Consider the following 56,796-nt stretch of genomic DNA (forward strand, 5'->3'; position numbering starts at 1 on the left):
GGGCAACCCACGGAGTCGTCTCTCTAGTTCATCTCGGCCCCGCCGCGGGGGGGGGGGGGGCCCCGGCCTCGATTCCTGTCGGCATCTTGACGCCGGATCCAGGGTCAGCCGGCGTGGACGTGCGGTCGGCGGGTGCGATCGGGTTCGGCCTCGCGGATGACCTCGCGGGTGACGGGGGCGACCTCGCCCTGGCCGAAGAGGAAGAAGCGGAAGAAGTTGGCCATCGGGTTGCCCTCGGTCCACTCGAAGTAGATGTGGGGGCGTTGCCCGGTCTCGTCGCGTACGTGCAGCAGGAGGGCGGCCAGGGCGTTGGGGATGCTGGAGCTCTCCAGGGTCAGGACGCGGTAGCGGTCGTGCAGCACCTCGCCGCGTACCCGCATGCCGGATTCGAACTCGGACGCGTCCAGGACGGTGACCTCGACGAACATGACGTCGTCCTCGGCCGGGATGTCGTTGTCCGCGCGGATCTGCTGCTTCTTCTGCCGGTACTCGTCGAGGTCCCGACTGTCCGGCTCGTTGGCAATGAAGCGGATCGTCCGATGGGCGGTGTCGCGGATGAACCGCTGGGCCATGTCGTCGAATTCCATGTGGGTGACGCGCAGCTCGAAGACACGGGCGAGGCGGGAGAGAAGGGATAGCGCCATGATGCCGGCGATGAAGCAGGCGCCGATCTTCACGCCGTCGGGGCGCTCGGCGACGTTGACGGCGGTGGTGTAGACGAAGACCGCGGAGATCACACCGAAGCCGATCGTCCAGCCCCGCTGACCGGCCTTCCGGGCGGCGATGGTCACGGCGACCGCCGCCGAGGTGATCAGGACCAGGACACCAGTGGCATACGCGCCGCCCTGCGCGTCCACGTCCGCGTCGAAGATCCAGGTCACCAGGAAGGCGATCAGGGTGAAGACGATGACCATCGGGCGCAAGGCGCGGGCCCAGGACGGGGCCATGCCGTAGCGGGGCAGGTAGCGCGGCATCAGGTTGAGCAGGCCAGCCATCGCCGAGGCACCCGCGAACCACAGGATCAGGATCGTGGAGATGTCGTAGACGGTGCCGAAGGCGGAGCCGATGTACTCGTGCGCGAGGTAGGCCAGGGCGCGGCCGTTGGCCTCGCCTCCCGGCTGGAACTGGGCGGGCGGGATCAGCAGCGTGGTGATGAAACTGCTGGTGATGAGGAAGACGCTCATGATGAGGGCCGCGGTCGTCAGCAGCTTCTTGGCGCCGCGGATCCGGCCAGCGGGCTTCTCCTCGGTGTCGCCGGAGTCGCCCTCGACGTGCGGCATGACCGCCACACCCGTCTCGAAGCCGGACAGGCCGAGCGCGAGCTTCGGGAACACGACGAGGGCGATGGCGATCATCATGAAGGGGTTGCCGTGCTCGGCGGTCAGAGCCTCCGTCCAGTCGGTGACGACGTGCGGTTCGCTGAGCACCTCCCACAGGCCGACGGCCACGACGACGACGTTCAGCGCGAGGTAGGCAGCCACCAGGACCACGGCCACGCCGATGGCCTCGCTGAACCCCTTGAGGAACACCGCGCCGAGGAGCGCGATCATGATCAGGGTGATGAGCACCTGGTGGCCGTTGAGGGTGCTGGTGAGGTGCGGGTTCTCCACCAGGTGCGCGGTGGCGTCCGCGGCCGACAGCGTGATGGTGATGAGGAAGTCGGTCGCCGCGAACCCGAGCAGGGTCAGGACGAACAGCTTGCCCTTCCAGAACGTCAGCAACCGCTCCAGCATGGCGATCGAGCCCTCGCCGTGCGGGCTCTCCTCGGCCACCCGCCGGTACACCGGCAGCGCACCGAAGAGGGTCAGCAGCACGAGCACGATGGTCGCGAGCGGCGACAGCAGACCGGCCGCGAGCGCCGCAATACCTGGCTGGTAGCCGAGGGTGGAGAAGTAGTCGAGACCCGTCAGGCACATGACCCGCCACCACGGCCGACCGTGGGGCTGGGCCGCTGCCTCCTTGGCTGCGGGTGAACTGTTTTCGGCGGTCAGGCCTTCCAGCATCCACGCGCGCAGGCGCGAGGAGCGGGCAGGGGTGGCCATCGTCGGGTGCTCCTGTCGTACGGCAAAGAATCAGCCATCGACATCGACGGCGGAGCAAGCGTACGCAGACTGATCGCTTATGCCCGCGGCTGAGCCAATCCTGACGCGTCCTTAACGCATACAGAGCCACCTGTGGAGTAGTGAACGTCTTCGCGCGCCAGTGACAGCAACCTGCCTGCGGGCGAGCGGGCAGCGGAGTGGTCATGAACGAGGAGCGGGGGCGGCCCGGCGGAGGCCGCCCCCGCAGGGGAACCAGCGGAGTGTGGATCAACGCTGGCCGGCCATAGCGGCCGTGGTCTGAGGGGAGGAAGCCTGCGGTAAGCAGGTGGACGGCAGTGTCTGGGGGCTCAGGCGCCCCGACGTTCCTCTGATGAGCCGTTGCCGAACGTCAGCCGAGGCCGGGGATGGTGGACACCAGCAGGTCGATGAGCTTGATGCCGACGAAGGGCAGAATCAGGCCGCCGAGACCGTAGACACCGAGGTTGCGGCGCAGCAGATCGTGTGCGGAGGCCGGCTTGTAGCGGACGCCGCGCAGGGCGAGCGGGATGAGGGCGACGATGATCAGGGCGTTGAAGATGATCGCCGAGGTGATCGCGGAGGTGGGGCTGCTCAGGCCCATGATGTTGACCGCGCCGAGGCCCGGGTAGGCCGAGGCGAACATGGCCGGGATGATCGCGAAGTACTTGGCGACGTCGTTGGTGATGGAGAAGGTGGTGAGCGCCCCGCGGGTGATGAGGAGCTGCTTGCCGATCTCCACAATGTCGATGAGCTTGGTGGGGTTGGAGTCCAGGTCCACCATGTTCCCGGCCTCTTTGGCGGCCGAGGTACCGGTGTTCATCGCCACGCCGACGTCGGCCTGCGCGAGGGCGGGGGCGTCGTTCGTACCGTCGCCCGTCATCGCGACGAGCTTGCCACCCGCCTGCTCCCGCTTGATGAGGGCCAGCTTGTCTTCCGGCGTCGCCTCGGCGAGGTATTCGTCGACGCCGGCCTCGGCGGCGATGGCGCGGGCCGTCAGCTCGTTGTCGCCGGTCACCATGACCGTACGGATCCCCATGGCGCGCAGCTCCGCGAACCGCTCCCGGATGCCCTCCTTGACGACGTCCTTGAGGTGGATGATGCCGAGGACCCGGGGCCCGTCCCAGTCGTGGACCGCTACCAGCAGAGGGGTCCCGCCGGACTGCGAGACCTGAGCGGACCAGGCAGCGGCCTCCGCCCGTACGGTCCCGCCGCGCATCGCCACCCAGTCCATGACCTGTGCCGCCGCGCCCTTGCGAATGGCGCAGCCGGCGCCGTTGTCCCAGCTGAGGTTGATGCCGCTCATGCGGGTGCGGGCGCTGAACTCGGTGAAGCGGGGGTTGCTGAGGTCCTCGGCGGCGGCCGGCTGGAGCCCGTACTGCTGGGCCAGAGCGACGACGGACCGGCCCTCCGGGGTCTCGTCGGCGAGGGACGACAGCTGGGCGGCGTCCGCGAGCTCGATGTGGTCGATCCCGGGGAGCGGGATGAAGGCGGCTGCCTCGCGGTTGCCGTGGGTGATGGTGCCGGTCTTGTCGAGGAGCAGGGTGTTCACGTCGCCGGCCGCTTCAACGGCGCGGCCGCTCATCGCGATGACGTTGCGCTGGACGAGCCTGTCCATGCCGGCGATGCCGATCGCGGAGAGCAGGGCGCCGATCGTCGTCGGGATGAGGGTGACGAGCAGGGCGACCAGGACGGTCGTGGACTGGGCGGCGCCCGCATACGCGGCCATCGGCTGGATGCCGACCACGATCAGGATGAAGATGACGGTCAGGGCTGCCAGCAGGATGTTCAGCGCTATCTCGTTCGGGGTCTTCTGCCGGGTGGCGCCCTCGACCAGCGCGATCATCCGGTCGATGAAGCTGTTCCCGGAGCGCGACGTGACCCGCACGACGATCGAGTCCGACAGGACGGTCGTACCGCCGGTGACACCGGACCGGTCGCCGCCCGACTCCCGCAGTACGGGGGCCGATTCACCGGTGACGGCCGACTCGTCCACCATCGCCGCGCCGTCGACCACGTCCCCGTCGGCCGGAACCAGCTCCCCCGCTTCGACGAGCACGAAGTCGAAGGGCTGGAGTTCGGCCGGGGTCACGACCTCGGTCTCGGCGCTGCGCAGGTTCGTCCCGTACGTCCAGTGCTTGAGCCGGAGCGCGACCGTGTCCGTACGCGCCTTGCGCAGCGACTCGGCCTGGGCGCGGCCGCGACCTTCGGCGACGGCCTCGGCGAGGTTGGCGAACAGGACCGTCAGCCACAGCCAGACGCTGATCACCCAGGTGAAGACCGAAGGGTGGATGAGCGCGGACAGCGTGGTCAGGACCGATCCGACCGCGACGACGAAGAGCACCGGCTTCTTCACCAGCTCACGCGGATGGAGTTTGGCGACGGCCTCCCTGGCCGAGGTGGCAAGGAGCTCGGGCTCCAGCACGTTCACCTGGCCGGAGCGTTTCCGGGAAGGCCGGTTGACCGGGGTCCGCGGAGGGGTGCCGAGATCCGGGGGAACGTGCTGCGCGGCGGCGGGAGGCATGAAGCGACCTTCTGGTGAGTTCGGCTGGGGACCCCCCTGCCGGCAGGGTCGGGCAAGGACTGGGTGCGGGTGAGGGGTGTCGCCGCCGGGGACTGTCTCGCATGGACCCCCTCGGCCGTCATGTGAGTAGTCGAGATCCCCGGCGGCGCAACAGGCAGGAAACTACTGCCCGTTCCAGAGGAAAACCCCATGTGCGCGGGGGAATTGGCACCTTCTTGACGGCGGCGCACGAGACGCGTCAAGCCGCCGTCAACGGCACGTCAACGCGCGTCGGAGGTGATGCGGAAACGCAGCCGGCAGATGACCGCGTCGGTGTCGCGGCGGACCGCGTGGGCGACCACGGAGCCGCGCTGGTTCTGCAGCATCCGCTGCCACAGGCGGGCAGGTTCTGTTTCCGGGATGAGGACGGTCACCTGGGCGTCCGGGTGCGCCTGCGTCAGCTCGCGCACGTACGCCGACACCGGGCGGCCGAGCGAACGGGTATCGGAGGAGACCTCGATCAGCTCGACGCCGGGCTTCCACAGCTCCCAGTCCCGGCGCAGGGCTTCGGCTGCCTGCCGGTCCTCCGGACCGGAGTGGGTGACGGTCACGGCGAGGACCTCGTCGCCGAGCGAGCTGGCGGCGGTGAGGGCTTGGCAGGTCAGTCGGGACAACCCTGAGACGGGAACGACGACCAGAGAGCGGGAACGCTGGGGCGGCTGAGGGATGCGGCCGAGCTCCAGACGTTCGCCGATCTGCGCGTAGGCGCGGCGGATGCTCTCGAAGGCAAGGACGATCAGCGGCAGGGCGAGCACGATCAGCCAGGCGCCCTCAGCGAATTTGGTGGCGGTCACGACGAGCGCCGAGACTCCGGTAAGCAGGGCGCCGAAGCCGTTGAGGGCGGCCTTGGCCTGCCAGCCCTTGGGGCGTTCGCCGTTCCAGTGCCGGACCATGCCGACCTGGCAGATGGTGAAGCCGACGAAGACACCGATCGCGAAGAGCGGGACGAGGGTGTTGGTGTCGCCGCCGGAGAACACCAGCAGGGCACCCGACACGAGCGCGAGCCACACCACGCCGTGGCGGTGCACCTGGCGGTCCGCCTTGAGGGCGAACACGTGCGGCAGGTAGTTGTCGCGGGCCAGCAGGCTCATCAGGACGGGCAGCCCGCCGAAGGAGGTGTTCGCGGCGAGCGCCAGCAGCACCATGGTGGCGAACTGGACGACGTAGAAAGCAGCGTTGTGGCCGAACGAGGCATCCGCGAGCTGGGCAAGTACGGTGACACCCTCCACGGGCTGGAGATGGAACCGGCCGATCAGCACCGACAGCCCGATCAGCATCACACCCAGCAGGGCGCCGAGCGCCACTTCGGTGCGCTGGGCCCGGCGGGCCGCCGGGGCGCGGAAGGACGGGACGGCATTGGCCACGGCTTCAACGCCGGTCAGGGCGGAGCAGCCGGCCGCGAATGCCTTCAGCAGCAACAGGGCGCCGACGGTGGTGGCGCCTTCCCTGAGCGCGGAGGCGTGTCCGGCGGCCGAGGCGGTGCTCACCGGTCCATCACGGAACAGTCCGACCACGACCATGGCCAGGATCGACCCGACGAACACGGCGGTCGGTACGAGGAACGCCTTGGCGGATTCCACGATCCCGCGCAGGTTCACCGCCGTGACCAGGACCAGGACCCCGAGGCAGATCCACACCCGATCCCCGTACAGCTCCGGGAAGGCCGAGGTCAGGGCGGCCACGCCGGCGGTGACGGAGACGGCCACGTTCAGCACGTAGTCGAGGATCAGCGAGGCCGCGGCCACCAGGCTGGTGCGTCGGCCGAGGTGTTTCTTGGCGACGGCGTACGACCCGCCGCCCTCCGGGAACGCGGCGATCACCTGCCGGTACGAAGCCACCAGCACGGCGAGCAGTGCGGCGATCGCGAGGGTGACGGGGAGGGTGAACCCGAGGCCGTAGGCACCGGCTGCCGCCAGGACCAGCACGATCGACTCCGGCCCGTATGCGACGGAGGCCATCGCGTCGAGCGACAGCGCGGCCAGGCCTTGCAGGGCGGTCAGCCGGTGCCGGTCCGGTGCCTCGGGAGGCGTCCGTACGCCGGTATCAGGAGGTTCCTCCGTGCCCGGCGCCTGTCCTGCCGCGGTCGTCTTTCCCCTGTGTATGGCCATCTTCGCTGTTCCTCCGATTGGACAAAGTGAGGACAGCGTCAGGATGGCGTGGCCGAATGACCAGTGCTCTTGGCGAAATCCATACGACCGCCGCCCCACTCTTCACGCACTCCTGACGCCGGGGCCGCAATGTCGTATGGGGGGCGTCAAGACCTCGCCAGGGTGCGTGGCTCCTTCATCGACCGGGGGCACGCTTGATATGGGCGACACATGTCCGACGGAACCAAGGGAGTACACGCTGATGGACGCGGAAAACGTGGTCGGGCTCATCGTCGCCGTCGCTCTGCTTGCCTATCTCGTGGCCGCCCTCATCAGGCCCGAGAGGTTCTGAACCAAGACCGTCATGTCCGGACGGGAGGCATCACATGTCCGGGTACCGACTCCACGACCGTGCCGTCCTGCTCGCGGCCCTCGTGATGCCCTTTCTCGTGGCGCTCGCGCTCGTGCCGTTCCGAACCGACCTTTCGGCGACCAACGAGGCTCTGATCATGGTCGTGGCGGTGGTCGCGGTCGCCGCGCTCGGCACCCGGGCGGCCGGGGCGCTGGCCGCACTCTCAGCGGCCGCCTGGTTCGACTTCTTCCTCACCAGGCCCTACCAGCAATTCGCCATCGCCGACGGTGACGAGATCCAGACAGCTGTCCTCCTGCTCGTCGTCGGGCTGATCGTCTCGCAGCTGGCCGTACGCGTACGGCGGCTCCGGACGGTGGTGGTCACCGACGCCGCGCACCTGTCCAGCCTCCAGGGAACCGCCCGGCTGGTCGAGGACGGCGGCTCGCCTGAGGCGGTGGTCGAGTGCGTGCGCCGGGAGCTCGTCGGCCTGCTGGGGTTGCGCGGCTGCCGCTTCGAGTACGGCAGGCTGCTCGGGCACCGGCCGCGTCTGGAGCACGACGGCAGCCTGTGGCTGCGCAGCGGCAGCCGGATCACCGAGTACGCCGACTGGCCGGACGGGGAGACCGAGCTGAGGGTGGTCGGCGGCGGCCACTACTACGGCCGCTTCCTCCTCGATCCGCTGCCGGACCGCCCCCTGCCCCCCGAAGAGGCCCGCCTGGTGGCTGTCGCGCTGGCCGCGCAGGCCGGCGCCGCCCTGGACACGGCCGGCCTGTCCCACCAGGGCTGACCGGCGATTCACGGCTTCACGCGTAAGCGTGGCGTTAAGAGTTCCCCTGCGCCCGTATGGACCCCGTCAAGGTGTCTTAACGCCGGGCTGAAGACACGGTTATCTCGTCATCGGCCATCTGGCCGATTTATTTCCTCCCTCTTCATCCAGGAGCTCACGGTGGCCGATCTGGCCTTCGTCGTCACCACGGTCGCGGTGTTCGCGCTGGTGGCTCTCATCGCCCGGGGGGTGACCAAGCTGTGAACGCCGAAAACATCGTCGGCCTCGTGGTGGCCGTCTCCCTGCTCGGATACCTCGTCCTCGCCCTTGTGTACCCGGAGAGGTTCTAGCCACCGATGAGTCCCGTTCTCGCTGGTGTGCTCCAGCTCCTCGCACTGATCGCCGCGCTCGCGCTGGCCTACCGCCCGCTGGGCGACTACATGGCCCGCGTCTACTCCTCCGAGAAGCACTACAAGCCGGAGAAGTGGATCTACAAGGCGATCGGCGCCAACCCCGCCGCCGAGATGCGCTGGCCCGCCTACCTCCGCGCCGTCCTCGCCTTCTCCGCAGTCTCCGTCCTCTTCCTCTACGGCTTGCAGCGGGCCCAGGGCATCCTGCCCGGCTCGCTCGGCTTCTCCGCGATCGACCCGGACCAGGCCTTCAACACCGCCGCCTCCTTCGTGGCCAACACGAACTGGCAGTCGTACTACGGCGAGCAGGCCATGGGCCACGTCGTGCAGACAGGCGGCCTGGCGGTGCAGAACTTCGTTTCCGCCGCGGTCGGCATGGCCGTCGCCGTGGCCCTCGTACGGGGCTTCGCGCGGTCCCGCACCGGTGAGCTCGGCAACTTCTGGGCCGACATGGTCCGCGGAGTTGTCCGTATCCTGCTGCCGATCTCGGTGATCGGCGCGATCGTCCTGGTCGCCTGCGGCGCGATCCAGAACTTCTCCGGGATCCACGAGGTCGGCCAGTTCATGGGCGGATCGCAGCAGTGGAACGGCGGGGCGGTCGCCTCGCAGGAGGTCATCAAGGAGCTGGGCACGAACGGTGGCGGTTACTTCAACGCCAACTCGGCCCATCCGTTCGAGAACCCCACCCCGTTCTCGAACCTGTTCGAGATCTTCCTGATCCTCGTCATCCCGTTCGCGCTGACCCGCACCTTCGGCCGGATGGTGGGGAACCTGCGCCAGGGCTACGCGATCCTCGCGACAATGGCCACCATCTGGATCGGGTTCACCGCGCTGATGATGTGGACCGAGTTCGCCCACCACGGCCCGGCCTTCGACATCGCCGGCGGAGCGATGGAGGGCAAGGAGACCCGCTACGGCATCGGCGCCTCCGCCATCTTCTCGGTCGCGACCACGCTCACCTCGACCGGCGCGGTCAACTCCTTCCACTCCTCCTACACCGGACTGGGCAGCGGCATCCAGCTGCTGGGCATGCAGCTCGGCGAGATCGCGCCCGGCGGTGTCGGCTCCGGCCTCTACGGCATGCTGATCATGGCGATCATCGCGGTGTTCATCGCGGGCCTGATGGTCGGCCGGACCCCCGAGTACCTGGGCAAGAAGATCGGCACCCGCGAGATCAAGTTCGCGGCCTGCTACATCCTGATCACCCCGGCCCTGGTGCTGTGCTTCACTGCCGCGGCGATGGCGCTGCCCACGCCGCCGCACTCGATGCTGAACTCGGGCGCGCACGGCTTCTCCGAGGTCCTGTACGCCTACACCTCGGGCGCCAACAACAACGGCTCCGCCTTCGCCGGCCTGAACGCCGACACGCAGTGGTTCAACAGCACCATCGGCATCGCGATGCTGCTGGGCCGCTTCCTGCCCATGGTGTTCGTCCTCGCGCTGGCCGGCTCGCTCGCCGAGCAGAAGCCCGTCCCCGAGACGGCAGGCACGCTCCGTACCGACAAGCCGCTCTACACCGGCCTGCTCGTCGGCACGATCCTCATCGTCACCGGTCTGACCTACTTCCCGGCCCTCGCGCTGGGTCCGCTCGCCGAAGGGCTCGCATCATGAGCACCGCCACACCCACAAGGGCTCCGCACCAGGACGTGCCCACCGGACACAAGCCGGGCGCCGGACGCGTGGGCGGCGGCCTGTTCGATCCGAAGCAGCTGCTGAAGTCCTTCCCGGACGCGGTGCGCAAGCTCGACCCCCGCGTCATGATCAAGTCGCCGGTCATGTTCGTCGTCCTGATCGGCTCGGTCGTCACGACCGTGCTGGCCATCAAGGACCCGACGGACTGGTTCGGCTGGGCGATCACCGCCTGGCTGTGGCTGACGACGATCTTCGCGAACCTCGCGGAGGCGGTGGCGGAGGGCCGCGGCAAGGCCCAGGCCGACACCCTGCGCAAGGCCAAGACCGACTCCGTCGCCCGCCGCCTGACCAAGGACGGCAAGGGCGAGGAACAGGTGCCCGGCGCGGAGCTTCGTATCGGTGACCTGGTGGTCTGCGAGGCCGGCGACATCATCCCGGGCGACGGTGACGTCGTCGAGGGCGTCGCGTCGGTCGACGAGTCCGCGATCACGGGCGAATCGGCCCCGGTGATCCGAGAGTCGGGCGGCGACCGCAGCGCGGTCACTGGTGGTACGAAGGTGCTGTCCGACCGGATCGTCATCAAGATCACGACGAAGCCCGGCGAGACCTTCATCGACCGGATGATTGCGCTGGTCGAGGGCGCGGCCCGGCAGAAGACGCCCAACGAGATCGCCCTGAACATCCTGCTGGCGTCCCTCACGATCGTCTTCCTGCTCGCGGTCGTCACCCTGCAGCCCTTCGCGATCTACGCGGGCGCCGAGCAGTCGATGATCGTGCTCACGGCCCTGCTGGTCTGCCTGATCCCGACCACGATCGGTGCTCTGCTCTCGGCGATCGGCATCGCCGGTATGGACCGGCTGGTCCAGCGCAACGTGCTCGCCATGTCCGGCCGCGCCGTCGAGGCCGCGGGCGACGTCTCCACGCTGCTGCTCGACAAGACCGGCACCATCACCCTCGGCAACCGGCAGGCGTCGGAGTTCGTCCCGGTCAAGGGCACGACGGAGGCCGAGCTGGCGGACGCCGCCCAGCTCTCCTCCCTCGCGGACGAGACTCCCGAGGGCCGTTCCATCGTGGTCCTCGCGAAGGAGAAGTACAGGCTGCGCGAACGCCACCAGGGCGAGCTCTCGCAGGCCGAGTGGATCGCCTTCACCGCACAGACCCGTATGTCGGGCGTGGACGTCGACGGCAAGCAGACCCGCAAGGGCGCGGCCGGCTCGGTCATCACCTGGGTCAAGGAGCAGGGCGGCGAGGTCTCCGACGACGCCGACACGCTCGCCAACACGATCTCGGAAGCGGGCGGCACTCCGCTCCTCGTCGCCGTGAAGGACGACAAGGGGGCCCGTGTCCTGGGTGTCATCCATCTCAAGGATGTCGTCAAGGAGGGGATGCGCGAGCGGTTCGACGAGCTGCGCCGCATGGGCATCAAGACGATCATGATCACCGGTGACAACCCGCTGACGGCCAAGGCGATCGCGGAGGAGGCGGGCGTGGACGACTTCCTCGCCGAGGCCACCCCCGAGGACAAGATGGCCCTCATCAAGCGGGAGCAGGCCGGCGGCAAGCTCGTCGCGATGACCGGCGACGGTACGAACGACGCCCCGGCCCTCGCCCAGGCGGACGTCGGCGTGGCCATGAACACCGGCACCTCGGCCGCCAAGGAGGCCGGGAACATGGTGGACCTGGACTCCAACCCCACCAAACTCATCGAGATCGTCGAGATCGGCAAGCAGCTCCTCATCACCCGGGGCGCCCTGACCACCTTCTCCATCGCCAACGACGTCGCGAAGTACTTCGCGATCATCCCGGCCATGTTCGCCGTGGTCTACCCGGGCCTGGACAAGCTCAACATCATGGGCCTGGCCTCACCCGAGTCGGCGATCCTCTCCGCGGTCATCTTCAACGCACTGATCATCATCGCGCTGGTGCCGCTCGCCCTGAAGGGCGTCCAGTACAAGCCGACCAGCGCCGACAAGATGCTGCGCCGCAATATCGGGCTGTACGGCGTGGGCGGTCTGATCGCCCCGTTCATCGGCATCAAGATCATCGACCTGCTCATCTCCCTCATCCCCGGAATCGGCTGATCTGCCATGAACAATTCCGTATCCAGCACCGTCCGCCTGATCGGTGCGGGCCTGCGCGCCCTGCTCGTCCTGACCGTGATCTGCGGGGTCATCTACCCGCTCGCCGTCACCGGGATCGCCCAGGCCCTCTTCAACGACAAGGCCAACGGGTCCGAGATCAAGGACAAGAGCGGTCAGGTCGTCGGCTCCTCCCTCATCGGCCAGAGCTACAACCTGCCGAAGAAGGACCCTAACGACGCCGAAGAGGCGGCCAGGCCGGACCTGAAGTGGTTCCAGCCGCGTCCCTCCAACGGCCTGGGCAGCAACAGCGTCAACACGCAGTACTCGCTGATCCTGTCCGGCGCCACCAACCGCTCCGCCGACAACGGAGCCGTGGGCGGCCAGTGCACCAAGGACGCGGAGGAAGGCACGCTCTGCGCCCAGGTCGTGGATGCCAAGGACGCCGTGATCGCGGACAACTCCACCGCCGGCTACACGGTCAAGCCCGAGGACGTGCCGGCCGACGCCGTCACCTCCTCCGGCTCCGGGCTCGACCCGGACATCTCCCCCGAGTACGCCAAGCTCCAGATCCACCGCGTCGCCGAGCAGAACAAGCTCGACGTCAAGCAGGTCGAAAAGCTCGTCGCCGACCACACCACCGGCCGCACCCTCGGCTTCATGGGCGAACCCCGCGTCAACGTCCTGGAGCTCAACACCGCCCTCAAGGCACTGACCAAGAGCTGATGTTCCACATCGCACGGTCTGAGCGCCGGCGGGGCGCGGAGCTCCCCCAGCTACCGCTGGGGGCCCCAGCGCCCCGCCGGCCTCGTGCCATGCCCGTTACGAAGGAAGGCTGCACACCCATGACCCGGGTGCTGGTGGTGGAGGACGACCCTCAGCTCGTCCGCGCGCTCAAGATCAATCTCCAGGCGCGCAAATTCGAGGTCGAGGAGGCCTCCGACGGCGGCTCGGCCCTGCGGCTCGCGGCCTCCCACAAGCCGGACGTCATAGTGCTCGACCTCGGACTCCCCGACATGGACGGCATCGAAGTCATCAAGGGTGTCCGCGTCTGGAGCAAGGTCCCCATCCTGGTCCTCTCCGCCCGTCACACCTCGGAGGACAAGATCCGGGCACTGGACGCCGGCGCGGACGACTACGTGACGAAACCGTTCAGCATGGACGAGCTCCTGGCCCGGCTGCGGGCGGCAGCCCGGAGACATGAAGCCCCGGCGGCTTCGCCGGCCGACGAGGTCTCCGTGGTCACGACCGACGAGTTCACCGTCGACCTGGTCGCGAAGAAGGTACGGAGGGGCGAGCGCACCGTACGCCTCACCCCGACCGAATGGCACCTGCTTGAAATCCTCATCACCCACCCCGGCCGCCTGATCACTCAGAGTCAGCTCCTTCTGGAGGTCTGGGGACCGACCTACGGGGAGAACACCAACTACCTGCGCGTATACATGGCCCAGCTACGGCGCAAACTGGAAGCGGACCCCTCCCACCCCCGGTACCTGATCACCGAACCGGGCATGGGCTACCGCTTCGAACCCTAGTCACCCGTCCGATCCACAGCAGAGAAAAAGAGTCGGAACATGGGACGCGGCAAGCTCCGCATCTACCTCGGCGCGGCGCCGGGCGTCGGCAAGACGTACGCGATGCTCTCCGAGGCGCACCGCCGCATCGAGCGGGGCACCGACTGCGTCGTCGGCTTCGTCGAGCACCACAACCGTCCGCGCACCGAGGTCATGCTGCACGGCCTCGAACTCATCGAGCGGCGCGAGCTGGAGTACCGGGACGCCACCTTCACCGAGATGGACGTCGACGCGATCCTCGCCCGCCGCCCCGCGGTCGCGCTCGTGGACGAGCTCGCGCACACCAACGTGCCCGGCTCGCGCAACGCCAAGCGTTGGCAGGACGTCGAAGAGCTGCTCCAGGCGGGCATCGACGTCGTCTCCACCGTCAACATCCAGCACCTGGAGTCCCTCGGCGACGTCGTCGAGACCATCACAGGTGTGCGCCAGCGGGAGACCGTCCCCGACGAGGTCGCCCGCCGGGCCGACCAGATCGAACTCGTGGACATGTCCCCGCAGGCGCTGCGGCGCCGCATGGCGCACGGCAACGTCTACAAGCCCGACAAGGTCGACGCCGCCCTCTCGAACTACTTCCGGCCCGGGAACCTCACCGCGCTGCGCGAGCTGGCCCTGCTGTGGGTGGCGGACCGGGTCGACGAGTACCTTCAGGAATACCGCGGCGAGCACAACATCCGCTCCACCTGGCAGGCCCGCGAACGCATCGTCGTCGGCCTGACCGGCGGCCCCGAGGGTCGTACGCTCATCCGCCGCGCCGCCCGCCTCGCCGAGAAGGGCGCGGGCGGGGAGGTACTCGCCGTCTACATCGCCGCCAGCGACGGGCTGACATCCGCCTCGCCCAAGGAACTCGCCGTCCAGCGCACCCTGGTCGAGGACCTCGGCGGCACCTTCCACCACGTCATAGGCGACAGCATCCCCGACGCGCTGCTCGAGTTCGCCCGCGGGTGCAACGCCACCCAGATCGTCCTCGGCGTCAGCCGACGGCGATCCTGGCAGTACGCGTTCAGCCCCGGCGTCAGCGCCACCGTCGCCCGCGAATCCGGACCCGATCTCGACGTCCACATCGTCACCCACGACGAAGCCGCCAAGGGCCGCCGCCTGCCCGTCGCACGCGGCGCGCGGCTGGGCCGCTCCCGCATCATCTGGGGCTGGCTCGCCGGTATCGCCGGCCCCGCGCTGCTGACCGTCCTGCTGAGCCAGGTCGTCCCCGAGCTCGGCCTCGCCAACGACATGCTGCTCTTCCTCACCTTCACGGTGGCGGCGGCGCTCCTCGGGGGGCTCCTCCCCGCCCTGGCGTCGGCGGCCTTCGGGTCCCTGCTCCTGAACTACTACTTCACCCCGCCGCTGCACGAATTCACCATCTCCGACCCCTTGAACATCGTGGCCATCGCGATCTTCGTGGGAGTGGCCGTGTCCGTCGCCTCGGTGGTCGACCTCGCAGCCCGGCGCACCCACCAGGCGGCCCGCCTTCGCGCCGAGTCCGAGATCCTCTCGTTCCTCGCGGGCAGCGTCCTGCGCGGGGAGAACTCCCTCGACGCCCTCCTCGAACGGCTGCGCGAGACCTTCGCCATGCAATCGGTCACCCTGCTGGAGCGCATCAGCGACGTGGACCCCTGGACCACGGCCGCATCCGTCGGCACCAGCCCCGTCGGACGTCCCGAGGACGCCGACGTAGACCTGCCCATAGGCGACAACATGGCCCTCGCTCTGACGGGCCGGGTGCTCCCGGCCGAGGACCGGCGCGTACTCGGCGCCTTCGCCGCCCAGGCAGCCGTCGTACTCGACCGCCAGCGCCTCGTCGACGAGGCCGAGAAGTCCCGCAAACTCGCCGAAGCCAACCGCATCCGCACAGCACTGCTCGCCGCCGTCAGCCACGACCTCCGCACCCCGCTCGCCGGCATCAAGGCCTCCGTCAGCTCGCTGCGCTCCGACGACGTCGAATGGTCCGAGGACGACAAGGCCGAACTCCTCGAAGGCATCGAGGACGGCGCCGACCGCCTCGCCGCCCTGATCGGCAACCTCCTCGACATGTCCCGCCTCAACACCGGCACCGTCGTCCCCCTCATCCGGGAGACCGACCTCGACGAGGTCGTCCCGATGGCCCTGGGCGGCGTACCCGAGGACAGCGTCGAGCTCGACATCTCCGAAACGCTGCCGATGATCGCCGTCGATCGCGGCCTGCTGGAACGGGCCGTCGCCAACATCGTCGAGAACGCCGTCAAGTACAGCCCCGACGGCCAGCCCGTCAACGTCACCGCCAGCGCCCTGCACGAGCGCGTGGAACTGCGCGTCGTCGACCGCGGCCCCGGCGTCCCCGACGAGGCCAAGGACCGAATCTTCGAACCGTTCCAGCGCCACGGCGACGCCCCGCGCGGCGCCGGAGTCGGCCTCGGCCTCGCGGTCGCCCGCGGCTTCACCGAGGCCATCGGCGGCACCCTCACGGCCGAGGACACTCCTGGCGGCGGCCTCACCATGGTCATCACCCTCCCGATAGCAGTCGGCACATCGCCGGTGACCGAGGAACTCCCGACCTCGGCGGTCACCTGAACCGGCCCGCGGACCAGGCCCGATGATCGCCGGTCACATCCTGTGGCCGGCGATCGTCCCCCCGCATCAACTCAGAAGGCCCGCGATGGCCGTGAGGGCGGCGAGGTGACGCCGATAGGTAGTCATCCCCTCCTCGGTCAGAGACAGCCAGGTCCGGGGCCGACGCCCGACCTGCCCCTTCTCCACCGTCACCCAGCCCGCTTCTTCAAGGCGCGAGACCTGTTTCGACAGTGCAGAGTCCGTGATCTCCACGAGGTCCCGCACATAGGCGAACTCGGCCTTCTCCACAGGAGCGAGAGCCGCGATGATCGACAGACGCACGGCCGACGCGAGAAGGGGTGCGAGTCCATGTCGCGGATGAGGGCCCTGACTGCCACCCACCGAGACTTCCGGCGTCATACGGCGCGCGCCTCACGCCAGGCCGCCGCAGCGGCCGGCAGCGCGCAGGCGACAGCGGCCACGACCACGAAGGCGACACTGTCCAGGAAGACGGTGAAGCCGAGCACGAGCGTCAGGACGTAGGCAACCGCCCAGGCGCCGATCACCCTGAGATGCCTGCCCCCGTAGCCGCGCGGGACCACGGGCTGCCTCGTGGCGAACACGGACAACCCCATGACCACAACGGCGTTCGCCAACGTGCTGACGAGTGTCCCCGTCCGCCCGTGCCACATCAGCACCGCCGGAACGAGAGCGAGCTGCCACACGGCGAACAGCCAGAGATAGCCGACGTACCAGCCGCTTCGCCCCCGCGCGGTCGCCTCGATCCGCGCAATCCCCTTCAACGATGCGACCGCATTGGCCTGTTCAGACATGGCACACCCCTCCCGTCGTCGCCGAGCAGCCTTGAACCTGCCCACTCGGCATCTACTTTCCACGTTAGCAACTACTTGCCGGGAGGGATGCCTGCTGGTGTGCGCGTTGACGGCCGAAACACGCGAGCCGCCCAGCTCGGTATCCCCACACCGGAAGCTGGACGGCTCATGTGCTGTGCGACGGTTGACCAGCACGCGGTCGCATCGGCCCGTACCCCCACGGCCGGACCATGCGCATCCTCGGCGGTGTTCAGGTCACCGACCTCCAGCCGCGCGCCACCGGACCGTCACCGGCTCCGTCGCTCCGCCAGTCTGCTCCCGGCCGACGTCCGTGACAACGCTCCTTTACGCGTTCCTTCCGCACGGTCGTCGATCTTTGACGCGGCCCTGAAGACCTGTGCGAAGAGCGGATTCGCGCGGTCACCCGACGGCCATCAGAAGGCCGTCAAAGTCCCGTCCAGGATCTTGCCCCGGCATCCCTGATGCGCTGGGATTGGGTCATGAACAGCGGTCCGCGCTACGACGATCGGCCACCGTCATGGCGAAGCCATGCCGGGGTCACGTCGGTGCAGCCGACAGCGCCCGCTGTCCGCCCGGCCCTCTGACATCGGCCGCGCGTCCTCCGCGTACCTGCCACCAGTGTCCTGAAGGACTCCGGCCAGGGCTTCGTACGCGTCCTCCCCTTCACCGCATGACCTGAGCCCTCGCCCCCTTCCCAACGCCGGGGGCGCCGGGCGCGTCAGCCATGCCTGCTTCCAGGAATCCGACATGTCTTCATCCCTGTCCGGACGTACCGTCCTCGTCACCGGCGCAACCGCCGGCATCGGCTACGAGACCGCTCGCCAGCTCGCCCAGCGCGGCGCGGTCGTCCTTCTCCATGGCCGCACCGCCGAGGAGGCCCAGGCCGCGGCCGACCGCCTGGTGACCACCGAGGGCATCGACAGCGCCCTGCTGCGCCCGCTCGCCGCCGACTTCGTCCGTCTGGAGGAAGTCGAGAACCTGGCCCACGCGGTCGTACGGGAACACCCGCGCCTCGACGTTCTCGTCAACAACGCGGCCATCGCCGCCCCCGAGCGTCACACCCTCACCGTCGACGGCAACGAGATCGCCTTCCAGGTCAACTTCCTCGCGCACTACCTCCTCACCAACCTCCTGGAACCCTCCCTCACCAGCGACCCGGGCGGGCGCGTCGTCAACGTCTCCTCCTCGCTCCACCGCACGGCCGCCATCCAGTGGAGCGACCCGAACCGGGAGCGCCGCTACTCACGGCTCGCCGCGTACGCCCAGTCGCAGCTCGCGCTCACTGTCTTCGCCTCCGACCCCCGCGTCACCGCCGTCTCCGTCCACCCCGGCGTCTGCGACACCGGCCTGCTCCCCCTCTACGGAAACGAAGGCGAAACCGCCGCCGAGGGTGCCCAGCACGTCGTACGCCTCTGCGACCCCGCCACCGAGATCGTCAACGGCGCTTACTACGACCGTTCCGAGCGCGTCGCCCCGGCCGCCGCCGCCACCGAGGACCGCACGATCAAGCGCCTCAACAAGCTCGCCGACCTCCTCGTCGGCCACACCGCCTGAAGGGGTACCCGCACATGTCCAAGCGCGCACGCAAGAAGAGGGCCCGCCGCAAGAAGGGCTCCAACCACGGCAGTAAGGCCTCCTGCTAGCGATCAGCCCATCCCGCGGGGCGGCCCTCCGAACAGGGCCGCCCCGCCTCCATGTCCCGACAAGGAACCTCCTCGTGATCAACTTGCCGTCCCACCGACTCCCGGCCCTCGTCCGCTGGTTCCCCACCGGGGCCCCGGGCTCGGCTGCCCTGACCGAACACGTCCTGACCACCGAGGCCGGCCGCTGGTGGGTGGACCGCGTCATCCAGCCACGCGTGATCGCCGCCGATTGCGGGGACCACGTGCTGCTGCGCGGAGACCCGCAGGCTCTGACGCCGAAGAATCTCGCGGTCTTCGCGGACCACTCCATCGAGGCACCGGGCCGCTTCCTTCCTCTGATCGGGGCCGCCTTCGACCGGGTCGTGCCGTGGAAGCGCATGGTGTACGTCAAGCGCTGCCCCGTACCGGCCACCCGAGCGCCCAGGGGTGTGACCGTACGGAGGATGCATGCCAAGGACACGCGCGCGCTCACCACCCTTCCGCCCGCGATGAGCTGGATCCACCGCACCTGGGGCGGACCTGACGCGCTCGCGCGCTCCGGCTACGCCTGGGCCGCCTTCCAGGGCGACCGCATCGTGGCCGTGGCCTGCACCTACTTCCTCGGCACCACCTACGAGGACGTCGCCTGCGTCACCGTGCCCGACCCGCGCCTCCAGTACCTGGCACTCGACTGCATCAACGCCCTGTGCTCGGACATAGCGGCCAGAGGGCACACCCCCAGCTGGACCTGCTCGGCGAGCAACCGCCCCGGCCGCCTGCTCGCCTGGACCGCCGGCTTCCGTCCCGAGCGGGAGTACGCCCACTACGCCGTCGGCACACCGGCGGCAACCGGAGGAGTGGCCGCGGGTTGAGGGGCGATACTCGCCGCGTGGACTCCATCTACCGCAGCACGCCGGGCCGGGAGCACATCCGCCGCTGGTGCACCGACCAGCTCGACGCATGGCCGGTGCCGCACGAGCGGACCGTTGTGACCGCCAACGGAGCAGAGACCCACTTGGTGAACGCCGGCTCCGGCCCGACCACGGTGGTCTTCGTGCCGGGTACGAACTTCAACGCAGCCGCATCTCTGCCCCTGGCCACCACCCTAGTCGCGCCCGGCCATCGGCTCGTCCTGCCGGACGTCCCCGGACAGCCCGGTCTCAGCTCCGGCGAGCGCGGGATCTCCCGCCCCGCGCTGGGGGCGGCCGCCTGTCCTGGTACGGCACCTGGCTGAGCGAGGTCCTCGACACTGCTGCCCCAACCGGGCCCGTGATGGTGATCGGGCACTCCTTCGGCGCCGCCATCGCCCTGTCCAGCCCGTCACCGCGCATCGACCGGCTCGTCCTCGTCTCCCCCGGCGGAGTGGGCTGGCTGCGCCGCACACCCGGGCTGCTCGCCGTCTCCGCCGCCTGGTTCGTCCGACCGACTCCGGCACGCAGCACCCGGCTCCTGCGGGCCATGCTCGCACCCGGCCACCAGCCCCGCGAGGAACTGGTGGAGTGGGTGACGCTGGTCGCACGCCACTTCCGCTCGAGTGGAGCTTCTGGCGTGGCAGACCTCCCTGGGCGGCCGTTCCCCGGCTGGTCACCACGGGAGCGCACGACACCTTCCTGCCACCGCGACGGCTCGCCCCGGCGGTCCGCACGATGCTCGGCACCGACCTGCACGTCATCCCGGACGCCGGCCACCTCGTGATCGAAGAACACCCCGGCCGGCTGGCGGCCCTTGTATGAGCGGACATCGAGCACGCCGATCTTCCCGCCCCTGCCCGCGTCCGTACTGCTCACCGGTCCCTCTCACCGGAACTCGGCCAGCCGGCGCCGCAGCCCCAGCGCCGTCAACCCGGCCGTGAGCAGCAGCGACGCGCCGGCCATCGGGCCCTGCGCGTTCAGTGCCCCTCGGCCCTCCCGGACAGCGAGATCGAAGTGCCTCTGGTTGATGGCGGTGACCTGGTCCAGAGCCTTCATCCACTGCCCGAAGTGGGCGTTCGAGGTGTCCGATGCCCAGCCGATGCAGAAGACCGTGGCCTCCTGCTGCTTCCCTTCGGCCACCAGCCGCCGGAAGGTCCGGTCGTCGCGCTGGTAGACGGCGTACGCCTCGACGGTCTTCTGGGCGGCCTCCCGCTCGCCCGCGAAGGTGATGTTGTCCAGTTCGCGCCGGTACTCGCCGGTGAACCGTTTGTCCTCGTGGTTGTTCAGGTACGTGGCCCACGTGTCGGCGAGCTTCCGGTCGTACGTATCGAGTCCGACGCCCTGAATCCCGTACAGCTGATGCGACTTGTCGAGGAAGGAGAGCTCGTACGCGGGGCGGCGGTCGGGGTCCAGGAGGTAGCGGCTCTCGTCGGCGTTGGCGTCGTAGCCCATCGCTTTGGACCGTGACAGCGCGATGACGGAGTCGAAGGAGTCGCGGCGGGCGACCTTCATCCGGTCGTAGGTGATCGTGAGCAGCTGGGCGCCGCACACGACCGCGACCACGGCGCAGAGGGTGGCGCGATCAGTCCCGGGTTGAAGACCCGGTGGAACCGGCGCGCGAGGTGGATCTGGAGGAGTACCAGCGCGGCGATCAGCAGCACGCCGAGGACGGCTTCGGCGGTCCGCTGCACGTCGAGGTCGCCTCGCGCTGCGACGTACTGCCGCTCGTACACCGCATTGTTGGCGTCAACGAGCTTGCGTGCCTCCGGGAGCAGCCGCCCCGTGAGGAGGTCGGTCGCGGTCCGGTAGTCCTCGCGGGCGGCGTCCTTGCCGCCGGGCCGGCTGTCGTTCTCCAGCGCCCGTCCGATCAGCTCCTGGTAGTGCGCGAAGTCATCGGTGAGCCGCACGACGGTCGCCTCGGTGGCCGGGTCGCCTTCCGAGGCGGCGGCGAGCGTGCGCAGGGAGCGGCTGATGATCTCCTGGGCGTCTCCGTAGTAGCCGCTCGCCTTGGCGTACGAATCTTCCAGGCGCCCCTTGCCGGTACCGGAATCACCACTGGAGAGCAGGATGTTGGCCGTCTGCGCGTCCATGTCGTTGAGTGCGAGGTTGAGCCGGGTCGCGGAGACGGTACGGGGCGCGTCGTGCTGGGCCGTTTCGTCCCAAGCGGTGGTCGCGCCCGTCACCGCGACCGCGAGCAGGATCAGCAGCCCGGTGGCAAGCAGCACGCACGCCGCGCGAGCGAGGCGCAGCCGGCCGGGCAAGGTGGCCCAGTAGCGGTCGGCGAGCAGGCGGGCCGCCCGGGCGATCATGGTGGGAGGCCGTGGTCCCGGCGGCCCTCCTCCCAGCTCCCCTCCGGACGGCGAACGTGGGACGCTCACGCGACGGGCGTCCGGTGCGGGGCTCTGCGTGACATTCTCTGGAGCCCCCGCTCCCTGGGTCTGTTCGGTACCGGCGGTGATCGTCACTCGCGCTCCAGCTCACACCCGGGCCGTTCGTACGGCCCTGCGTGCACGCCAGCATCTGGCTCAACAGTTCGACCCAGCAGGCACGTTGATGGTCTTCATACGCGGGGAGACGCAGATTTGACGGGGCCTTGACGGCGTGCCCGATCCGTCGGCTCCGCTGCCTTCTTCGCGAGCAGGTCGACGGTGAACTCCTCGGTCTCGACGACCGCTTCGTTCGCTGCGGCCGACTCCTGAGTCGGTGTGCGGCGGATGACGGCTCCCAGCCGGGCCAGCAGTTCGTCCATGCTGAAGGGCTTGGTGATGTAGTCGTCGGCGCCCGCGTCCAGGGCCTGGATCTTCTCCTCGGAGCCGTGGCGGGCGGAGACCACCAGGACGGGCACCTTCGACCATCCGCGCAGTTGCTTGATCACCTCGATCCCGTCCATGTCGGGCAGTCCGAGGTCCAGAAGGACCACGTCCGGGCGGCAGGCCGCCACGGCCTCCAGGGCCGTACCCCCGTCCTGCGCGCAGTCCACGTCGTACTTCCGCGCCTTCAGATTGATCACCAGCAACCGCGCAAGCTGCGGTTCGTCATCGACCACGAGCACCCGGGGCATTGGCGGGCCGCCTTCCTGTTGTACGTCCTGTGAGTACGGATAACCGGAGGGAACAGCGGTTTTCGGCCGCCTCGGCAGGCGTTGACGACGTCCAAACGGCCGTGGGTGCGACTTCGACGGCTTGCTTACGGCGAGGCTCGCGCGGCAGTGCACGGGACGGCCCGTCCGTGATGCGTCCCAGCTCCAGCCCGACCCCCCGCGGTCCGGACTGGGCGTGGCCTCGGCGGTGATCGTCACGCGCCCTCCAACCTCGCATCACGGACGGTCGTCCGCTTCCCCCTGCCACTCAGTCTGCGATCACCGCCATGTGCCAACGCACCACGTTGACGCCCTTCTTACGGCAAACCCGCACTTCCTGACGCGCTGCTGATGGCGGGCATCGGGGTGTCGTAAATGAGTCGTAAACACCACCGGCATCGGACGTAGCATCGGTGCGTTTGCTGTGATCTACGTGGTTCACGAGGGGGAATGTCATGGGCGTCGGCGGCAGGCAACGGGGGAGGTTCTTCGCCCTTGTTGCAGGTGGGGCGGTTCTTGCCTCGGGTGCGGGGTTGTACGGATTGAGCGCGACGGGCAGCTGGCCGTTCCGCGCGAGCTATTGCTGGGGGGCGTGGCAGGAGGACAGTGGTCCGTCCTTCCTCGGTGATGAGGCGCTCGGCAAGTCCGGCTCCGCGCGCCGGGCCACCGAGTCGGCGCCGCCCTCGTCCACCAGGCCGACCGCCACGTGCACGGTCACCGTCGCCTCGTCGGTCGCCGATGACGACTCCACCGAGCCGCTCACCTTCGATGAGCGCGTCACCCTCACGTACGGCCCCGTCCCGGCCTCGGCCGAGGAGCGCCGTGCGTGGATAGCCCACTTCTTCGACGGTTCGGCCTCGCCGTTGCCCGACGGACTCAACGGGCTGGTCGGCGGCGATCGGGCCATCCTGGTGCTGCCCGAGGCCTGTGATGTGGACGGCAGACCGTCCGCGGTCACCATCCGGAGCGAGAGCTGGGGCGACGGCCACCTGGGGAAGAAGGCCATGCCCTTCACCATCGGAAACCGGATGGACGTCGCCCGGATGCTGCTGGACGCGGCCGGCACCTCTGCCTCGAAGGCGGGCTGCAAGCCCGCCAAGCCGCTGCGCCTGTCCTCGCCGATGGTGGTCACCGCGGAGAAGGACGAGAGGGCCTCCAGTCCCCTGTGCAGGATTCCGGGGGTGACTTTCGAGTTCGGAAAGGACTCCGCCTATCAGCAGCAGGTGGGCGTGGTCGGTGAGCGGCTCCAGACCTGTTCGGTGGTGTGGCGCTCCCGGGGGGTGCCCGATGAGCCGGCGGCGCAGTTCGTGATGGCGTCCGAGCCCCGCATGGTCGCACTGTTCGACGGGCTTCCCGAGGGCAACGGTCAGGGACTGGTGCGGGCCACCTGTGGCGGTCGGCGGACCGTGTTCTACGGGAACGTCGAGCCCGGCCTCAAGGGCCGGAGCCGCCCGGACGACCAACAGGTCTTCGCGAACTTCACCGCGTCCGTGGGCAAGCGCATCGGGTGCCAGGCCGGGGAGAACCGGTGACCGCAGACAACAACGGCAGCGTGGCGGACAACGGAGAGAGCGTGACACCGGCAGTGGACAGCGAAACGACCCCTGCCCGGCAGCCGGACAAGGAACTGGACCTGGTTCCCTCGGTCCCCTCTCCCGCGCGGCCCTCGTTGTTGCGCCGGCTGCTGCGGAACCACACGGTGCGGGCCACCGCCGCAGGCGTCCTGGTCGGCGGCCTGCTCGGGGCCGGCGCCGTCGCCTGGCGTACGGACACCCTGCCGCTGCTTGGCCCCGCCCCCTGCTGGGATTCCCTCAGCGACTCGACCGTGTCCTCCCTCTTCGGCGACCGCAGGACCGAGGTCGAGGAGCAGGTGCTGCAGACCGACCCCCACGGCCAAGGACTGTCCTACGGCCAGTGCCGCATCACCAGTTACAAGGACGACAGGGCCAGAAGGCAGCTGACCGTACGGGTGCACAAGCTGGACGGTCTCTACGGAAGCGACGGGCGGCAGTGGCCCGAGGAGTTCCTCGCGGCCGGCATGGTGGCACTCGGGGAAGGCCTGCCGGGCATGGCCTCCTCCTCCCGCGCCTGGGTGGCGCTTCCCCAGTCCTGTACCGGCAGGCCCGACCAGTTCGAGGGCCCGGTCGTGGTCGACGTCGGCATGGGGCCTGCGGGCCTTGACATCTCTTCGGAGTACGAGAGGGAGGACCGTGCCGCTCTGGCGCACGCCGTGGTGGACGCGGCCAACGGCGTCATACGTGAGCTGGGCTGCTCCGGGGTCTACCGGTCACCGGACCTGCCGAAGGACGTCGTCGCCTGGCGGGACACCCAGCCGGACGCCTTCTGCGGGATCAAGGGCCTCGCCCTCCCCGCTGCCTACCGCGAGAGCCTGTCACGTGCCCGGGTCAGCGGCGACGGCGGCGCTGCCCGGGTCTGCGAGGCCGCTGGCAGCTACCCCAGGGCTGCCGTTCGGATGACGACCGTCGTGGACCCGGCACTGGCCGAGGTCTTCTCCCAGGACCTCCTCAAGGGCGGCTCGTCCTTCAAGGGCGCCAACGGGTTCGGCTCGTTCAACGTGAGCCGGGCCGTGTACCGGGCGCGGTGCCAGAGCGGGGACGTGATCTTCATGCTGGAGCAGAAGGACGGGTTCGGGGAGCAGGACTTCACGTTCGTCCGCGACCTGCTGCCCGCCTATGTCGAGGCGGAGTCCAGCCGCATCGGCTGCGGCCAGGAGAAGGTGACACTGCCCCGCGGGTGAGCCGCGGGTGGCGGATCGGGTTGTGCGGCCCGTGATCGGTAACACCCGTCGTGGCCGGGGCCGGTCATGCCGGCATCAGAGCTGTGTCAAGGACTGGGCGACCTCCTTGATCCCTGTCTCACCAAGCAGTTGGATGAACGATGTGAACAGCGGTCTGCTCCATGACGACCGGCCACCGCATACGGTGCGCCCGGCCTCGCGCGCTGCTCACCTGCCGGTGCGCTGACGCACCGATCGCAATCCGCGGCCGCCAACAGTCACCCGTATGACGGGCGACCGCTTCCGCCCCGTGCCTGCCCCCGCCCCGGGCAGGCACGGGACCTCGCACGCACCTACTCGCCCAACCTGCAGGTGCCTGCGCCCGTCGGCCACCACGCCTTGAGGCGAGCCACGGCCCGGAGCTGAGCGGCCTCCTGCCCTGTACCGCCCGCTCCCCCTGCCCGAGAACCCGTTGCCGCTCCACCTGGAGACATTCGTGATCGAGCTCTCCCCGCAGCAGCTCCCCGCCCTGAGCCATTGGTTCACCACCGGCTCCCCCGGTCCCGTGGCTCTCGCCGAGCACGTACTGACGACGGGCGTCGGCCTCTGGTGGGCCGACCGCCCCGACCGGCCTCGCGTCCTCGCCGTCAGCTGCGCGGACCACGTGCTGCTGCGCGGCGATCCGGGCGTGCTCACCCAGGACGCCCTGGCCCGGTTCGCCGGCCGGTACGTAGAGACGCCCGCCCGGTTCTGGCCGTCGCTCGGCTCGGCATTCGAACGCGTCGTCCCCTGGGAACGGATGCTGTACGTCCACCAGCCTCAGGCACCGGTGTCCCTCCCCCGCACCCCGCGTGGCGTAACGGTGCGGCGGCTGACTCCCCAAGACGTTCCGGCATTGGCCGCGATGGACTCCGAGAACGCCTGGATTCATGCCAGTTGGGGCGGACCCGGCGGGCTCGCCGCCTCCGGCCACGGCTGGGCCGCGTTCGCCAAGGGTCGGGTCCTCTCCGTCGCCTGCACCTACTTCCTCGGCAGCGCCTACGAGGACATCGCGGTCGTCACCGTGCCCGATCGCCGCCGTGAGCTCCCCCAGCTACCGCTGGGAGGGGCCCCCACCGCACTGGCCTGCGTCGCCGGCCTGACGGCCGACATCCAGGCCCGTGGACACACCGCAAGCTGGTGCTGCTCGCGCGACAACCGGCCCAGCCGACTTCTGGCCTGGACGGCCGGCTTCCGGCTCACTCGTGAATACGTCCACCACGTCACCGGCCGGCCCTTCGCACAAGAGGCCGGGCACAGGGCAGCGGAGCCGCCCCGCCACCGCGCCCACCCTCGCGTCGCGATGACGGGGTGACGCAGCCCGCGCGCCGGCTCATTGGGTGCGCTGACCACCAAGGGCGTTCAGCAGGGCAGCGCCTCGTTCGGCATCGTCCACGCTCACCGCGAACTCGTTCCCCCGCCGGGGGCGGATCACCAGGCACTCGCCGGCGCGGAGCATCACCGTCGTGCCCATGCCGCTCAGCCGATACCCCCATCCCCCCACCTGGGCGGGGGTGCGGTTTTCGGCACGCGCCGATTCGATGTCCGCGGCCGGCCAGCGCCGCACCGGCCAGCCGAGCGGACCGAAGGCCACGGCCAGGCCCTTCTCGGTGACACGCGCCTGTACGGAGGCACACGAGAGAGCCGCGACGGAGACCGTGGCGAACGGTGCGACGACCGCCCACTCCACCTCGATCAGGCCGCTCACCGCGACGAGTACGGCAGCGAGCGCGAGCAGCCCGGACAGGGCGCCGATCCAGCGGAGCCACGGGTTCGTCGTACGGGAAAGCCACACGAACCTCTCGCCGGCCGGAACGTCCATGCTCGGACCGCCCGCAACCGCGTGCGGCGCCGCAGCCGGCCCGCGGCGGGCAACCGCCCACCCGGCCAGCCCCGCCACCGTCGCCACCCCGAACGTCAGCACCGTCCACAGACTCACGGAATCGGCATCCCGCCAGTCCGTGTGATCCAGGTTCGCCCGGACAATGGATGCCTGCGCACCGGCGAGGAGGACACCGCTGGACAGCAGTGCGGCTACGGGCCAGCCACGGATCGCCGGGCTTGAAGCCGCTCCCTCACTCCGCCGCGCAAGCACGACGGTCAGCAGCACCAGGAACAGCCAGATGAGCGCCGGAAACAGCGCGGCTGCCCACAGCGGCATCGAGCCGTCCGGTCCGCCGGAGCCGGCGCCCCAGTGAGTCGCCAACCGCTCTGGCAGCCGGTCACCGGCGGCCCAGGGAAGTGCGACGAGCGCGGCTAAGACCGCCACGGCCCAGATCGCAACACCCCACCATTCCCCACCCCTTCGCTCCGTACTGTCTTTCATTCCAGCCCCCTGATCATTTCCATGAGATCGGCCTTGCCGTAGCCCAGATGCGCCGCGTCACCGACCAGTTCGCGCACGCGGTCGAGCAACACCGAGCGCTGGTCCGCCCCCTCGGCCACGGTCACACCGCGACCGCGCCGGAACTCCAGCACTCCCTCGTCGCGGAGCCCACGAAGACCGCGGAGGACCGTGTTGACGTTCACGCCCAACACCTGGGAGAGATCTCGCGCCGATGGCAAGCGGTCGCCCGGGGCGCACTCACCCTCGGCGATGGCACGTCTGATCGCACCCGCGACCTGCTCGTACAGAGGGCGGTTGTCCGCGATGTTCAGCTTCAACAGCATGGTGCCAATGAAACTATCACCATCGTCACCAAGGAGGGATGCCCAGAGGATCCACCAGGCAGAACCCGTGTGGGCGGCCGCTCGCATCATCTCGCCAAGTCCAGCCGCGCCTCCTCCAGGTCCAGGGAGCGCTGAAGGCGTCGGCGGGTGGTGTCGCTGATGTGGTGTTCGTCGTAGAGACGCCGGAGTTCCACGGCCTCCACCCGGATCAGGTCACGGCGCAGCAGCCGATAGACCTGGTCTGCGGATTCAGCCAGGTCCGCTTCCTCCAGGCGGTCGCGGGCGTGTTCGAGCCGGGCCTGGAGGCTGCGCCGGAGCCGGTCGGCAACGACGTCCGGTACCGCTTCGAGGTCGGACACCTCGTCCAGCCGACGGATGCCGGCTGCGGCAAGGGCGCACCGGGCGGAGGCTTCCTCCCGTTCGGTGTGATCCGGTTCGAGGGCGATTCCGGAGCGACGGACCACGTCGGCCAGGGTGAAGCCCTGGGCGACGAGGGTGACCACCACCACCGACGTGGTCAAGACGAGCACGAGCGGGCGCTGGCCCAGGGGGCTGCCGTCGCCCTCCGCGACCGGGATGGAGAGGGCCGCGGCCAGTGGGACGACGCCACGCGTGCCCGCCCAGGTCAGCACGGCCGGGACGCGCCAGGAGGGCCGTACGCCCGCGTTCCGCTGGACGACGGCCGAGAGCGGCAGGACCCACAGCAGGCGAACGGTGATCAAGGTCGCGGCGACCGCCAGCGCGTACAGCGGCCAGAGCCCGTCGGCAGCGGTCAGCGCGGCGACCTGGCCGGGCAGGGTGAGGCCGATCAGGCTGAAGACGACGCTCTCCAGCAGGAAGACCACGGTGCCGTTGACGGCGTGCAGCTGGATCCGTATGCGGGCATTGGTGAACCGGTCCGCCCGGCCTCCGAGCACCACGCCCACCACGACAACGGAGGTCACGCCGGACGCGTGCACCGCTTCGGCCAGCACGTAGGCGGCGTACGGGGTCACCAGGGCGATGACGGTCTCCAGTACGGGGTCCTCGGTCCTGCGGCGGATCAGCGCCACGACCCCGGCGACCGCTCCTCCGACGAGGGTGCCGCCGCCGGCGAGCAGCGCGAACTCAGTGCCCGCCGCCTGCCAGGACACCCCGGCGGAGGCCGCGGCGACGACGACCGCGACCCGGAAGAGGACGAGCGAAGTCGCGTCGTTGAAGAGGCTCTCGGCCTGCACGAGGACCTGGACACGGGGAGGCAGGGCAAGGCGCCGACCGAGCGCAGTGACCGCTACCGGGTCCGTACTCGCGAGGACGGCCCCCAGGACCAGCGCCATCTGCCAAGTCAGCGGGGTGAGCAGCGACGCGACCAGACCCACCGCGGCCGCCGAGGCCAGGACCAGACCGACCGCGAGCACGCTGACCGGCTTCCACACCAGCCGCAGCTCGCGCCAGGACAGTTCCTCGGCGCTGGCGTACAGCAGCGGCGGCAGGACGATGAGGCCGATCACCTCCGGACTGACCCGGATCTCCGGAGTGCCCGGTATCAGCGCGACGACAAGGCCGGCGACAACGAGCAGTGAGGGCGCGGGAATTCGCCAGCGGCGGGCACCCGTGGCCACGACCGTGGCCAGCACCACGAGGAACAAGACCGTACCGACGCTGCGCATTCCGCCCCCACCCGAGTCGACGCGGACCATGCGGTCACGCGACGCCGACCAGGCTTCCCGGCACACCGCCTTCACCCTATCGACGCAACGGCCGTCAATACACCGTCAAAGTCCCAGTCGACTCGCGTCAGGAGTGCGTCAGGGCCGTTTCCTTCGCGTCATCGCTGCTGTTCGCTGGTGAAGTTGAGGACGTGCGGAGGAGTCGGGTACGGGTGAGCACGGAAACTGTCGTAGGCATCATCGTCGCGGTCAGCCTGGTCGGGTACCTGGTCCTGGCCTTGTTCTTCCCCGAGAAGTTCTGAGCATGACGAACACGCACGAGGCGGGCCCGGTGGCCGACGCGGGACAGCGGCTCGTACGGCCCGGGAGGCTCAAGGTCTTTCTGGGTGCGGCCCCCGGCGTAGGCAAGACGTACCGGATGCTCGACGAGGCACACCGCCGGGCGGCCCGCGGCGCGGATGTGGTGGCCGGCTTCGTCGAGTGCCACCGGCGTCGGCACACCGAGGAGAAGCTCGAAGGCCTGAAGATCCTCCCGCCTGCCGGACAGGAATACCGTGGTGGCCGGTACACAGAGTTGGACCGTGAAGCGCTGCTGGCAAGGCGGCCGCAGGTGGTGCTGATCGACGAACTCGCCCATACCAATGTCCCCGGGGGCGGCCGGCACCAGAAGCGATGGCAAGACGTCGAGGACATCCTCGCCGCCGGAATCGATGTCGTCACCACGCTCAACATCCAGCACCTGGAGTCGCTGAGCGACGTCGTCGAGAAGATAACCGGAGTCCCCCAGCGCGAGACGGTGCCTGATGAGTTCGTGCGCCGCGCCCATGAGGTCGAGCTGGTCGACATACCCCCCGAGGGACTTCGGCGCCGGATGGCCCACGGCAACATCTATCCCCCGGAGCGGATCGACGCCTCACTCGCCCACTACTTCCGCCCCGGCAATCTCATCGCGCTGCGGGAGCTCGCCCTCCTGTGGCTGGCCGGGCGCGTGGACGAAGCCCTCCACAAATACCGCACCGAGCACGGCATCGGGGATGTCTGGGAGACCCGGGAACGTGTCGTGGTCGCCCTCACGGGTGGCCCTGAGGGCGAGACCCTGATCCGGCGCGCGGCACGCATCGCCGGCCGGTCCGCCGGCGGTGAACTGCTCGCCGTGCACATCGCGCGCAGCGACGGGCTCGCCGCCGGGGTCTCGCACGCGGCTCTGGCCGGCCAGCGGGCCCTCGTCGAGCACCTGGGCGGCAGCTACCACTCCGTCGTCGGCGACGAAGTGCCCACCGCGCTGGTGGACTTCGCGATGGCGGAGAACGCCACCCAGCTCGTCCTCGGCACGAGTCGGCGCCGCAGGCTGGAACGTTTCCTCACTGGTCGCGGGATCGGCGAGACCGTCGTGGCGCTGTCCGAGGACATCGACGTCCACATGGTCACGCACGAGCGGGCGGGCCACGGCCGACTACTCCCGTCCCGGCGCCGCACTCTCCCCACCTCCCGGCTCATTGCCGGACCCGTGGCCGGCGTGGTGCTCCCGGTGCTGCTCACCCTCGGCCTCGACCGCATGCGCGGCACACTGAACCTCACCAGCGAGGCGCTGCTCTTCCTGGTGGCCGTCGTGTGCGTGGCCTGCATCGGCGGAGTGGCCTCCGCCCTGATCGCGGCACTGACCGCCGCACTGCTCCTCAACTACTGGTTCATGCCGCCCATAGGCGAGTTCACCATGAGCGACCCGGACAGCGTGCTGGCGCTGGTGGTCTTCGCCTCCGTCGCCGCCACCGTCGCCGCCGCGGCTGACAGGTCCCTGCGGCTCTCCCGCCGTGCGGCTCGAGCCACGGCCGAGGCGGAGACGATGTCGTCCCTCGCCGGCAGCATCGTCCGCGGCGACCAGACGATCCCGGCGCTGCTGGAACGTACGCGTGAAACATTCAGCATGGACACCGTCGAGCTGGCTCCCGAAGCCTGCGACACAGGGGGCGCGACCGAGGCCGCCCTCGTGGTGGCGGCGGGCCCCGAGGCCTTCCTCGTCCTGCGCGGCCGTACGCTGCCGTCCTCCGAACGCCGCGTGCTGGCCGCCTTCGCCGCGCACGTCGGCGCGGCCGTCGAGCGGGCCCGGCTGGCCGAGGCCGCCGCCGAGGTCGAACCCATCAAGGCGGCCGACCGCCTGCGCACCGCCCTGCTCCGGGCCGTCAGCCACGACCTGCGGACCCCCTTGGCAGGGGCGCTGGCCGCGGTCAGCTCACTGCGCAACCAGGAGATCGAGTTCTCCGCCGAGGACCGCGCGGAACTGCTGGCCTCCGCCGAGGTGTCCCTGAACCGGCTCAACCGCCTGGTGGAGAACCTGCTCGATCTCAGCCGCCTCCAAGCCGGCGCCCTCACGCTCGACCTGCGGGCCACCACACTGGAGGAAGTCCTGCCGGCCGCGCTGGACTCGCTGGACCTGACGCCCGACGGCGGGCCCGCCGTCGATGTGCAGAACCTCGAATCGGTACCGGCGCTTCAGGCCGACCCGCCGCTGCTCGAACGGGTGCTGGCCAACCTCGTCGGCAACGCGGTCCGCCACGCGCCCTCGGAACACCCGGTGCTGGTGACAGCCAGCGCCCTGGCCGGGCGGGTCGACATCAGGATCGCCGACCGGGGCCCCGGAATCGCTGCCGACGACCGCGAGCGCGCCTTCGAACCTTTCCAGCGCCTCGGCGACCGCGACAACACCGCCGGACTCGGCCTCGGCCTCGCCCTGGCCCGGGGCCTCACCGAGGCCATGGACGGCACACTCACCCCCGAGGACACCCCCGGCGGAGGCCTGACCATGGTCCTGTCCCTGCCGGCCGCCACCGATGTGACAGCAGGGCGGTTCTGACCGCATGTCCGCAACCCTCCAGCTCCGAGCGCGAGTCGGGCAGCGCTCCACACACATGATCATTTGTGGTGACGACGGCCTCGCACACCGCCTGGCACAGGAACTCGACGCCGTGTGCGGCGAGGCCGTCACGGTCGTCCTGCCGTCGCGCCGCGAGGGGCACGGCGCCGAGGTCGTCGCCCTGCACCGGGATCCCCACTCCCCCGTGGAGCTGCTCATCTCCGCGCGGCCCGACGAGCAGACCCTCCGGGAGGCCGGCGTCGAGCGTGCCGCGGCGCTTGCCCTCACCTACGGCGACGACCAGATCAACATGACCGCTGCCCTGCTCGCCCGCAGCATCAATCCGTCCGTACGCCTGGTCATCCGCATGTTCAACCGGGACCGCGGTCGCCATCTCGAACTGCTCCTCGACCGGGCAGCAGCCGCGCACGCCGGGCACGACGACGCGTTCATCGACGCGTCCACGACGGTGCTCTCCGACGCCGACACGGCCGTCCCCGAGTTGGTGGCCGCTGCGGCGGTCGGGCACGGGCCCACCCTCCAGGTCGAGGGCAAGGTGTTCCGCGGAGTGGTCCGCCCCGCCGGGACCCCGCCCCACACCACGGACCTGGCCACGCTCGCCGTTCTCTCCGGTACGCACATGGACGACCCACTGGGCGAGGACAGCGCGGAAACGCCGGGCGCCAACGGCACCCAGCTGCTGCCCGACACCGCGACCGCCTATCACCGGCAGTTCACGCACGGCCGGCTCATGCTCGAAGAGGTGACCCACCACCACGCGCCGGCGCCCCCCGCCAGGCGGCGGCGGGCCTACCGGGGCTGGCTGAGCGACCGGCTCGGGCACCTGCCCTGGAAGATCTTCGTATCCCGTGAAGTGACCGCTGTCTTCGGGGTGCTCGCCGCGGCCGTGGTGCTACTGGCCACCGCGACGGCCGTCGTGGAGGACGGACCGCTGTGGAAGTCGGTGTACCTGCCACTGCTGGACATCTTCACCATGGGCGACCCGGCAACCGAAGAGTCCACGGCCCGCCAGGTCCTCCAGCTCATCGCGGGTTTCGTCGGCCTGGCAGTACTCCCTCTCGTCGTGGCCGCCGCGATGAACGCCACGCTGGCCTTCCGCACCGCGTCGGCCAACCACGTACCGGATGCCGGCCTGCACGACCACATCATCGTGGTCGGACTCGGCAAGATCGGCACGCGTGCCCTGGCCCAGCTGTGCACCACCGACCACAAGGTCGTGGTGATCGAGCGGGACCCGCAAGCCCGAGGGATTGCGCTGGCACGCGAGCTCGGCGTGCACCTGCTACTCGAGGACGCTGCCGCTCCCGGAGTCCTCGATCTCGCCCGCATCGGCACCAGCAAGTCGTTGCTGGTCCTCACGCACGACGACGGCGAGAACCTCGACATCGTGATGGCCGCACGCGAGAGCAACCCCCGTGTGCGCGCCGTGATGCGCCTGTACGGCGACGACTTCGCCGCCACCGTCTCCCGCACCATGCGCGCCGGTTACCCGGACGCGCTCACCCGCAGCCGCAGTGTCTCGGCGCTGGCCGCGCCCTCCTTCGCCGCCGCGATGATGGGCCGCCACGTGCTGGGGGTCATGCCGGTGGAGCGCGGATCCCTGCTCTTCACCGTCGTGGACGTCGCCGGCCACCCGGAACTCGAAGGGCACTCCATACACGAGGCCTTCAAGGAACACGAGTGGCGCGTACTCGCCGTCGGCCCCGCGACCAGCCGCCGGTCGGCCTCCTCGACGGACACACTCGGCGGATTCCGCACGGACCGGCCTGCCTTCAACTGGCGACCACCACACGGACGGGTCCTGCGCCACGACGACCGCGTCGTGCTGGTGACCACACGCCGCGGCCTGGACATTCTGATGACCGGTGTCCAGCCACGCCCCGCAGGCCGCCGGCCTCATCCGGCCCAATGATCTCGCTTGGACCGACATCGCTCACCGAACAAGTCACTTTCACCACGGGGGTCCTATGTCATTCGATGCCGAATGGGCAGAGCTCAAGTCAGCCGCTGCTGCGAACCAGACGGCAATGCGGCTCAATCAGCTCGATCCCGGAGGGGGCGGCGGGCCCGGGCCACAGGGGGATCTGGTGGTCACCCAGAAGGACCTGGCGGCAGTAGGTAACGCCGCGTTCAAGCTGCGGCAGAGGCTCGGCACCGATGGGGACCATGCCAAGGCCAGTACGCACGAGGCGGCCGGCTCCTTGAAGAAGGACTTCGCTCTGGGGACCGCCCTCCCGACGCTCGCGGACAAGTGGCACGACCAGGTGGGAACGCTGCTGGACGCCTGCGCCCACATTTCCAACCACCTCGACTACACGCAGAACGCGCACGCCGAAGGCGAGTACTGGATCGCCACCCAGTTCAAGTTCGCGCAGCTCAATACAGGATTCGAGGAAAGGGCGCAGCACTGATGGACCTGGACGCACTGCGTTTCGCGGACTTCTCGAAGCTGTCAACCGCCGTCGCGGACTGGACGGCCATGGCCACGAAATTGTGGGAGCTGGAGTCGGATGCCCGTGGCGACCTCGGCGGTAAAGCCGCGAAGGCCGACTGGGCCGGGGTGAACGCGACCGTGACCCGGGAGTTCATCGGCAAGACCGCCAAGGAGTTCGCCGACACCGCCACCGAGGCCACGAGTATCGGGAACATCCTGCGTGACACCCACGGTGAGCTCGTCGACTACAAGGCCAGGCTGAACGAGGCCATCCGGCGCGGGCTGGAGAAGAACCTCACCGTGGTGCCGGCGGGCAATGGCGGCTTCACCGTCACGATGTACATCCACCCCGACCGCACCGCCAAGGGCACGACGGTGCCCGAGCACACCGAGGCCGATGCGACCGCCCTCCGCGACGAGGTACAGCGGATCCTCCAGGGCGCCACAGAGAGCGACACGACGGCCGCCCAGGCGCTGACCATGCTGGTCAGCCAGACCCCGTACGGCTTCTCCGACGCCGCCTACTACGACCGCGACCGCGCCGCGGACGCCATGAAGGACGCCGACCGGATCGCGAAGCTCCTGAAGACCAAGGGCGACGACATGTCCCCCGAGGAATTCGACAAGCTCAACGCCGACCTGGCCAAGTACGAGGACGACCGGCTCTTCCAGGAGCAGCTCGCCACCACGATCGGCCCACGCGGGCTGCTCGACTTCTGGGCCGACCTGGCAGACCCGTCCGACGGCGGCACCCTGCAGCGCTCCCGCCACGACCAGCTCGGCGACTTCCAGCGCAACCTCTCCCTCACCCTGGCCGGCGCCACCCAGTCCGACAGCCCGGCCATGCGCACCTGGGAGAACGACATGGTCAAGCTGGGCGAGGAGCGCATCCAGACCCGCGGCAGCCAGGTCTACGGCTACCAGGTGATGAGCAACCTCATGCGCAGCGGCGACTGGGACAACCGCTTCCTGAACGACTACGGCAACGCGCTCGTCGCCACCGAGAAGAAGATGAAGCTCCCGGCCAACTACTGGAACGGCGGCATCCCGCCAGTACCCAAGATGAACTTCATCGGCGAGGACTTCGGCCGCGACCCCATGACCGGCTTCATGACCGCCCTGGCCGCAAGCCCGAACGCCGCGACGGAGTTCTTCAACGCCACCCAGCCCACCGACAACGCCCAGTACGTCCTCGGCGACCGGCAAACCTTCGACGACACCCCCCTCAACACCAAGGACGGCAACGCCGCACGGGAGGCCACGGGCGCCGCCCTGGTCTCCGCGGCCACAGGAGTCGACCCCAACAACATGACAACGCATCCCGACGACCTCACACCCGAACACCGCCAGGTTCTGGACCGCTCCCTGAAGTACCTCTCCGAGCGCGGCGACGAGTTCCCGTCAGAGATGCGCGACGACATGGCCAAGGTCCTCTCCGCCCACAGCGATGTCGTACACCACTCGGCCAGCGCCATGTCGGACACACCGGACGACCCCCGCCAGCTCGACCGTCACCACCTCCTGGAGGTGAGCAAGCAGGTCTCCCGCGACCAGAACTCCTACGGCATGCTCAACGAGGCCATGAACCGAGAAATGATCAAAGACATCCACGCAGAACACCCGCGTGACCCCAACGAGACGCTGCAAGATGCGGGCCGTACGGTCGGCTTCCTCGAAGAGGCCCGCTACCAGGCCCTCAAGACCGACAAGGATGACCCCACCTGGGAAGCCAAGTGGGGTTACCACGGCTTCGGCGGAGCCGCCAACTTCATCCCGGTGGTCGGCGACATAGCGCAACGAGGTGTCGACGCCCTCGCCTACCAGTGGCAGCTCGACGAACAGGCGCGGATCGACGCGGGAGTCCAGGACCAGAACGCGAAGACGTTCACGCACCGGGACAACCAGCTGAGGGCGCTCTCCGAGGAATGGGCCAAGGCGAACCCCGGGCACCCCTACACGCCGCGCACGCTGGAGCAGGAGATCAACACGTCCGCAGTGACGGGGAACGTCGCCGCCAAGGGTCTGGCAGGCACCCAGTGAAGCGCCTGCGCACGGCCATGGTGGCCGCCGCGGGGGCCGCGGTACTGATCTCCGTGACCGGGTGCAGCGAGGGCAGGGAGTACGCGCTGCCGGACGACATATGCGGCGTGGCCGTCGATTCGGCCCTCATCGCACCGCTGCTTCCGCCTGGAGCCAAGCTGGAGCAGTCGACGTACGCAGCCAGGCCGCACGCTCCGCGGTGCGAACTGACCGTGGACAAGAACACCGTCCTGACTGTGAAAGGCGACGTGACCACGGCGGACGAAGACGTCATGGGTGGCATCGGACAGCGCTTGGCGAGCTCCGGCGATCCCGCACAGATCGACGTGGGCGACGCCGCCCGCGTTGCCGACTCCATGGCCGTCGCGGTCGCACGGTGCACTTACGAGGGCAAACCCAGCCAGTTCGTCGTCGAGATCTACCCGCCCATCAAGGCCTCCGACGTTCCCGAACGGCGTGAGGCCCTCACCCGTCTCATGACCGTGTACTTCCCCGCGGCCCAGAAGGCAGTGGGCTGCGCCTCCTGACCGCAATGGCCGCTGGGGAATGCGCGCCGCCCCATACCTTCGATCTAGGACGCAGCCTGTGCATCACGACGACGAACCGGTCTTCAAGCGGAGCAAGTGGGGAACGAACCGCTACTACTACAACCCTCGCAACCCCGTCGGGCTCGCCCTCACCGTCATCACCGTGCTCGCCGCCGGGACGATGCTGATCCTCATGGCCAACCGGGCCGGACCGTTCGAGCCACCGCCTGCCCCCGCGCCGGTCACCACGGCCCCGCCAGGCCACTGAACCGACTGAGGTTGGCCTCGAACCGGAGCCCCGTCAAAATGCCGTAGCCATCACATCAGCTGTGCGTCAGGGTCGGGTGTCGAGGCCCGTACCAGCCTTAACGTCACCCTCATGGGACGACGTTTGACGCAGTCCGCGACCGGCGCTCACGCCGGCGCGGAACCTCGAGGACCTATCGCACGCGACATCCACTGGGCCGGCGAGACGCGCTCGGCCATCGGTGTCGCGTCCCTCCTGTACTCGGCCCTGCTCGCCATGGACGCGGGTTTCGGCGAGCTCGACGCGACCCGCGGCGCCCTCTGGACCGGCCTGGCCACCCTCCTCTTCGTGATCCTGCTGCCGTCCAGGGTCTCCGTAGGTCCCGGTCTGCTGAGCGCCCGAGGACTGCTGGTGGAACACACTGTCCGCACCGACTCCCTCGTCTCGGTCAGGTGGTCCGACGGGGTGGCCCAGCGGATGATCCTCCGCGACACGGAGGGAAGCCAGGTCGAGATCGATCCGACCGTCCTGGCCCGCAATCCCGCGATGTGGCGCCGCCTCGACACGGACACCCGCACATCGATCCGGCGCGGCACTCTGCTGTGCGGCGAGACAGCCCTGCGCCAGCTGGCAGAGCGTATCGACCGCGAGACGGCCCTCACGGTCTTCAAAGTCTCAGGCCTGCAGTGATCGACGGTCGGTGACTTCGGTGCACCCGGGCAGTGGCTGACGCGAGTCACTGATCCTCCGTCGGGGAGGGCGCAGACGGGGTGATCGGCCGCCGGGAGGCCGCCGCCGGAAGCGTGAGCGTCACGGCAAAGCCGGGGCCGACGGCTGCGGTTTCAAGGGTGCCCTCCATGGTCTCCGTAAGGTCACGGCACATCCGCAGGGTCAGACTGTCCGGCGTGCGACTCGGATGTGTGCCGCGTTCCGCGCCCTGCACTGCGTCGTTGGTGCCGTCCGTCATATGGATTTCCACCTGGCCGGACCGGGTCTTGCCTGTCAGCCGCGCGGGCCGGTCCGGCGGGCTGTGGCGCTGGGCCTCGGCCGCCAAGGCGGTCAGTACGCGAGTGAGCACGGCCGCGTCGGCGATCACGTCGGGCAGCAGCTCCGGCAGGCTGCATTGGATCGTATGGCCACCGGGACCCAGGTCGTCCAGAACGGCGGTCAGCAGCTCGTCGAGATCGACCGGTCGCAGATACAGATCCAGTGCCCCGGCGTGCAGGCGGCTCAACTCGTCGAGATCCGAGAGAAGCTGGACCGCACGCCGCACCGACGACCGGGCTATGGCGAGGTTCCGGCTCTCCCTCGTATTCGTGCCGACGCCGACGCCGAGGCGATCCAGCGCTTCGTCGGCTGTGCGCAGTGGGCCGCGCAGATCGCGGCTCGCGGTGAGGAGGAGCGAGGCCCTGGTGTGCTCGGCTGCGGCGCGCAGGCCCGTTTCGGCATCGTGCGCAGCAAGCCGGCCGTGGGAGTAGGCCATGCCCAACTGGGCCGCGCACGCTCCCAGTACGCGCTGGTCGTCGCTGCTCAGCGGGCGCCCTCGGGCAGCCAGGGTGAGGTCGTCGCCGACGGGGCTGTCCACATCCGCGTCGTACGGGTGCTCGGGTGGATCCTCGCCGGTGCTGGCGACGACGTACCAGCGGGGCTCGGCGGCATGTCCCGTATCGCGTTCCAACAGACTCACCGCCTCCAGGCCGAAGTCCTCCCGTACCTGTTCGAGCAAGGCCGGCAGGTCCTGGCCGTGCATCATGGCGGTGGCCAGCCGACTCAGTGCCCGGGCCTCGGAACTCGCGCGGACGGCCTGGTACGTGCTGCGTGCGGCTGCACCCGCGGCCATGCCGACGATGACGGCCGTGACGACGTACACCACCAGCGCTATGACGTCGGCGAGGTGCTGGACGCGCAACGAGTGCATCGGCGGGGTGAAGTAATAGTCGGCCAGCAGTCCCGCGGCAAGAGCGGCCACCAGTGCGGGAGCTAGGCCACCGACCAGGGCGACCACGACAACAGCCAGCAGGTAGAGCACCAAGGCAAGGGAGACGTCCACGTGCTCGCCCAGGAGAACCAGGAGGGCGGTCAGGCCCGGGAGCGTAATCGCCGCGAGCAGCATCGCCGTCCAGAAGCGCCGTGGGCCGGTGGCGCGGCTCGGGTGCGGCAGTCGCAGGGCGGAAGTCGAGCCGGCGGCGTGCTCATGGGTGATCACGAGTACGTCGATGGGGCCGGATCGCCGGATCGTCCGGTGCCCCACACCGCCGCGGAGGAACGTGGAGAGCCTTCCGTGGCGGCTCGCGCCCAGCACGATCTGCGTGACGTTCTCGGCCTCCGCGAACTGAAGCAGCGCCTCGGGGATGTCGTCGCCGGTGGTCTGGTGGTAGCTGCCGCCCAGTGACTCCACCAGAGCCCGCTGGGCGGCGAGGGTGGCCGGAGCGCCGTGGGTGAGGCCGTCGCTCGGTACGACGTGCAATGCCAGCAGCTCACTGCCGGGGACTCGGGCGCTGATCCGGGCGCTGCGGCGGATCAGAGTTTCTCCCTCAGGGCCGCCGGTGAGGGCGACCATGATGCGCTCGCGGGTTTCCCAGCGGGCGGTGATGCCGTGTTCCGCGCGGTAGCGCTGCAGTCCTTCCTCGACGCGGTCGGCGAGCCACAGCAGGGCGAGTTCGCGCAGGGCCGTGAGGTTGCCGACGCAGAAGTAGTGGGTGAGGGCGGCATCGATGCGGTCCGAGGGATAGATCTCGCCGTGCAGCATGCGTCGGCGCAGCAGCTCGGGCGGCAGGTCCACCAGTTCGATCTGGTCCGCGCGGCGTGCCACCTCGTCGGGCAGGGTCTCGCGCTGCGGGACACCGGTGATCTGCCGGACCACGTCGCCCAGGGACTCCAGATGCTGGACGTTGAGCGTGGTGACTACGTCGATCCCCGCGTCGAGGAGTTCCTCGACGTCCTGCCATCGCTTGGCATGACGGGAGCCGGGCACATTGGTGTGGGCGAGTTCGTCGACCAGGGCGGCCTGCGGGCGGCGGGCGAGCACCCCGTCCAGGTCCATCTCAGTGAAACTCGCCTCCCGGTACTCCATGGCGCGCCGGGAAATGATCTCCAGCCCCTCGGCGAGGGCAGCCGTGGGCCGTCGCCCATGCGGCTCGACGAAACCGACGACCACATCGGCACCGGCCGAAGCCAGCCGCTGCCCTTCCTCGAGCATCGCGTACGTCTTTCCCACCCCCGGGGCGGCCCCGAGGTAGATCCGCAATCGCCCACGCACCATCGACGGGCTCCTGCCCGCTCGTCACACCGCTCGCCTTCGTCCTTCCATGGTGCGCCCACAGGACCGCCTGCGCGCTCCGCCACACAGCGACCCATGTGCCAGTCGCTTCCTGGTCCAGGCTTCCAGCACCGCGCCATGCGGCTGCCGTGCCTGGAGGCAGTTGATCAGATCGAACGGCACGGTGGCCGCTCAGCACCCGAGCGAAACCCCTTGCTTGCCCGGCGCGTGAGCCGCCCGAAGACGCGGACCAGGACGAGCAGCGCCCGGACGACCATGTAGCCGAAGAGCATGTGCCACAGCAGCTGCTCGTTGGTCCACGTGGTGCCGTGGGTGAGCCGGGCGAGAGGGTCCTTCGATGCCGCGTCGAGAAGGCAGTGGAAGGTCTGGCGGGCGTGCTCGTTCCTCGCACACGGCCTGCCGGTCCATAGGCTCCGTCTTCGTCATGGCCCTGACCGCTCTCGGTCGCCACTCGGGATTCCGCCCGGTCCTCAAGGATGCCCGCTCCAGGGCGTCCTCTCACCGGCCATGGCCGAGTTCAGCTGTCCCGGAGGAGCGGCCGAAGGTCTGCTGCCCGATCTGCACAGCTCGGTCCTGGCTGACGACCTGGCCCCTGACCTCGCGGTGCGCCTGCTGCCACTGCTCGGCCGATGCTCGGCTGGAGAAGAAGATCAGCGCGTCGCAGCACACTGCGGCGGCGGGCCCGTTGCCGTCGCTGCGGCCGATGAAGACGACCGCGTCCGCCGGCTGCCAGAGCGTGGTGCCACCGGTGAACGTGACGATGCCCAGGCGGCCGGGCTGAGTCTCGCCGAGATCCGCTCCGTGCTGGCCCTGCGGGACAGCGGGCAGGCCCCCTGCGCGCGGGTCGGGGCGCTCATCGACCAGCATCTGGCGGAGGTCGACCGGCGGATGGCCGAGCTGCGCGAGGCCCAAACGGAGCTGCGGAAGCTGGCCGGGCGGGCGGCGGTGACTGATCCCGATTCGTGTTCCGAGGGCGAGATCTGCACCATCCTCAGCCGGTCCTGACCGGCACCCGGTCCGGGACGAGCATCCGCTGAACGCGCTGCCAGGCATGGGGCCCTGCCGACGCGTCCGCGGCGGCTCCAGCACGGCGCCTTGTTGACTGCCTACAACCTCGCAGGCCGACCTGCGCCGCGGGCCAACTGCGGGCTTGGACCCTGAAGGGGGAGTCGAACCGGCCCTGTCCGGGGCAGCCGAACGGTTCGCGACCGGCACCTCTGCGTGACGCGCCTCTGCCACGAGGAACCGTCCGACTCTCCCCCCAGAAATCTAACTACTCGTCAGCAGAGTCAGCAAAGTGTCAGCATTCGTTCGACTAGACCTGACCACACCCTGATCCACATGAGACTCGACGTCAAGATCAAAATGCCACTACCGAGATCGTGTCGACTCCCGCCGGGCCCTCGGAAGCGGAACGATGCGAGACGCCACGTACAGCCCGCACCCTTGATGACATCAGCGCTGTTCAGCGCGTTCTACCCCTGGGCTTCAAGCGAGTTGGGGGAAGTTCCGGGGCAGGAATCGGAGCGCCGCCGTAGCCCTTCACCTCGCCGAAGCGACTGCCGTTCATCCAGTCCTCGCGGGCCTGTGCGATATCCTCTTGGGACCGTCCGATCCAGTTCCAGAACGATTGGATCGCTCGAAGTTTCCGCAGGTCAGAGCGCTACGGGTCCTGCAAAGTCAGCAAAAGTCAGCATCAGAGCGACCCGGCCAGGGGTGCGATCAGGGGGGATTTACCTCTTCCGGAACTGGATCGGACCCGGCTCCGCCGCCTCGCGCCGCCTGCCCAGAGTTCCATCGCTGACCAACCTTGCACGCGGAACCGCGCCCGTGACCACCGGGCGCTGACCGGAAAGAGCACCGGCGGCTACTGCGCGATCCGGTTCCGCGCGCCGTGCGGTGATCCGTTTCACCAGTTCGGGATCCAGTATCCACTGGATCGTAGAAGCCGTTCAGCTGACTGCTCGTGCAGGGCCGTCAGCTCGATGACGTGATGCCCAAGGACCGGATCAGCTGAGCGAGTTCTTCACGGAAGAGCTTTTCCGGGCTGAGGGTCTGACTCTGCAGATGGCCGTAAATCTCCAGTGACACCAGGCCGTGCAGGTGGCTCCAGATGCGCAGGGCAAGGGCCACGCCGGCCGGGGGTAGGTCGGGGAAGGCCGGGCGGACTTTGTCCAGCAGACCGGGGTCGAAGTCGGACCACTCAAAGTCACTGTGCGAGTAGTCGAACTCGGCGTGCGGCCAGGCCGCGGCGGCGAGTGCCGCGATGCCGGTGCAGACACGGTGGGCGGCTTCGGGCGCGGCGCCGCCCTCGGGGGGCAGGTAGCCGGGGACGGGGTCGCCGTAGATGAGGCGGAAACCCTCGGGGTTGGCCAGTGCCCAGTTCCTGAAGGCGCGGGCCCATGCCTGGATCCGGACGGCGGGGTCCTGGGCAGGGGCGGCGCCCCAGGCGGCGTCCACGGTGTCGGCCAGTGAGGTGTAGACGTTGCCGATCAGCGTGGTGACCAGGTCGTCGCGCGTAGCGAAGTAGCCGTAGATGGCGTTGGCCGTCATGCCCATCTCGCGAGCGATGGCCCGAAGCGTGATCGCGTCTGGCCCCCCCGAGGCCATCAGCCCCAGTGCGACCTTCTTGATCTCGGCGGTCGTCTCAGCCCTCAGCCGCTCACGGCGCCCCCTGGTGTTTCCCACGGTTCCCATGGCCGCCTACTCTACAGCGTCACAATATTGAGCCTCATATCTAAACTTCACGCCGTATAGTTTCTGCATGCCGTGAAAAACGGTGGCGGTGCACACGACTACCCAGGGAGAGCCATGCACATCGGAGTCATCGGGGCCACGGGCGGAATCGGCAGTCGCGTCGTCACCGAGGCCCTCGACCGGGGGCATCACGTCACGGCATTCAGCCGCGACGCCACGCGGATCGACGAGGACCGGAAGAACGTCGCCTGGAACAGCGTCGACGTCCTCGACGCCGACGGCATCGCCGCCGTCATACCCGGCCTCGACGTACTGATCAGCGGATTCCAGCCCGGAAACGCCGCCAGGGACACCGCCGACACCGTGGCCCGCTCGATCGCCGACCCCACGGTGTACGCCACGGCCGCGCGAGCACTCCTAAAGGCGCTGGAGAGTCATCCGCGGATCAGGCTCATCGTCATCGGCGGCGCCGGCAGCCTGGAGATCGCGCCCGGAGTCGTACGGGCCGACTCCGACGCACTCCTACACGAGACCCTCGACGCGATCGGCCTGCCGAGGGAGTACTCCGCCGCGGTGCGCGGCCACCGCGATGCCCTGAACGTCCTGCGCACCTCCAACCGGCTGTGGACCTACTTCAGCCCTGCCGAGGACATCGCACCCGGCGAACGTACGGGCCGGTTCCGGATCGGCGGCGACCAGCCAGTCCGCGACGCGGACGGGCGCAGCCGCATCTCCATGGAGGACGCCGCCGTCGCCCTCGTCGACGAGGCGGAGCTGCCGCGCTTCGTCCAACGCCGCTTCACCATCGGCTACTGACCCAGCTGCCGGATGGCCCTGACAGTGCGCCACCGCGCCGGCGGGACCGGATGCCTACGGAGGCGAAGGCCCGAACGTCTCCCGCCTGGTCGGCATTGGCCCACCTGCCGACTACGCCCCGGCCTTCGGCCGGTAGGTGCAGACGTGCACTCCGGTGCCGCTGACGACCGTGGAGACCAGTTCGAACGTGCGGAGGTGACCGTCGGCCGGGTAGATCGTCTTACCGCCGCCGACGAGCACCGGCAGGATCATGAGCCGAAGCTCGTCGACCAGTCCCTCGGCCAGCAGGGTTCGGGTGAGGGACGCGCTGCCCATGACCACCAGGTCACGGCCTTCGGCTTCGCGCAGCTTCTTGATCTGGTCCAGTGCTTGGTCGCCGGGGATGCGTGTGGTGTTGTTCCACGTCAGCTCGTCTTCGCCGAGGGTGCTGGACACGACGTACTTGGTGACGCTGTTCATGTGGTCGGCGAACGGGTCGCCGGCCCGGTCCGGCCACGCCGCCGCCATGGTCTGCCAGGTGCGGCGTCCGAACAGCAGGGCCTCGGTGCTGGTCTGCCACTCGGTCAGAGCGCCACCCATCACCTCCGGGTCGAAGAACGGGTGGCTCCAGCCACCGTGGGCGAAACCGCCGTCGGTGTCCTCGTCCGGGTGCCCCGGGGCCTGAACGACGCCGTCCAAGCTGATGAATTCACCAATCGCAATGCGCATGGGGGTGTCTCGCTTCCTGATTTGTTGGGTTCAGATGGGATGGACCGCGGCGGTACCGACGGCTTGGAGGCGCATGTCGGGCTCCATACCGCTGGAATCCTTGTCGTCGCGACAGAACAGAAGCTAGGTTGCGTTCAGCGATTCAGCAACCGGTGGAACCATCAACCCTTGCATCGATGCAGGTCACTTGACCAATGTCATTGCAATGGGCTTGTCGCTAAATGCAACATGACCGTCGGTCATTGCAATGACATGAGCGTGAACGCTCAGTGGCGGCTTGTGTGGACTACTTCGCGCTGTCCTCCGCGAGGGTGTGGGCGACCAGGGCGTTGGCGTGGCCGTGACCCAGGCCGTGCTCGGACTTGAGCCACGAGACGAGTTCCATGTGCTTCGTCAGGGGGGAGGTCCGGATCAGGTCCTTCCATTCCGCGATCGGACGGCCGTACTTCTTCTCGATCGAGGGGAAGTACGCGGCACCCTGCAGTGAGTCCGACATGTCGTCCGTGCCTTTCGTTCGTTCCGGTGTGCGTGAGTGTTCGAGTGCGTGAGTGCCGGTACGGCTAGAGGCGCGCCAGCCGGGCTGCCACCGCGGCGAGTCCGGCCAGGCCGAGTGCCGCCCCCGCCGTGAAGGACAGTACGGAGGCACCGGATCCGACGAACCCGGCGAGGACGCCCACCGGGAGCAGGCGGCAGGCGAACGCCCACCCCGGCTGCCCCTCGGCGGCGAAGCGGCGGGACAGGAGCAGGAAGGCGGCGCACAGCGCGAGGTAGCCGACCATGCCGCCCGCCATGTGGACCGCGCCGTGCACGCTCAGCGCGGCGGTCGCGGAGTCCGGCGTACCGGCCGGGAAACCGGCCCCGGGGTCGGCCGAGAACACGCCGCTGACCAGGAAGGACGCCCCGAACACCCCGACCAGCCACGGCGCCGCGCGGTGGCCGGGACCCTCGGACACCGACCGCCGCATCCCGACCGCACCGGCGATCAACAGGGCGCCGGCGACGAAGAAGTTGGTGATCTGGATCCAGCCCAGGTCGCCGAGGCTCAGCTGGCTGATGGCGTTGCGGGTGAAGTCGAAGCCCTCACGCGTCAGGCCCTGGGCGATCCCCGCGCCCAGGAACAGCGGCCCTGCCACCGCTGCGCCCTTCAGCAGCACCCGCGCCCAGGAGCCGGACCCCGCAGTGGTGGAAGCAGAGGCGGAAGCGGAGGCGGGGGCGGTGGCGGTGGCGGTGGCGCCGATCGTGTCGGTCATGGCATGCCTTCCTCATGTGCCGCACCCACCCGGGGGCCGGGCCTGCGGCGTTGGAATCTCGTTGCATGTAAGACCGTGACGGAGACCCGAACTCATCGGCCCCGATCGTGTGACCAGCGTCACACAAGGGCCGATGTCGCCGACGCGGGCTCAGGCTCAGGCGAACAGCTCGGCGAGCAGCTCGGGGCCGATGGCGATGGGAGCGGGGCGGTAGGCAGGAGGCTGGGTGCCCCGCAGCTCGCGGACCAGGAAGTCCCAGCAGCGTGTACGGACATAGGCCAAGTGGTCGATGAACGTGTGCTCGGCGCCGGGCACGATGAGCAGCTCGAAGTCCTTGCCGGCGGCGATGAGCCGGTCGGCCAGGCGGAGGGTCTGGTCCGGGTGGACCTGGTCGTCCATGTCGCCGTGGATCAGGAGCAGCTTGCCGGCCAGGCGGTCGGCGAGGTCGATGCTGGAAGTGCGGCCCCAGGCCTCGGGGTTGTCCGCGCCGTCGTAGGTCTCCACGAAGCCGGCGTTGAAGTGGCGGGCGTCGTGCGAGCCGGAGAGTGCGGCTCCCACCTTGTAGGTCTCGGGGAAGTCCAGCATCGCGCGGGCCGCGGCGAACCCGCCTCCGGAGTGGCCGAACACGCCCACCCGGTCCAGGTCCATCCACGGCCGGGTCTCGGCCAGTTGACGCAGCGCCGCGACGTGGTCGGCCAGGTTGCCCGCGTCGGCCAGGTGGCCGTACGAGGCGTCGTGGAAGGCCTTGTCCCGGCCCGGGGTGCCGCGTCCGTCCAGTGCTACCGCTACGAAGCCCAGTGCCGCGAGGGGTTCCGCGTCGAGGCCCAGTCCGCCGGGGTCGAAGGACGGGGAGACCCGGTTGAGCTGCGGGCCGGGGTAGACGTTGTCGACCACCGGGTAGGAGCGGGCGGGGTCGAACTCCCGCGGCCGGTACAGCACTCCGTAGATGTCCGTCATCCCGTCGGCCGCCTTGACGCAGAAGCGTTCCGGCGGCGTCCAGCCGGTGGCGGTGAGCTTGCCGATGTCCGCGCGCTCCAGCTCGACCAGCACGCGGCCAGTCCAGTCGCGGACCGTCGTCACCGGCGGGGTATCAACCGTGGACGCGGAGTCGACGAAGTAGTCCTGGTCGTCGGGGAGGGCGGCGATGTGGTCCTGGTCGTCGTGGGTGACCTTGGCGAAGCCGGAGCCGTCCAGGCCGGCCCGGCAGACCGTGCGCCGGTACGGGTCCTCGTCGACCAGCCCGGAGGCGGTGAAGTACACCACCCGCTCGGCCTCGTCGACACGCAGGATCTGCCGTACCGCCCACGGTCCGGAGGTGACCTGCCCAAGCAGCGCGCCGGTGCGCAGGTCGTACCGGTACAGGTGTCCCCAGCCGTCGCGCTGCGAGTACCAGAGCACCTCGTCGGCGAGCACCCGCACGATCGGCGGCTCGTACGCCCACTGGTTGGGCTCGACACGGGTCGCCCCGGTCTCGCTGAGCACCGTGGTGACCTCGCCGGTGGCCGCGTCCAGCCGGTACAGGGTGAGCGTGCGCAGGTCGCGCGGCCGGCCGAGGTAGTACACCGCCGAGCTGTCTGGGGCCCACCAGGCCCACTTGATCGTGATCGGCGACAGTGTCGGCATGAGCAGCGGCTCGGCCTGGGCGCGGACCACCGTGCCCGCGGCGACGTCCAGTACGACCAGTTCGGCCAGCGGTACGTGCTCGTCCCCGGGGTAGGCGAACCGCTGGGTGTGCAGCACCGGGGCTCCACCGTCGACGGGCCTGGCCTCCAGCAGGTGGGTCTCCCGGACCTCGCGCTCGTCGGTTCGGTGCGCCAGCACCTTCGTCGAGTCCGGCGACCAGGCCACCGCAGGCGGCAGGTACGGCAGGCCGATCTTGCGCAGCAGGGTGCTGTTCGCCGTGCACTCCGGGACGGTGCCGTACTGGTGGCCGGGCGCGCCATCGGCGGTCAGTGCCCACGCGCGGCCGTCGGACAGCGAGCGCGCCCACAGGTCGTGGCCCCGCCGGGACACCGCGAACTTCCCGTCGGGTGAGGGTACGTCGAGGGGGCTGCCCGGCGGCGTGAACTCGGCCCGCTCACAAGCGTAGTCGTCCAGGCGGCACCGCCAGTATTCGCCGAACGCATCGAACGCGACGGTGTTCCCGCCCAGTTCTATCGCCGAGGCCGGCAGGAACTCGGGGTCGACCTGCTGTCCGGAGGCGGCGGCCAGCGCGGCGGCGAGCCGTGAGTGGTCGAAGGCCGGCTCACGGGTTCCGGCCGCAGGGTCGACCAGCACGAACCGCTTACCGACACCGTTGCTCACGGCGTACCAGAAGCGGGCCCCTCCGTCGATCCACTGCGGCCGGACCTTGTCGCCGACGACGAGCTCTCCGGGGCGGGCGGGCCGGCGCAGAAGCTGTTCCGCAGCCTGGTAGTCCTGAGTGGTGCTCATTCTTCTTATCCTTCTTCGGCGTCGGTTCGGGCATGGTGATGCCACGGTGGCGCCATCACGGCAGGGGTGATGTGGTCAAGGAGGGCTGAAGCAAGGGCGTCGGCCGTCTCGCGACCCAGGCTGAGGTGAGGTGGGCTCAGTGAGCGCCGTGTCGGCGTCTGGAATCGCTTGCCGAGCGCGTCCTGCAAGGGGGCGCGACGGATTCATCCTGCAGCTACGAGCCTCTGCGTCGCTCTCTGGAAGCACCTCGGCCAGGGATGTTTCTGCATCGCCCACGTAGTTCGGTGCGCAGTGGCCGCAGGCGGCGGCGCGAGTTTCGCGGAGCTTGCTCGTCATGTTCACCCAAGGGGGTGCCGGTTCGGAGCTACGGGGGTCAGAGGCTGCGGGCGGTGATGTCGCCGTAGGAGGTGGTCGCGTGGATGTTCAGGCCGGAGGCGGCACCGTCGGCGTTGTTGAGCGAGTTGTGGATCCGGCCGTAGCTGGTGCCGGCGTCCAGAGAGGCGGAGACCCCGCGGGCGGCGCCGACCGAGATCTCGCCGTGCTCGGTGCTGAGGGTGACCGTGCCGGTCATGGCCTCCGCGATGTGGATGGCACCCTTCTGGATGCTGATCTGGGCCGGACCGCCCAGGCGGCCGACCGAGACGTCGCCGGCCTGGAGGGTGAGGCGGGCGCTCGCGGTCTCGTCGAGCTTGACCGCGCCCTGCGCGCCCTCGAAGGCGACATCGCCGAGCCGTCCGACGCCCTGGAACTCGGCGCTGGCCGTCTTCGCCTCAATGCGGGAGTCGGCGGGCAGGTGGACGGTCACCTCGACGGATCCGGAGTTGCCGAGGATCTGGTTCTTCGCCTCCGGGGCCGCGATCCGCAGGACGCCGTCGCCGTACTCGACCGTGGTCTCCTTCGCCGCCTGCGCGTCGCGGCCCTTCGAGGCGTCCGCGGGCAGGACCTCGACGGTGGTGTCGGCGCGGTCGGCGGCGATGAACCGAATGCGTCCCGCGGGGATGTCGAGGACGGCGGCGATCGGAGCAGGGGTGTCGAACTTCTGCATTGTTCTGCCCTTCGAGTCATTGTTTCCCGTGAGGGAAAAGCTACGTTGCGTTCAGGGATTCATCAATATATCTACTGCGAGAAATCACCATCACTGCAGGTGAAAGTCGGGAGATCGTTGCAACGACCTTCAAGGTTAACGCAACGACGGACGCCCAATCGTTGCAATGAATTGAACGTGAACGCTCATGGCCTCAGCCAGTGGTGGCCGGGACGCGCGGCGGCCGTACCTCAGGGTCCGGCGACCGCGGCGAACTGGTCCTGGGTCCGGGCGGCCTCCTTCGCGGCCGCTTCGGTCGCGCGGTTATGCATGAGGAAGAGCGCCAGCACCGCGGCACCCAGTACCCCGCAGACACCGACCAGGAAGGTGGCGGACATCGCGGCGGTGAAGGCCTCCCGGGCGGTGGCTGCCAACCCCTCGTCCCCGGTGCGTGAGGCCAGGACGAGCGCCCCGGAAACGGCGTGACGGGCGGGTCCGGGCGCACCGACGGGCATCTCGGAGGTGTACGTGCTCGAGAGGACTGCGCCCAGCACGGCCACACCGAGGGCGGCGCCGGCCTGCTGGATGGTGTCGTTGAGCGCGGACCCGACACCGGCGCTCTCGGCCGGGACCGCCCCCATCAGGGCGCTGGTGGCCGCGGGCATCACCAGTCCGGCACCCGCTCCGATCAGGATCATCGCGGTGGTCAGCGGTCCCCAACCGTCACCCGAGGAGAGGCCGGTGAGGACACCGGACCCGGCCGCGATCAGCAGCAGGCCGAGGACCACCATGGTCCGGGTGCCGGTATTCGCCAGCAGCGCGGCGCCGATGCCGTTGAAGGCGAGCGCGGCGACAGCGAGCGGGGTGAAGGCCAGGCCGGTCTCGGTGGGCGTGTAACCGAGGACGAACTGCAGGTACTGGGTCAGTACCAGCAGCAGGCCGCCGTTGGCGAAGGTCAGCAGCACCAGCGACAGGCTGGAGCCGGTGAAGACCCGGTTGCGGAACAGCGACAGCGGGACCATCGGGTGTGCGGTACGGGTCTCCCAGACCGCGAATCCTGCCAGGCTCAGCGCCGCCACGGCGAGCGTGACCTGGGTACTCGTACGCTCCAGGCCCTCCTTGGGCAGCTCGGTGATCGTCCACACCAGCGCGGTCATCCCGGCCACGGACAGCACCATGCCCAGCGGGTCGGCCTTGCGCCAGGGCCCCTTGGACTCCGGCATCAGGGCCAGTGCCGCGATGATGGCCAGGGCCGCGATCGGGACGTTGATCAGGAAGACCGCACCCCACCAGTACGCTGCGATCAGCCAGCCCCCGAGCAGCGGGCCGCCCACCACGCCGAGCATGGACACCGAACCCCAGGCGGCGATCGCCTTGGGGCGCTCCTTCTCGTCGAAGACGGTGATCAGGATGGACAGCGTGCTCGGCATGATCAGCGCGCCGCCGACGCCCATCAGTACGCGAGCCAGGATCAGCTGAGCGGGACTGTCGGCGATGGTCCCGAGGACCGAGGCCGCGCCGAACAGCGCGAGCCCGATGACCATCACACGGCGTCGGCCGAACCGGTCGGACAGGCTGCCCGAGGTGAGGAGCAGTCCGGCGAAGACCAGGATGTAGGAGTCGATGATCCACTGAATGTCCTGCGCGCTCGCCCCCAGGTCCTCGGCGAGCGGCGGGATGGCCACCGTGAGCACCATGTTGTCGATGACCAGGACCAGCGTGCTCAGGCACAGCACGACCAGGATGAGCCAGCGGCGCGGATCGGGCCGGTGCGACTCTCGTACTTCGTCCACGAAAAACTGAAACCCTTCGACTAATTGCCTTCGGAGGCGCCGGCCGGCGGCACCCATTCGGTGAGCCGGACCACAACGCCATTGGGATCGGTGAGCTGGAACAGCCGCTCACCCCACGGCTCTTGGCGGATCGGGCCGGTGACGGGGGCGTCTTCCCGGCGCAGGCGTTCGTACTCGGCCGCGACATCCGTGACGGTCAAGGTCACGGCCAGATCTGCCAGCCCCTGGCCCTGCCAAGCCTGCGGCGGCAGTTCGGGATCACGCTCGGACAGGGCGATCTCGACAGAGCTGTCGTCCCGGCGGAGACAGACGTAACCCTCCGCCGACTCGACCTCACGAAAGCCCAGATGGGTGGTGAAGAACCGGCTGGAAGCGCCTACGTCCTCCACGGTCAACGACACCTTCGTAGTCACGACGTTCATGCACTGAGCATCCGGTGTGGACAAGTTGATCATCAACGGTCGATCATGCAACGTTGATTAAGCCAGGGGTTAACGAACAAGCGGGACGTGGGGGCGCGTGGAGCTGCGCGACATCGAGATCTTTCTGACGTTGTCGGAGGAGCTGCACTTCGGACGGACGGCCGAGCGACTGCACGTGTCAGCGGCGCGGGTCAGTCAGGCGATCAAGAAGCAGGAACGCTCGATCGGGGCGCAACTCTTCGAGCGGACCAGCCGCCACGTACGGCTCACACCGGTGGGCGAACAGTTGCTCGGTGATCTGCGGCCGGTATTCCAGAGCCTGAAGGCGAGCGTGGAGAGGGCGCGGCTCACAGCCCAGGGCAAGACGGATATCCTGCGGATCGGCCTGATGGTCACCAACGGCCACGAACTGCGGCCCTTCTGGGACGCCTTCCGTTCGCAGCACCCGCAGTGGGGTCTGCGACTGAGCCACAACGGCTACATGGACCCGTTCGCCCCACTGCGCAACGGCGAGATCGACCTGCTGCTGTCATGGCTCCCGGTCGAAGAGCCCGATCTGACCGTGGGGCCAGTGCTCTTCGACGAGCCCAGGGTCGCACTGGTGGCCGCCGACCACCGGCTGGCCGGCCGCTCGTCGGTCACCTTGGAAGCGTTCGCGGACCACGGTGTCGTGGGGCCGGACGGACTCCAGCCCGAGTACTTCGAGAACGCCTTCGTCCCGTTCTCCGCGCCCAGCCGACGTGACATCGAACGGAAGTTCCTGGTCACGACGCTGGACCAGCTGTACACGTACGTTGCCGACGGGGAGGTCATCCACCTCCTTGGCAATCAGGTCACCCGCTTCTATGCCCGCCCCGACGTCACGTACATCCCCGTTCGTGACACGCCCCTCCTGCGGTGGGGCCTGGTCTGGCGTTCGGACAACGACAGCCCGATGGTTCGGGCGTTCGTACGCATCGCCCGGGAACTCGGGACGATGTCGCTGTGAGTGACATGCAAGTTGATGATCAACGGCCGACCGTGTAGAGCCGGTTGAGGCCAGAGTCAGTGAACAGATGGGGCGTGGGGGCACGTGGAACTGCGCGATATCGAGATCTTCCTGACATTGTCGGAGGAGTTGCACTTCGGGAGGACGGCAGAGCGGCTGCACGTGTCGCCGGCGCGGGTCAGTCAGGCCATCAAGAAGCAGGAACGGTCCATCGGGGCGGAGCTCTTCGAGCGGACCAGCCGCCAGGTCCGGCTCACGCTCGTCGGTCAACAGCTGCGCGACGACCTACTCCCCGTCTACCAGGGGTTGAAGGCGAGCATGGACCGGGCGCGGCTCACCGCCCAGGGCAAGACGGACATCCTGCGGATCAACCTGTTGGTCTCCAACGCACACGAACTGCGGCCCTTCTGGGATGCCTTCCGCTCCCTGAATCCGACGTGCGGGATCCGACTCCGCTACAACGGCTTCATCGATCCGTTCGGGCCGCTGCGCAGGGGCGAAGCGGACCTGCTGCTCGCCTGGCTCCCCGTCGAGGAACCGGATCTCACCGTGGGCCCGGTGCTGTTCGAGGAGCCTCGGGTCGCAGCCGTGGCCTCCGACCACCGACTGGCGGTCCAGCCGTCGGTGTCCCTGGAGGTGTTCGCCGACCACGGCGTGATCGGCGGGGAGTCACTGCAGCCCGACTACTGGGAGGACGCGTTCATGCCCTTCTACGCCCCCAGCGGCCGGACGATCGAGCGGAACATTTGCGTCGCCACTGATCTGGACTCGCTGTTCATGATCATCTCCTCGGGTGAAGCCGTCCACTCCTTCGCCGCCCAGGTCACCCGCTTCCACGTCCGCCCGGACATTACGTACCTGCACCTGCGCGACGCCCCGATGCTGCGCTGGGGCCTGGTCTGGCGTTCGGACAACGACAACCCGATGGTCCGGTCGTTCGTAGCCGTCGCCCGCGAGCTCGGCACGATGTCCTTGTGAGGGGCTTTCGGCCAGCCTCACGCACCGACCCCCCGGCCGAGGAAGTGCCGGACATCGGTCGCGAGAGCGGACATCCGCTCGCCGGCTTCCAGCCAGGTGGTGACGGCTGCCTCAACACCGCGCTTTGCTGGCTGTCCACAACACAGCTCACCAGCTTCCACGACAGACCGACAGCGGGCTGCGGGCTGCGGGCTCGGAGGAGAGCCCACCCAGAGCCGCCCGCGGCAGCCGAAGAGCCCGGGGACTAGACCTCTCGGCATGAGGCTCCTCTGCCGAGAGGCGCGCCCACGCTCCCTCTCCAGGAATCTAACTACTCGTCAGTAGAGCCAGCAAAAGGTCAGCATTCGTCCGACCAGGCCTGACCACAGCCTGCTTCACATGAGACTCGGCCTCAAGACCGGGAAGCGCCCCCACAGGCCTCGTCGACGCCCGACGGACCTCCGGAATCGGAGGGACGGCGAGGCCACTACACCAGGCTCCACCTTCAGGGCATACGCGCAGTTCAGCGCACTCTTCCCCTAGCCTTCAGGCGGGTCACGGGGAGTTCAGGGGCAGGAATCGGAGCGCCGTCGTAGCCCTTCACCTCGCCGAAGCGACTGCCGTTCATCCAGTCCTCGCGGGCCTGTGCGATATCCTCTTGGGACCGGCCGATCCAGTTCCAGAACATCACGATCTCCTCCTCGAACGGCTCTCCGCCCAGCAGCATCAGGCCCGCGTCGGAGACCGCGCGCAGGGGGAGGTCCGTGCGGCCGCAGCCGAGGTAGAGCATCGAGCCCGGGAGGAGCGGGACGCCGTCGACGTGGGCTTCGCCCGACATCGACAGGACGGCGTACTCGAAGTCCGGGTCCAGCGGGAGGCGGGTCTCGGTGCCCGCCGCCAGGGTCAGGTCCGCGCCGACGATGGGGCTGTACGCCGTGCCGGGTGAGGTGGCGGTGTCCAGGGTGCCCAGGATGACGGTCGCGGTCAGGCCGGGGGCGGTGACCTGCGGGAGCTCCGCGTGGTGCTGGAAGTGCGGGGCCACGTCGCGGTGCGCGTCCGGGAGGGCCACCCACAGCTGTGCGCCGTGCAGGAAGCGGGCGTGGCGGCGCGGGCTCTCCTCCGAGTGGCTGATGCCGAGGCCCGAGGTCATGAGGCCGAGCTCGCGCGGGCGGATCGTCGCCAGGCTGCCGACGCTGTCGCGGTGCAGCACCTCCCCCTCGTGGAGCCAGCTCACGGTCTGCAGGCCCGAGTGGGGGTGGGGAGGCACCGCCATGCCGGGCTCGTCGGCGATGTCGTCCGGGCCGTAGTGGTCGACGAAGCACCAGGCGCCGACCATGCGGCGGCCCAGGTTCGGCAGCAGCCGGCGCACCTCGGTGGACCCGCCGAGCGTGACGGTGCGGGGGCTCAGGAGCTCGCGCACGGGCTCGGCGACGACGAAGCCACGGCCGCCGCAGGTGGCGAGAGCGGGCTGGCGATCGAGATTGCTCATACCGCACAACTTAGCCCCGACGCCGTCGGACCGGGCAGGGGAATGTACGTCCGGTTCCTCGTGTTGGAGCACGCGGACACAGCACCTGAACGGCGGAAGGGATCCGATGAACGAGCGGCAGGGCTACCTGGAGCACGGGACCGCGGCCGAGCGCTGGGAGCGCGGCGTGCTCTTCTTCGACGCGAAGGAGTACGCGAAGGCCGCCCGGGTCCTGCTCACCGTGACCGCCGAGGCCCCCGAGCAGCTGGCCCCCCGGCTGCTGCTGGCCCGCGCCTACTACCACTCCGCCCAGCTCTCCCGGGCCGAGCACGAGCTGCGCGCCCTCCTGGAGCAGTGGCCCGTGGAGGACTACGCGCACCTCATGCTCGGGCGGACCCTGGAGCGCCAGGGCCGCGCCGCCGAGGCGGCGCCGCACCTGCGGATGGCGGCCGCGATGGCCGGGGAACTCCCGGAATAGCACCGCGGAGCCCGGCGGAGCCCGGCCCGACGGAACCCCGGCGCGGCCGGGCGGAGCCCCACCGCGGCCGGGCGGAACCCGGCCCGCCGCCGGCCCGCCCGCATCTGCGGCCACTCACCCGGCCCCGCCCATGCGGGAGCGGGGCGGCCCCTCGGTTAGCCTGGGGGCAATATGAACCGTCTGACCACGCCCTTCGGCTCCTACGAGCTCGCCCGCTTCCCCGAGGACCCGCGCGACCGGCTCCGCGCATGGGACGCCGCCGACGAGTACCTGCTCCGCCACCTCGAATCCGGTACGGGCGAACGCGGCCCGGTGGATCTGGCCGGCGCCGGGCAGATCACCGTGATCGGGGACCGCTGGGGGGCGCTGACGACGGCGCTGGCCGCCCATCACCCCACGCAGATCACCGACTCCTCCCTGACCCGTTCCGCCACCGCGGCGAACCTGGACCGCAACGGCATCGGCACCGCCAAGAACACGGTGACCCTGCTGACGACCCAGGACGCGCCGCCCGAGCGGATCGACGTACTGCTCGTACGGGTCCCCAAGAGCCTGGCGCTGCTGGAGGACCAGCTGTACCGGCTGGCGCCGCACGTGCACGCCGGCACCGTCGTCGTGGGTACGGGCATGGTGAAGGAGATCCACACCTCCACCCTGCGCGTCTTCGAGAAGATCCTCGGCCCGACCAAGACCTCGCTGGCGGAGAAGAAGGCCCGGCTGATCTTCTGCACGCCCGGGAACCCCGGAGCGACCCATCCC

51 protein-coding genes and 2 pseudogenes (1 of these 53 running past the window's edge) are annotated in these 56,796 nt (G+C 69.3%); 29 read left to right on the plus strand and 24 right to left on the minus strand.

The features are described from left to right. Positions 1–104 precede the first annotated feature (104 nt). From ACWF9Z_RS09550 to ACWF9Z_RS09560, 3 genes are all read right to left on the minus strand, one after another. Positions 105–2,042 (minus strand): amino acid transporter, encoded by a 1,938-nt coding sequence (locus tag ACWF9Z_RS09550; protein ID WP_453599440.1) that lies wholly within the window; start codon positions 2,040–2,042, stop codon positions 105–107. Between the two features lie 388 nt (positions 2,043–2,430). Then, positions 2,431–4,581: a potassium-transporting ATPase subunit KdpB gene (gene kdpB / locus ACWF9Z_RS09555; RefSeq protein ID WP_453599443.1), complete on the minus strand. Its 2,151-nt coding sequence runs from the start codon at positions 4,579–4,581 to the stop codon at positions 2,431–2,433. A gap of 260 nt (positions 4,582–4,841) precedes the next feature. Further along, complete coding sequence (locus ACWF9Z_RS09560; protein ID WP_453599445.1) at positions 4,842–6,728, minus strand: APC family permease; 1,887 nt, start codon at positions 6,726–6,728, stop codon at positions 4,842–4,844. Positions 6,729–6,969: 241 nt separating this feature from the next. Here ACWF9Z_RS09560 and kdpF (ACWF9Z_RS09565) point away from each other — a divergent pair, with 241 nt between their 5' ends. The 8 genes from kdpF (ACWF9Z_RS09565) (at position 6,970) to ACWF9Z_RS09600 (ending at position 16,063) form a co-directional block, all read left to right on the plus strand. After that, a complete protein-coding gene (kdpF, locus tag ACWF9Z_RS09565) occupies positions 6,970–7,059 on the plus strand; it encodes a K(+)-transporting ATPase subunit F (RefSeq protein ID WP_037789532.1) in 90 nt (29 codons plus the stop codon). Between the two features lie 34 nt (positions 7,060–7,093). Then, positions 7,094–7,846 carry a DUF4118 domain-containing protein gene (locus tag ACWF9Z_RS09570; RefSeq protein WP_453599448.1) on the plus strand — a complete coding sequence of 251 codons (753 nt, stop codon included), beginning with the start codon at positions 7,094–7,096 and terminating at the stop codon, positions 7,844–7,846. Positions 7,847–8,085: 239 nt separating this feature from the next. Next, a complete protein-coding gene (gene kdpF / locus ACWF9Z_RS09575; RefSeq protein ID WP_037789535.1) occupies positions 8,086–8,175 on the plus strand; it encodes a K(+)-transporting ATPase subunit F in 90 nt (29 codons plus the stop codon). 6 nt (positions 8,176–8,181) lie between these two features. After that, complete coding sequence (gene kdpA, locus ACWF9Z_RS09580) at positions 8,182–9,846, plus strand: potassium-transporting ATPase subunit KdpA (protein ID WP_453599453.1); 1,665 nt, start codon at positions 8,182–8,184, stop codon at positions 9,844–9,846. Then, positions 9,843–11,948, plus strand: a complete 2,106-nt coding sequence (gene kdpB / locus ACWF9Z_RS09585) for a potassium-transporting ATPase subunit KdpB (RefSeq protein WP_453599455.1) — start codon at positions 9,843–9,845, stop codon at positions 11,946–11,948. The genes kdpA and kdpB (ACWF9Z_RS09585) overlap by 4 nt, the downstream gene beginning before the upstream one ends. Positions 11,949–11,954: 6 nt before the next feature. After that, entirely contained in the window at positions 11,955–12,671 is a 717-nt protein-coding gene (locus ACWF9Z_RS09590; protein ID WP_453599458.1) for a potassium-transporting ATPase subunit C, read from the plus strand. A gap of 119 nt (positions 12,672–12,790) precedes the next feature. Continuing rightward, positions 12,791–13,480, plus strand: coding sequence for a response regulator (locus ACWF9Z_RS09595; RefSeq protein WP_453599461.1), 690 nt, complete (start codon positions 12,791–12,793; stop codon positions 13,478–13,480). A 39-nt stretch (positions 13,481–13,519) separates the two neighbouring features. Then, positions 13,520–16,063: an ATP-binding protein gene (locus tag ACWF9Z_RS09600; protein WP_453599464.1), complete on the plus strand. Its 2,544-nt coding sequence runs from the start codon at positions 13,520–13,522 to the stop codon at positions 16,061–16,063. 66 nt (positions 16,064–16,129) lie between these two features. Here the strand turns inward: ACWF9Z_RS09600 and ACWF9Z_RS09605 are convergent, their stop codons facing one another. Beyond that, positions 16,130–16,462, minus strand: a complete 333-nt coding sequence (locus ACWF9Z_RS09605; protein WP_453599466.1) for a winged helix-turn-helix domain-containing protein — start codon at positions 16,460–16,462, stop codon at positions 16,130–16,132. Further along, positions 16,459–16,875 carry a hypothetical protein gene (locus ACWF9Z_RS09610; protein WP_389796802.1) on the minus strand — a complete coding sequence of 139 codons (417 nt, stop codon included), beginning with the start codon at positions 16,873–16,875 and terminating at the stop codon, positions 16,459–16,461. Before ACWF9Z_RS09610 ends, ACWF9Z_RS09605 begins: the two co-directional genes overlap by 4 nt. A gap of 768 nt (positions 16,876–17,643) precedes the next feature. Between ACWF9Z_RS09610 and ACWF9Z_RS09615 the strand changes: the two genes are divergently transcribed. From ACWF9Z_RS09615 to ACWF9Z_RS09630, 4 genes are all read left to right on the plus strand, one after another. Then, on the plus strand, positions 17,644–18,450 hold the full coding sequence (locus ACWF9Z_RS09615) for an SDR family NAD(P)-dependent oxidoreductase (protein ID WP_453599469.1): 807 nt from the start codon (positions 17,644–17,646) through the stop codon (positions 18,448–18,450). Between the two features lie 163 nt (positions 18,451–18,613). Then, complete coding sequence (locus ACWF9Z_RS09620; RefSeq protein WP_453599472.1) at positions 18,614–19,390, plus strand: GNAT family N-acetyltransferase; 777 nt, start codon at positions 18,614–18,616, stop codon at positions 19,388–19,390. Positions 19,391–19,407: 17 nt separating this feature from the next. Continuing rightward, complete coding sequence (locus ACWF9Z_RS09625; protein ID WP_453599474.1) at positions 19,408–19,752, plus strand: alpha/beta fold hydrolase; 345 nt, start codon at positions 19,408–19,410, stop codon at positions 19,750–19,752. Positions 19,753–20,017: 265 nt separating this feature from the next. Beyond that, positions 20,018–20,251 carry an alpha/beta fold hydrolase gene (locus tag ACWF9Z_RS09630; RefSeq protein WP_453599477.1) on the plus strand — a complete coding sequence of 78 codons (234 nt, stop codon included), beginning with the start codon at positions 20,018–20,020 and terminating at the stop codon, positions 20,249–20,251. A 63-nt stretch (positions 20,252–20,314) separates the two neighbouring features. On the opposite strand, the gene ACWF9Z_RS09635 is transcribed toward ACWF9Z_RS09630, so the two are convergent. From ACWF9Z_RS09635 to ACWF9Z_RS09645, 3 genes and pseudogenes are all read right to left on the minus strand, one after another. Beyond that, positions 20,315–20,992: a hypothetical protein gene (locus ACWF9Z_RS09635; RefSeq protein WP_453599480.1), complete on the minus strand. Its 678-nt coding sequence runs from the start codon at positions 20,990–20,992 to the stop codon at positions 20,315–20,317. After that, positions 20,938–21,738 (minus strand): hypothetical protein, encoded by an 801-nt coding sequence (locus ACWF9Z_RS09640; protein WP_453599483.1) that lies wholly within the window; start codon positions 21,736–21,738, stop codon positions 20,938–20,940. Before ACWF9Z_RS09640 ends, ACWF9Z_RS09635 begins: the two co-directional genes overlap by 55 nt. Before the next feature lie 317 nt (positions 21,739–22,055). Further along, a pseudogene (locus tag ACWF9Z_RS09645) lies at positions 22,056–22,490 on the minus strand (response regulator transcription factor); the annotation flags it as partial. Between the two features lie 560 nt (positions 22,491–23,050). Between ACWF9Z_RS09645 and ACWF9Z_RS09650 the strand changes: the two are divergent. The 3 genes from ACWF9Z_RS09650 (at position 23,051) to ACWF9Z_RS09660 (ending at position 26,599) form a co-directional block, all read left to right on the plus strand. After that, positions 23,051–24,040: a hypothetical protein gene (locus tag ACWF9Z_RS09650; protein ID WP_389796786.1), complete on the plus strand. Its 990-nt coding sequence runs from the start codon at positions 23,051–23,053 to the stop codon at positions 24,038–24,040. Then, entirely contained in the window at positions 24,037–25,266 is a 1,230-nt protein-coding gene (locus ACWF9Z_RS09655) for a hypothetical protein (protein WP_453599486.1), read from the plus strand. The genes ACWF9Z_RS09650 and ACWF9Z_RS09655 overlap by 4 nt, the downstream gene beginning before the upstream one ends. 475 nt (positions 25,267–25,741) lie before the next feature. After that, positions 25,742–26,599: a GNAT family N-acetyltransferase gene (locus ACWF9Z_RS09660; protein ID WP_453599489.1), complete on the plus strand. Its 858-nt coding sequence runs from the start codon at positions 25,742–25,744 to the stop codon at positions 26,597–26,599. A gap of 18 nt (positions 26,600–26,617) precedes the next feature. Here the strand turns inward: ACWF9Z_RS09660 and ACWF9Z_RS09665 are convergent, their stop codons facing one another. The 3 genes from ACWF9Z_RS09665 to ACWF9Z_RS09675 all read right to left on the minus strand — a co-directional run bounded on the left by ACWF9Z_RS09665 (position 26,618) and on the right by ACWF9Z_RS09675 (position 29,603). Then, positions 26,618–27,610, minus strand: coding sequence for a DUF1648 domain-containing protein (locus ACWF9Z_RS09665; RefSeq protein ID WP_453599491.1), 993 nt, complete (start codon positions 27,608–27,610; stop codon positions 26,618–26,620). Continuing rightward, on the minus strand, positions 27,607–27,954 hold the full coding sequence (locus ACWF9Z_RS09670) for a GntR family transcriptional regulator (protein WP_453599494.1): 348 nt from the start codon (positions 27,952–27,954) through the stop codon (positions 27,607–27,609). The genes ACWF9Z_RS09665 and ACWF9Z_RS09670 overlap by 4 nt, the downstream gene beginning before the upstream one ends. An 86-nt stretch (positions 27,955–28,040) precedes the next feature. Continuing rightward, positions 28,041–29,603 carry a Na+/H+ antiporter gene (locus ACWF9Z_RS09675; protein ID WP_453599497.1) on the minus strand — a complete coding sequence of 521 codons (1,563 nt, stop codon included), beginning with the start codon at positions 29,601–29,603 and terminating at the stop codon, positions 28,041–28,043. 212 nt (positions 29,604–29,815) lie between these two features. On the opposite strand from ACWF9Z_RS09675, the gene kdpF (ACWF9Z_RS09680) reads away from it, so the two are divergent. The 8 genes from kdpF (ACWF9Z_RS09680) (at position 29,816) to ACWF9Z_RS09715 (ending at position 38,413) form a co-directional block, all read left to right on the plus strand. Then, positions 29,816–29,905 carry a K(+)-transporting ATPase subunit F gene (gene kdpF / locus ACWF9Z_RS09680; RefSeq protein WP_107093322.1) on the plus strand — a complete coding sequence of 30 codons (90 nt, stop codon included), beginning with the start codon at positions 29,816–29,818 and terminating at the stop codon, positions 29,903–29,905. A gap of 2 nt (positions 29,906–29,907) precedes the next feature. After that, positions 29,908–32,454: an ATP-binding protein gene (locus ACWF9Z_RS09685; RefSeq protein ID WP_453599500.1), complete on the plus strand. Its 2,547-nt coding sequence runs from the start codon at positions 29,908–29,910 to the stop codon at positions 32,452–32,454. 55 nt (positions 32,455–32,509) lie between these two features. Continuing rightward, the gene (locus ACWF9Z_RS09690; protein ID WP_402696061.1) at positions 32,510–34,387 is read left to right on the plus strand and encodes an NAD-binding protein; all 1,878 of its coding nucleotides are present in this window, start codon (positions 32,510–32,512) and stop codon (positions 34,385–34,387) included. A gap of 115 nt (positions 34,388–34,502) precedes the next feature. Then, positions 34,503–34,886, plus strand: coding sequence for a hypothetical protein (locus ACWF9Z_RS09695; RefSeq protein WP_453599504.1), 384 nt, complete (start codon positions 34,503–34,505; stop codon positions 34,884–34,886). Next, a complete protein-coding gene (locus ACWF9Z_RS09700; protein ID WP_453599507.1) occupies positions 34,886–36,949 on the plus strand; it encodes a hypothetical protein in 2,064 nt (687 codons plus the stop codon). The genes ACWF9Z_RS09695 and ACWF9Z_RS09700 overlap by 1 nt, the downstream gene beginning before the upstream one ends. Next, positions 36,946–37,476: a hypothetical protein gene (locus tag ACWF9Z_RS09705; RefSeq protein ID WP_453599510.1), complete on the plus strand. Its 531-nt coding sequence runs from the start codon at positions 36,946–36,948 to the stop codon at positions 37,474–37,476. The genes ACWF9Z_RS09700 and ACWF9Z_RS09705 overlap by 4 nt, the downstream gene beginning before the upstream one ends. Before the next feature lie 58 nt (positions 37,477–37,534). Continuing rightward, positions 37,535–37,744 (plus strand): hypothetical protein, encoded by a 210-nt coding sequence (locus tag ACWF9Z_RS09710; protein WP_453599512.1) that lies wholly within the window; start codon positions 37,535–37,537, stop codon positions 37,742–37,744. 111 nt (positions 37,745–37,855) lie between these two features. Further along, positions 37,856–38,413, plus strand: a complete 558-nt coding sequence (locus ACWF9Z_RS09715) for a hypothetical protein (RefSeq protein WP_453599515.1) — start codon at positions 37,856–37,858, stop codon at positions 38,411–38,413. A 46-nt stretch (positions 38,414–38,459) separates the two neighbouring features. On the opposite strand, the gene ACWF9Z_RS09720 is transcribed toward ACWF9Z_RS09715, so the two are convergent. Together ACWF9Z_RS09720 and merB are read right to left on the minus strand one after the other, a co-directional pair. After that, entirely contained in the window at positions 38,460–40,985 is a 2,526-nt protein-coding gene (locus ACWF9Z_RS09720) for a DUF4118 domain-containing protein (protein ID WP_453599517.1), read from the minus strand. Between the two features lie 516 nt (positions 40,986–41,501). Beyond that, positions 41,502–41,708: an organomercurial lyase gene (gene merB, locus ACWF9Z_RS09725; RefSeq protein WP_453599837.1), complete on the minus strand. Its 207-nt coding sequence runs from the start codon at positions 41,706–41,708 to the stop codon at positions 41,502–41,504. Between merB and ACWF9Z_RS09730 the strand changes: the two genes are divergently transcribed. Further along, positions 41,622–42,008: a MerR family DNA-binding protein gene (locus ACWF9Z_RS09730; protein ID WP_453599840.1), complete on the plus strand. Its 387-nt coding sequence runs from the start codon at positions 41,622–41,624 to the stop codon at positions 42,006–42,008. The two genes, merB and ACWF9Z_RS09730, sit on opposite strands and share 87 nt — an antisense overlap. 460 nt (positions 42,009–42,468) lie before the next feature. On the opposite strand, the pseudogene ACWF9Z_RS09735 reads toward ACWF9Z_RS09730, so the two are convergent. Together ACWF9Z_RS09735 and ACWF9Z_RS09740 are read right to left on the minus strand one after the other, a co-directional pair. Beyond that, positions 42,469–42,630, minus strand: a pseudogene (locus ACWF9Z_RS09735) (pirin family protein); the annotation flags it as partial. A 350-nt stretch (positions 42,631–42,980) separates the two neighbouring features. Beyond that, a complete protein-coding gene (locus ACWF9Z_RS09740) occupies positions 42,981–43,700 on the minus strand; it encodes a TetR/AcrR family transcriptional regulator (RefSeq protein WP_453599519.1) in 720 nt (239 codons plus the stop codon). Between the two features lie 114 nt (positions 43,701–43,814). Here ACWF9Z_RS09740 and ACWF9Z_RS09745 point away from each other — a divergent pair, with 114 nt between their 5' ends. Continuing rightward, a complete protein-coding gene (locus ACWF9Z_RS09745; RefSeq protein ID WP_319194394.1) occupies positions 43,815–44,516 on the plus strand; it encodes an NAD(P)-dependent oxidoreductase in 702 nt (233 codons plus the stop codon). A gap of 111 nt (positions 44,517–44,627) precedes the next feature. Here ACWF9Z_RS09745 and ACWF9Z_RS09750 read toward each other — a convergent pair whose 3' ends face one another. From ACWF9Z_RS09750 to ACWF9Z_RS09780, 7 genes are all read right to left on the minus strand, one after another. After that, the gene (locus tag ACWF9Z_RS09750) at positions 44,628–45,224 is read right to left on the minus strand and encodes a dihydrofolate reductase family protein (RefSeq protein WP_319194396.1); all 597 of its coding nucleotides are present in this window, start codon (positions 45,222–45,224) and stop codon (positions 44,628–44,630) included. A gap of 286 nt (positions 45,225–45,510) precedes the next feature. After that, the gene (locus tag ACWF9Z_RS09755) at positions 45,511–45,720 is read right to left on the minus strand and encodes a DUF4287 domain-containing protein (protein ID WP_453599523.1); all 210 of its coding nucleotides are present in this window, start codon (positions 45,718–45,720) and stop codon (positions 45,511–45,513) included. A 64-nt stretch (positions 45,721–45,784) separates the two neighbouring features. Further along, the gene (locus tag ACWF9Z_RS09760) at positions 45,785–46,474 is read right to left on the minus strand and encodes a DUF998 domain-containing protein (protein ID WP_453599526.1); all 690 of its coding nucleotides are present in this window, start codon (positions 46,472–46,474) and stop codon (positions 45,785–45,787) included. A gap of 156 nt (positions 46,475–46,630) precedes the next feature. Further along, positions 46,631–48,907, minus strand: a complete 2,277-nt coding sequence (locus ACWF9Z_RS09765) for a DPP IV N-terminal domain-containing protein (RefSeq protein WP_453599528.1) — start codon at positions 48,905–48,907, stop codon at positions 46,631–46,633. 373 nt (positions 48,908–49,280) lie between these two features. Continuing rightward, positions 49,281–49,952: a DUF4097 family beta strand repeat-containing protein gene (locus ACWF9Z_RS09770; RefSeq protein WP_453599530.1), complete on the minus strand. Its 672-nt coding sequence runs from the start codon at positions 49,950–49,952 to the stop codon at positions 49,281–49,283. A gap of 230 nt (positions 49,953–50,182) precedes the next feature. After that, on the minus strand, positions 50,183–51,724 hold the full coding sequence (locus ACWF9Z_RS09775; RefSeq protein WP_453599533.1) for an MFS transporter: 1,542 nt from the start codon (positions 51,722–51,724) through the stop codon (positions 50,183–50,185). 20 nt (positions 51,725–51,744) lie between these two features. Next, on the minus strand, positions 51,745–52,146 hold the full coding sequence (locus ACWF9Z_RS09780) for a VOC family protein (protein WP_453599536.1): 402 nt from the start codon (positions 52,144–52,146) through the stop codon (positions 51,745–51,747). A gap of 97 nt (positions 52,147–52,243) precedes the next feature. Between ACWF9Z_RS09780 and ACWF9Z_RS09785 the strand changes: the two genes are divergently transcribed. Then, positions 52,244–53,134, plus strand: coding sequence for a LysR family transcriptional regulator (locus ACWF9Z_RS09785; RefSeq protein ID WP_453599539.1), 891 nt, complete (start codon positions 52,244–52,246; stop codon positions 53,132–53,134). Positions 53,135–53,218: 84 nt separating this feature from the next. Continuing rightward, complete coding sequence (locus ACWF9Z_RS09790; protein WP_453599542.1) at positions 53,219–54,112, plus strand: LysR family transcriptional regulator; 894 nt, start codon at positions 53,219–53,221, stop codon at positions 54,110–54,112. Positions 54,113–54,129: 17 nt separating this feature from the next. Here the strand turns inward: ACWF9Z_RS09790 and ACWF9Z_RS09795 are convergent, their stop codons facing one another. After that, complete coding sequence (locus ACWF9Z_RS09795; protein WP_453599544.1) at positions 54,130–54,372, minus strand: DUF6228 family protein; 243 nt, start codon at positions 54,370–54,372, stop codon at positions 54,130–54,132. 242 nt (positions 54,373–54,614) lie between these two features. Beyond that, on the minus strand, positions 54,615–55,580 hold the full coding sequence (locus ACWF9Z_RS09800; RefSeq protein WP_453599547.1) for a pirin family protein: 966 nt from the start codon (positions 55,578–55,580) through the stop codon (positions 54,615–54,617). 106 nt (positions 55,581–55,686) lie between these two features. Here ACWF9Z_RS09800 and ACWF9Z_RS09805 point away from each other — a divergent pair, with 106 nt between their 5' ends. Both ACWF9Z_RS09805 and ACWF9Z_RS09810 read left to right on the plus strand, forming a co-directional pair. Then, complete coding sequence (locus ACWF9Z_RS09805; RefSeq protein WP_453599550.1) at positions 55,687–56,037, plus strand: tetratricopeptide repeat protein; 351 nt, start codon at positions 55,687–55,689, stop codon at positions 56,035–56,037. A gap of 180 nt (positions 56,038–56,217) precedes the next feature. Continuing rightward, a protein-coding gene (locus tag ACWF9Z_RS09810; protein WP_453599843.1) for a methyltransferase crosses the window boundary here: on the plus strand, positions 56,218–56,796 show its 5' end (the start). Its footprint extends 618 nt past the window's final position; 579 of the gene's 1,197 nt are visible here — the first part of the coding sequence; the start codon lies at positions 56,218–56,220; the stop codon falls past the right edge of the window.

It is taken from the genome of Streptomyces sp. NPDC054961, from assembly GCF_053609145.1.

What these genes read in the sequence shown, in the direction of transcription:
- ACWF9Z_RS09550 (WP_453599440.1), bottom strand. Translation starts at nt 2,042, where the DNA reads ATGGCCACCCCTGCCCGCTCCTCGCGCCTGCGCGCGTGGATGCTGGAA.
- kdpB (WP_453599443.1), bottom strand. Translation starts at nt 4,581, where the DNA reads ATGCCTCCCGCCGCCGCGCAGCACGTTCCCCCGGATCTCGGCACCCCT.
- ACWF9Z_RS09560 (WP_453599445.1), bottom strand. Translation starts at nt 6,728, where the DNA reads ATGGCCATACACAGGGGAAAGACGACCGCGGCAGGACAGGCGCCGGGC.
- kdpF (WP_037789532.1), top strand. Translation starts at nt 6,970, where the DNA reads ATGGACGCGGAAAACGTGGTCGGGCTCATCGTCGCCGTCGCTCTGCTT.
- ACWF9Z_RS09570 (WP_453599448.1), top strand. Translation starts at nt 7,094, where the DNA reads ATGTCCGGGTACCGACTCCACGACCGTGCCGTCCTGCTCGCGGCCCTC.
- kdpA (WP_453599453.1), top strand. Translation starts at nt 8,182, where the DNA reads ATGAGTCCCGTTCTCGCTGGTGTGCTCCAGCTCCTCGCACTGATCGCC.
- kdpB (WP_453599455.1), top strand. Translation starts at nt 9,843, where the DNA reads ATGAGCACCGCCACACCCACAAGGGCTCCGCACCAGGACGTGCCCACC.
- ACWF9Z_RS09590 (WP_453599458.1), top strand. Translation starts at nt 11,955, where the DNA reads ATGAACAATTCCGTATCCAGCACCGTCCGCCTGATCGGTGCGGGCCTG.
- ACWF9Z_RS09595 (WP_453599461.1), top strand. Translation starts at nt 12,791, where the DNA reads ATGACCCGGGTGCTGGTGGTGGAGGACGACCCTCAGCTCGTCCGCGCG.
- ACWF9Z_RS09600 (WP_453599464.1), top strand. Translation starts at nt 13,520, where the DNA reads ATGGGACGCGGCAAGCTCCGCATCTACCTCGGCGCGGCGCCGGGCGTC.
- ACWF9Z_RS09605 (WP_453599466.1), bottom strand. Translation starts at nt 16,462, where the DNA reads ATGACGCCGGAAGTCTCGGTGGGTGGCAGTCAGGGCCCTCATCCGCGA.
- ACWF9Z_RS09610 (WP_389796802.1), bottom strand. Translation starts at nt 16,875, where the DNA reads ATGTCTGAACAGGCCAATGCGGTCGCATCGTTGAAGGGGATTGCGCGG.
- ACWF9Z_RS09615 (WP_453599469.1), top strand. Translation starts at nt 17,644, where the DNA reads ATGTCTTCATCCCTGTCCGGACGTACCGTCCTCGTCACCGGCGCAACC.
- ACWF9Z_RS09640 (WP_453599483.1), bottom strand. Translation starts at nt 21,738, where the DNA reads ATGATCGCCCGGGCGGCCCGCCTGCTCGCCGACCGCTACTGGGCCACC.
- ACWF9Z_RS09665 (WP_453599491.1), bottom strand. Translation starts at nt 27,610, where the DNA reads ATGAAAGACAGTACGGAGCGAAGGGGTGGGGAATGGTGGGGTGTTGCG.
- ACWF9Z_RS09670 (WP_453599494.1), bottom strand. Translation starts at nt 27,954, where the DNA reads ATGCTGTTGAAGCTGAACATCGCGGACAACCGCCCTCTGTACGAGCAG.
- ACWF9Z_RS09675 (WP_453599497.1), bottom strand. Translation starts at nt 29,603, where the DNA reads ATGCGCAGCGTCGGTACGGTCTTGTTCCTCGTGGTGCTGGCCACGGTC.
- ACWF9Z_RS09685 (WP_453599500.1), top strand. Translation starts at nt 29,908, where the DNA reads ATGACGAACACGCACGAGGCGGGCCCGGTGGCCGACGCGGGACAGCGG.
- ACWF9Z_RS09690 (WP_402696061.1), top strand. Translation starts at nt 32,510, where the DNA reads ATGATCATTTGTGGTGACGACGGCCTCGCACACCGCCTGGCACAGGAA.
- ACWF9Z_RS09695 (WP_453599504.1), top strand. Translation starts at nt 34,503, where the DNA reads ATGCGGCTCAATCAGCTCGATCCCGGAGGGGGCGGCGGGCCCGGGCCA.
- ACWF9Z_RS09700 (WP_453599507.1), top strand. Translation starts at nt 34,886, where the DNA reads ATGGACCTGGACGCACTGCGTTTCGCGGACTTCTCGAAGCTGTCAACC.
- ACWF9Z_RS09715 (WP_453599515.1), top strand. Translation starts at nt 37,856, where the DNA reads ATGGGACGACGTTTGACGCAGTCCGCGACCGGCGCTCACGCCGGCGCG.
- ACWF9Z_RS09720 (WP_453599517.1), bottom strand. Translation starts at nt 40,985, where the DNA reads ATGGTGCGTGGGCGATTGCGGATCTACCTCGGGGCCGCCCCGGGGGTG.
- ACWF9Z_RS09740 (WP_453599519.1), bottom strand. Translation starts at nt 43,700, where the DNA reads ATGGGAACCGTGGGAAACACCAGGGGGCGCCGTGAGCGGCTGAGGGCT.
- ACWF9Z_RS09745 (WP_319194394.1), top strand. Translation starts at nt 43,815, where the DNA reads ATGCACATCGGAGTCATCGGGGCCACGGGCGGAATCGGCAGTCGCGTC.
- ACWF9Z_RS09750 (WP_319194396.1), bottom strand. Translation starts at nt 45,224, where the DNA reads ATGCGCATTGCGATTGGTGAATTCATCAGCTTGGACGGCGTCGTTCAG.
- ACWF9Z_RS09755 (WP_453599523.1), bottom strand. Translation starts at nt 45,720, where the DNA reads ATGTCGGACTCACTGCAGGGTGCCGCGTACTTCCCCTCGATCGAGAAG.
- ACWF9Z_RS09760 (WP_453599526.1), bottom strand. Translation starts at nt 46,474, where the DNA reads ATGACCGACACGATCGGCGCCACCGCCACCGCCACCGCCCCCGCCTCC.
- ACWF9Z_RS09765 (WP_453599528.1), bottom strand. Translation starts at nt 48,907, where the DNA reads ATGAGCACCACTCAGGACTACCAGGCTGCGGAACAGCTTCTGCGCCGG.
- ACWF9Z_RS09770 (WP_453599530.1), bottom strand. Translation starts at nt 49,952, where the DNA reads ATGCAGAAGTTCGACACCCCTGCTCCGATCGCCGCCGTCCTCGACATC.
- ACWF9Z_RS09780 (WP_453599536.1), bottom strand. Translation starts at nt 52,146, where the DNA reads ATGAACGTCGTGACTACGAAGGTGTCGTTGACCGTGGAGGACGTAGGC.
- ACWF9Z_RS09795 (WP_453599544.1), bottom strand. Translation starts at nt 54,372, where the DNA reads ATGCCGAGAGGTCTAGTCCCCGGGCTCTTCGGCTGCCGCGGGCGGCTC.
- ACWF9Z_RS09800 (WP_453599547.1), bottom strand. Translation starts at nt 55,580, where the DNA reads ATGAGCAATCTCGATCGCCAGCCCGCTCTCGCCACCTGCGGCGGCCGT.
- ACWF9Z_RS09805 (WP_453599550.1), top strand. Translation starts at nt 55,687, where the DNA reads ATGAACGAGCGGCAGGGCTACCTGGAGCACGGGACCGCGGCCGAGCGC.